The following is a 53,911-nucleotide window of genomic DNA, read 5'->3' as shown; positions in this document are numbered from 1 at the left end:
CCTCCTATGTTTGTATAAGTTATAATTTGCTTTATCTCAAATATTATCTTAGCCATAAAGTGAATAAGAATGAGAGTTGAATAAAAATCCAATAGTTCAAAGAAACATATTCGGCGCAAGAAACGACCTCATTCTTTTTTTATCTTTTAGAGTCAGAGCAGAATGTAAGGAATTAAAAACCCCATTTAATATCCAGAATATCCAATCAGGAGAAAAGACGAAGGAAGATATCTCACTTAAAAAGCAATAAAAGATGAAAGTATTAAAACAAGTAGCCGGTATAGATGTGTCTCAAAAAGAATTAGTAGTTACTTTAGGTTGTCTATATGAAGATCAAACTATAAAATTTCTAGCTTATAAGGTATTTAAAAACACAGATGTTGGAATCCCATTATTGATTAATTGGATTGAAAAACAAAGTGTTGAAGATCAGGAAATTCACTATGTTATGGAAGCCACAGGGGTTTATCATCAGAAGTTCGCTTATTATCTTGCTGAGAATAATAAAAAGGTCTATATCGTTTTGCCCAATAAAATAAGTAGCTACCTAAGAACTCTTGATATAAAAACGATAACTGATAAAAGTTGTTCTCAGGCTATTACTCAGTTCGGTCTTGAAAGAAAATTAAATCACTGGAAAAAACCTGATCAGACTTATAATGAGCTGCAACAGCTTACCAGAGAGCGTGATCAAATTGTTCAGGAGCGGAATGTGATAAAAAATCAGCTTCATGCAGAAACTATTCAAGCTTCTCCTCATTTAAAAAGTATAGAAAGAATGCAAGCTCGTATGAATTTGCTCAATGCTCAAGAAAAAGCAATAAAGAAAGATATCGATAGTATTATCAATACTAATCCTGTGATAAAACAATTGATAGAACGACTTACAACAATACCGGGAGTTGGTGTTTTAACTGCGGTTACTGTTTTGGGAGAGACCAATGGCTTTGAACTGATTAGAAACAAGTCTCAATTATCAAGTTATGCAGGGTTAGATGTTAGAGAAAAACAATCTGGAACGTCGGTAAAAGGTAAATCACGGATATCAAAAAAAGGAAATAGAATGTTAAGGAAATGTTTGTTTTTGCCGGCTTTAACAATTGTGAAGTGGGATGATAACTTCAAAGAAGTTTATATAAGACTCACTTCAAAACATGGAATAAAAATGAAGGCTTTAGTAGCAATCCAAAGAAAAATATTAGAATTGATCTATATTCTTTTTAAAAATGAAACCGTTTATGACGGTAAATATAAATCAAAAAATAGCGTGAAAACTGAGATAGTATAGCACGCTACAGAGTCTAGCTCTAGGCCGACTTAAAAAACAAATTTACAAAAAAATATAAATATTATTTGCAGGTTAACACAGAATCTTGCGCCTTAAAGCATCATGCATGTAAAAAACTTTCGCCTTAGCGTTTTCCCAACACTCCAGAAACAGAAAACGCAGCCCAAAATGGACCACGTCTTCTTCGTAAATTCAACCCTATATGACAAGTGTTATCCTTCCCAGGCTTCCACTTTTACAATTTCAATTTTTCTTTCCCCTTCTCTGAACGGCCAGTCGATGATATCACCTACTTTATACCCAACTACAGCCAAAGCTATATCTGAAAGAATGGAGTGTTTATTTTTCTTAAGTTTTTCTCTGGTAGAAGGCACAAAAATATATTCATGCTCAAAATCCAGGGTGTGATCTTTTAAAGTCACCTTTCTGTTAACTGTTACAATATCTTCTGGCAGATCTCTTCTTAGCACCTGCTTGGCTTTTCTCAGTTCATCAGCTAACCTTTTCTCTTCTTCGATGCTTACTTTTTTTCTTCTGAGTGTATCTTTTATAGCATCATAAATTCCTGTGGTTACCGTAATATGATCGGACATGTTTTCAATTTTTAAGATTAGAAATGCAGTATTTCCAGAACGATCCAATGTAGAATTCAGGCATAAACCTGCCTCCTTCCATAGAAAACCGCAAAAAATAATAAATAAAATCCGGAATAATTTCCCTGTCTTGGATCCTGACAGGGCTTAATTGATAAAGTCCTTGGAACTTTTCAGAAAAGAATCAGTATGTAAATACAGTAATGACAGCAACAATCCTGTTCCTCTGCGTTCTGCCGATAAAAAGATGGTTGCTGTCATTATAATGTTGTTGTTAATTCTAACAAAGATAGGACTTAAAAATGGAATGTAGCAACTCCACTTAAAGAAACTCTGGTTAAACCTTCTTTTGCATCGCCCAGCTCCATTGTTGTTCCATTAATTTTCATTTTGGTTAATGTTCCTGCTGTCATACTTAGTTTAGGTCCTATAAAAATATGGTCAGATAGTGCATATTGATACCCCACACCAGCATCCAATCCTATACTGGATCCGGTTCCTTTTACATTACCGGTTTTTGTGGTATAGGAAATAATCCCTAATGATCCATCAAAAAACAGTTTATGTTTTGTTGGCTCACTATAATTAGAATACATGATAGAAGTCCCAATAAAAGTAATATTATCTGTTGTACTTACAGGCACAGAGATAGTACCTCTTTGAGAATTATTTACAGTGATCATTCCATTGCTTGATGCGCTGTAATTTGAAAATTTCAGTCCGATTCCCACCTTATTGATGTGATAATAAGCAGAAAGATCAAAGTGAAGTCCACTTTTTAATCCTTTGATATAGTCTTTTTCTTGTTTTGAAAATTCTGAAGGGGTTTCTGCTACTCTCCATCCATATCCTACAGAAGGAATAAATGAAAATTTTTGGGCAAAAGAAAATAAAGAGGTCGAAATAGCTCCCAGTAGCATTAGTTTTTTAATCATTTTTGAAAAATTTTCGGCAAAAATAGGGCTTTCAGTGAAAGAACCAACTAAAATTTAAACCTCCTGTTTTCTTTTTTATCGGAAAGCTTCTTTTTACTATCTAATCTTTTTTGTTTTTGGGCTCTGGAAGGCTTAGTAGCCGTTCTTTTTTTAGGAACTATAAGTGCTTTATTTACAATCTCCGTTATTTTTTCGATCGCCTTATTTTTATTCATTAGCTGGGTTCTGCTTTCTGAGACTGTTAGAAATAAAAATCCATCTGCGTTGATTCTGTTTTTAAGCTTTTCTTTAATTAATGCTTTTTCATCGTCATTAAAAAATTCAGAAGTCATCACTTTCCAAAGTACAGTTACCGAAGTCTCTACTTTATTGACATTCTGCCCTCCTGCTCCACTGCTGCGAGAAGTTTTGAAACTGAGTTCTTTTGAAAATTCTTTCATTGTTTTTTAATTTTGAGAAGTGAAATTATGCAATCCTACTTCTTATTTTTTTCACTGATAAGTTTATGTAACTCCATTCTGCTGACTTTTCCATTAGGGGTTCTTGGTATTTCATCGATAAAAATAATTTCTTTTGGTTTGTGGAAGTTTTTATCAAAATTAACTTCTGAAATTTTTTGAATAACCTCATCTGATGGACTTCCTTCAATGATCAAGATCAATTTCTGGCCCAAACTTTCATCGGGTAATCCTACAAAGACAGCTTCATTAGGAATTTCTTTTTTGACCAATTTCTCTAATGTTTCCGGAAAAACTTTTGCCCCACCGGAATTAATTACATTATCTATTCGTCCCAGAAATTTAAATTGTTTATCATTTTTAATCTCAACTAAATCATTAGTTACCAACAGTTCAGCATTCACATTAGGAGCAAAGATACTCAAGCAACCCCTTTCATCCAGGGAAATGGAGACATTTTCAAAAATGGTGAAATAGTCTTCCGGCTCAGGCATGAGTTGCTTCAAACCGATATGAGAAAGTGTTTCAGACATACCATATGTTTCAAAGATTCGGTTTGAACGGTTCAGATTCATCTGAAGAATTTTACTTTTCAAACTTTCAGAAACAGCGGCACCACCAATAATCAAATTTCTGATTAAATGCAGTTTGTGCAATGAATTCTCTACTTGAAGTGGAGTCATTGCACAAAAATCGACTTCCTGCTCCAGATTTTCAACAGGTCGTAACGACGGTTCGCTCACTATTAACCTGAGTTTTCTTTGCATAGAGCGTACCACCATCATTTTACCGGAAATATATTCTACCGGCAGGCATAATAATGCAGTACCTCCTTCTTTTAACCCTAAAAAATTGCAGGTCATTATCGCAGAATTAATCATTTTCTGTTTTTCGATCCCAAAAATTTTAGGCACTCCTGTAGAACCGGAGGTCTGTACTTTTACAGTTTCTCCTTCAGAAGCCCATTCTTCTATAAAATTTTCAACTTTTTTTTCAAATTCCGAATGGAAGGATAATTGTTTAATATTGAGATTATTGAAGTCTATCAGCATGTTTTCCGTAAATAAAATCTACAGTAAATTTAAAAAAAAATTCAAAAAGTTCTTGCATCTAAAGAAAAAAGCTGTAAATTTGCACCACTAAAACAAACAGACTCATGGTGTAGCGGTAACACTACTGATTTTGGTTCAGTCATCTGGGGTTCGAATCCCTGTGAGTCTACAAACCACCCTTTTTAAGGGTGGTTTTTGTTTTTATAATGATTCATAAAAAAACAGATACTAAAATACCTGTTTTTTATCTTTCAATTTTCTTAGTTACACCCTCTACAATAACTTTTATCAACATATTCTTTATTTCCACCCGAAGATAGATAATAGCATCCGCCTTTCTCACCCGTATAAAGTGCATGACCGTTATATTTACAATATTCCGATTCCCCATCACTTCCTCCACAAGAATAAATGACAAATATTGACAGCAATACAAGCAACGCAATTAATTTTTTCATGTTTTCAGATTTTAATTTTCACAAAGCTATATCGAGATTCAAGAAAAAAAAATACGGAAACCATAAGAAATATACCCGGCTTGTTTTCTAATAGGATTTATTATTTGTTCATAAGAAATAATGATGGTGGTTAATATTTTTTATTTAATACAATCTATAATATTTTTAAAAAGTGCTGCCAAAGAGATTACAATTAATAAAACAGCAATAACCCATCCTCTATAATAAAGCATTTTATCATACATAGAATCATCATCTCTTTTCACGTTAAAGACATTTTCTTTAGAACTTAATTTAAAATACATCAAAACTAAGCCTATTAACAATGTTATCAATGCCATTTTATTTAATCACTATTTTTTATTCTTTTAAATATAAATTCTTTGTTGTTTTTGATAATAAGCAATGTATCACTGTTGGCTTTTTTAATAATTTTAAAGGGAAGATTAACTCCTCGCCAATAAACAGGAAACTCATCATTGCCAAAACTACCCGGTTTCAAAAGATTTCTTTCACTTAAACTTTTTGAATAATAAATAAAATTATACTCTTTATTAGCATAATACTTTTTATTAATCTCAAATTCATAACCTATATCATATGAGCCTTCACCTTCTAAAACAGTATTGAATGCATATTTATTAAAATCCTCTACCTCTTTTTCATTCTTATTTATACACTGACAAACAAGAAAAATATAGATTATAAAAATAAAAATTGTGACATATTTCATCATGTATTATTTTTCATAATAATATTATGTTTCCCCAGAAACTTTAGTATTGAAGCTAGTTTATACAGATCATAATCCATCATCTCACGTTCTCCATCTCGAACTTTTTGTAAGAATTCCCAATCCGTAGTAAGACTCCCCATAGTAAGTTGAGCAGGTTCATCATAAGGATTATATAGCTCTTCATCCAGAATATTCCAATACAAATCATCTTCAAGCTTCACAACCTCATTATCATCTAGTTTTTCCAATTCATCAGATAGAATATTGAGAAGTTTCCTGATGTCTAAAATATTCATACCCTTATTTTCCATAACCACACTTTATTAATTAGATTGATAGATTCCCAACAATTCTACCCTTTAAGTGCATTCAATACTTCAATAGCCTGTGCAGTATCTTTTTCATCTACAAAAATGTGATCGTGAAAATAGGCTGCAACTACATTACAACTAATCCCTGCATCGCTCAAAGCTTGTGAAAATTTTGCCGTTAACCCAACTGCAGATAAAGAGGAATGAACCTTTAAAGTAATCCATGAAGCCACATAGCTAAATTTTAAATTCAGTTCTTCCGCATCTTCTTTTTTCACTACAACTGTTATACTTTCGGCTTCCTTAAACAGAAACAGGATTTTAGAAAAAGGAATATCATCAATCTTATCCACCGTACAATAAACGTACTTTCCTTCATTCAATGCAGGATTTAAATTTTTCAAAATATTATTTAAATTCACCTCACCTTCCATAATTAATTATTTTTTTAGCTAAAAAATTTATTTGTTTTATTTTAATTGTTGATTAAACTATAGCAACATTCTTTTCCAAATCAGAATATACTCTATTTACTGCTTTTATAACGAAACGGAATTTTCACAATATCTATTACTTTCTCTCCTTTATTATTCTTTCCTATTACCCATTTTATTTTCTCTGTAGATTTTGTAGCTGCTGTTTTAACTTCATTATTAAATATCTCATTTTTCCCATAAGTGGAAATATTGATTATATTACCTTCATCATCTACTTTTACAATCAATTCTGTGGTAAGAGTTCCTGACAAGGAGGCTAAAGCAGCCTTATTTAGATTTTGCTCAATCTTTTTGACAAATGCTTTATTTCCATCAGGAAACTGAGCAGGGAAAGGATTAACAGGTGGTGGAGGAACGGAGAAATCCTGTGATTGCTTTGACTCATATTTGTTGACCAGTTTGGTTTCTCCTTTATTTGAGTTTTTTTGAGAAAATACTATAGTGGATATAGTTATACAGGTTATTAGTGCTACTTTTTTCATATTTCTATGGGTATTTAGAAGTATTTCATTCTTACTCTTATCAGAGCATCAATTACTTTAGTCTACGGCTAATTTAAACAAAAACAATTGAAAGAAAAACCGAGAATAAGAATTAAAAATTCTTGAAAATTATTTTAGAATATATTTTAACGAGAAAATCTATTGGGATGAGTTTAGCAGCCTTATCAAGGCTTTGAACCTTGAAGGCCCCTTAATTCAAAATCGCATTTTGTTTAATTAAAATAAAAAAAGACCTCCAATGGAGATCTTTATCATTATTTACTAATCACTTATTTTTGAGATCATCTATTTCTTCCTGTATAGATCTGATTTTATCTCTAAGCTCTTGGCTTACTTTTCCGGGAATCTTTTTAACTTTTCTAAGATCTAAAGCCAACATAATAGAAGCTATTCCCATAAAAATAAAAGAAACTCCAGTTAATGTCACCAATGAAATCCCTGTAAATACGGGATTAAATATTAATAGCAGAGAAAAAATAATACCTCCTACACTTGCTAACGCTACATTTCCCCAGCTCATTATTTTCATGCTTTTCAGATCAAAAGCAAAACCTAGCAGCTGAAAAGAACGAAACAATAGGGTGAATCCTACCACAAAAGGAAGAATAGACATTGAAATTTGTGGATAAGCAATCAGATAAATTCCAATTGCCGTGGTAAGCAGTCCACTTACAAGGAACCAGCCCCAGCCCTGAAGAGATTTGCTGTTTTGTATCGAAAAAAAGATTTCCGTAATCCCCGAAAATAGGAATGAAACACTAAAAAAGATAGACAATGTTACATATGTTGCTAACGGTACACTAAATACATAGAAACCGCAGATCAGAAAGAGAATTCCAAAGATCAATGGAATATACCAATGTTTAACTGTATTGGTAAGTGTTTGAAATAGATTAGCCATAGGAGTGTTTTTTTAAGTGTGCCTACTTTGTGATGCGGTGTTCGGCTTGTCCGCCGGAATTTAAAATCAGATAACAATTTTCACCCGAAATTGAATAATACCCTATTACTAATTTACGGAAAAATAATAGACTAAACTATTTAACGTTATGCAAATCATTGTGCAGTCTATATTAAAATTTAGTCAACGATGTTACGTTGAAAGTTTGAAAAAAATACGTTGAAAATTATGATATGAATAATGAGACATAGACTCTATTCTATGAGACTATTCATACAAGTATAAATGTTTGATATTTTACTTTATTTCAGTTTTATATCCTGACTTATCTAAAAATTGCTCAGTTTCAGCTGTATTACTGAAATCCAGTTTCATGATAGTATTGATCGCCAATTTTTTATTTCCAGATCTTTCATAAAATCTCTTGGTAATGATATATCCCATAAAATATCCCAGATCCGCAGGTCTGTCTTTGATGACAGCCGTATTGGATAACCAGTTTTGAAAATTATCACCTTTCATTTCTTTTTGAAAATCATTCCACAGAGAATCCTGATGCTTCATTCCGTAATCAATATAGGGTGCTTCAACTTTTTTCCCGGTTAATAGCTCTGCTATAAAATCTGCAGATCCCTCTTTCAAGCAAAGGCCTAATAAATTAGCTTTTGTCCCTCTCAAATTTTGTTGAGTATGAACCAGTTCATGGGCAGTAAGAAAAATAATTCCCGAATTGATCTTCATCCTGTCCTGATAGTTTTTGGACAACTCTGAGTAGTCCACTGTTTTATCTGAAGCTGCCAGCTCAGAACCTATGATAAGATTTCCATTGATTACAGTGCCACCACCTTTAAGATTTCCCATCGTAAAATAAATCTTAGGCGGCGAGAAATCGGTATATAACCGGCTGAAATTTTGATAAAGGCTTTCTATATTTTTAAAATCCTTTTGAATTTCCTCTGTTTTATTTCTGATAGATTTCCAGAATTTCGGCTTTGATTCAAAAGACTCAATCCATTGTTCAGAGGTAAAGTTCCTTGATTGAATAAAATCTTTTAAACCAGGAGTTGCTTTATCAACATATAGCTTTTGAAATATGGATATCTTTTCTTCCGGATGATTAGACCTATCAACCTCCTCATAGGCTGTCCAAAAATTCCTGATATCGGAAGTTTCAATATAGATCGTAAAGCCTCTCTTCTGGGCAAATACTGAAATGGACAATAAACATAAGAACAGAAAGCAGAATACATTTTTCATCAATGATCTTTTTTTAAAATAAAATATGGTTTCTGTACTCCCAAAAGTTTCCAAAAACCATATTTTTAATTGTATTTAAAACCTATTAACTAGGCTTATATAATTTATACATAACGAATAAGAAGCCTATCCAGACCGGAATCAGAATCACCTGAATTTCCATCCCAGTAATACTCATCAAACCTAAAATCAACACTAAAAATACGATACAAATATAATTGGATATCGGATAAAATATAGATGGAAATTTTGATTGAATTCCGTCTTTAGTGATTGATTTTTTAAATTTCAAATGCGTGTAGCAAATCATCAGCCAGTTGATAATCAAAGTAGATACCACCAGAGCCATCAGATACTGAAATGCCTTTTCCGGTACCAGTTTATTAATGATAATACAGATTCCAGCAAAACATGAAGAAACAAGTATAGCGTTGATAGGAACTGAATTTTTATTCAATTTTTTAAGAAACTTAGGAGCATTTCCCTGTTGAGCCAATCCAAAAAGCATACGGCTGTTGCTATAAACACTGCTGTTATAAACCGATAAAGCAGCTGTTAAAACAATAAGATTCAAAACATTTGCAATTAAGGCATTGAATTGAATCACTTTACCAAAAACACTGAATTCCAATCCATTTAAATTTTGGAACACCATTACAAACGGGCTTGACCCTTCAGTAATTTCTCTCCAAGGGCTTAATGAGAATAGGATTACTAAAGCTCCTACATAGAAAATCAGAATTCTGTAGATTACCTGGTTGGTTGCCTGTGGAATGGTTTTCTCAGGATTTTTGGCTTCAGCTGCGGTGATTCCAATTAGCTCCAATCCTCCAAAAGAAAACATAATCATAGCCATTGCCGCAAATAATCCTGAAAATCCGGTTTCAGTTTTATTAAATAATCCTTTTGGAAAGAATCCACCATCGTTCCACAAGTTTGTTACAGTTGCTTTTTCTCCTCCTGTTCCACTTATCAAAAGATAAACTCCGAAAACAATCATTGCAATAATGGCTATTACTTTAATGATAGAGAACCAGAATTCGGTTTCCCCATACACTTTTACAGAGGCAAGATTAAGCGCAGTAATCACTACGAAAAAGAATAAACTGGATACCCAGAGTGGTATTTCCGGCCACCAAAAATGGATATAATGGCCAATGGCTGTAAGTTCAGCCATACTTACGAGAATATAAAGAATCCAATAGTTCCACCCTGAAGCAAAACCTGGAAAATTTCCCCAATATTTATAAGCGAAGTGGCTAAAACTTCCCGACACCGGCTCCTGAACTACCATTTCACCAAGCTGACGCATGATAAAGAAGGCAATAATTCCGGCTAAGGCATACCCTAAAATTACCGAGGGTCCCGCCAATACTGCTGCCGGCCCGATTCCCAGAAATAATCCTGTTCCTATGGCACCTCCAAGGGCAATTAATTGTATATGTCGATTTGTTAATCCTCTAACTAAAGTCTCGTTTTGTCCTGTATTTTTTTCGTTGCTCATTGAATGAATTATTCGGTCGCTAAATATATAAAAACTTTTCAGAGAAATTCATATTCCATGGGGTAAATTGAGAATTCAGACCTCAATAGTGTGATCTATTTTCTACTCTCACTCTAATTCTCTTTAATTTGTAGGAACTGCATAAATAATATTTTCACCAAAAAGCCCACTGCTGAATCTGTCAAAATAGGTGGCTGAAGTTTGTGCCCCTTCCACCACATTATTCCCGGCAATATATTTATATCTTTTTACAGCTCCAGAGGAATTATTGATAACCAAGCTTCCCTGCAACATAGAAAATCTGGTTTTAGGGGAAGTAGGCCCTTGAATCAGTCCGCTCACCATACTTGGAGAACTAAGGTCCGTAGAATAAGCTGCAATATCTCCAGGCAGAACATTAGGATCATCTGAAAAGCTGGTTCTTAACCACATCCATTGGTCACTTGTCAAAGCGGCTCCTGTTGGAATAATAAGTTGCTGTACAGTAACCAGCCACTTCCCAGACGGCAGATCAATATAAGATCCTGTGTATTTGGATGTAGTGGTCGTCTCTATAAAAGAAATATTAATTCCGGCACCATTTACACCTCTTATGACGGTTAATTTTGCGGGTTTCCACTGTCCATTTCCATCAACATCAGAAGTTAGTACATAGTTTTCATTCTGTGCTCCATCTGCAATTTTTATTCCAGGTACAGGTGTTAATGAGGTTCCGGTAGTTTTAATATCCAAACTGGTCACCGGATTATTATTTCCAATTCCAATATACCCGTTAGATGTCATTACCACATCATCTGCCTGATTGACTGAACTTACAGGTCCGGATGCTTCATTATTTTTTTTTCAATCCAGATGAAATAGCTTGAGGATTTGGCGTATTCACTCCTACTTGAGCAAAAGCAAAGTGAGCAATGTCAGTGAATAATACAATGGTTAGTTTTTTCATATTGTTAAGAATTAATTGAATATGATAAAAGCCTTAACAGTTTGTCAAGGCTTATCTTTTAGAAAAATTATCTGTTAGTTTGCTATTTTATAACCATAGATAGAAGTAGCCGTTACCTGATACTGAGGTCCCGCATTATTTAATCTGGCAGCAGAAGCCATACTTACCGTTTCGTCCTTATTCAGATGAACAACCGCTGAAACAATACCCGAAGCGAAAACTCCCGGATTAGTATGAAAATTCTGCACAAGCTGGTTATTGGGGGTAGTCAAAAAGTTCTTTACCAAATACAATACACACCAGGCAAAGCTTGGCTGTCCGGAAATCTCCGAATTATCAAACTGCGCAGAACCGTAAATCATATAAAAGCCGTCCGTGGGCGCTTTAAATCTTCCTGACTGCAAATCGAATGCATTTCCTGTATTGATGGCCATACCCTGGTTATATTTTATCTCTTCATTCTGCCACGCTGGTCCCGTAGTAGCCGGACAGGTCTGTTTAAATGCATTTTGCTGTGCAGAAGAAAAAAGATAGGTTTGATTGACAGAGGGCATACTGTTGGAACTTGAAAACAAAACAAGCTCCCAGGTTGTACCTGTAACAGTTCCCTTATTAACCAAAAACGCATAATATCCTGTTGGAATCGTAATATTAGGAGCATCTGTTCCGCTTTGGGTATCTATTAATTCTGTTCCATTGGCTGCGATAATAAGATCTCCGGTTCCTGTATTTTTAAAGTGATAGGTTCTGCCGGCAAAATTTCCTGCTCCACTAACAGCTGCAGGCAAGGTTAAAGTTCCATTCCCTGCTGAATTATATGCAGTATAATAATCAGTTGCTCCCACAGTTCCACTTGCAGACACTGTTTTATACGTAGCAGCAAAGGATCCATTAACCGTAAGACTGCTGGTAGGATTAGAAGTATTTATACCTACTTGCGCATTCACCTTCAACCCAATGAAGCCTGCCAAAAAAGCAGTGAAAAATAAACTTGTTCTCATATCAAAAATGTATTTAGAATCTAAAAGGAATTGTAAACATCAATATAGTATCCCAATCCTTTATCTGAAGGGATTTTTATGAGACTAACTTACTGTGAAAAATAAAAATTCCAGCTACAGACTCTGTACACATTTTTCCACAAAACCGTACGCGTTTTATGACATGGTAAGAATTATATATTAATGGATTTCGTTGTAAATTTCCAACAGTTCAATCAGGTTCGTGATTTTCAATTTCTGATACACTCTCCTTTTGTAGGTTCCCACAGTAGATTCTTCAATATTGAGTGCATTGGCTATTTCAAGGTTTCCGTTTCCTTTTGCCAGAAGATCAAAGACCTGCTGTTCTCTTTCGGACAAAATTTCCAAAGGACTTTTCTTGTGCATTCGTACAACCATTTCATTGAGTACTTCGGGAGTATAGTAATAACCATCTTTAAAAATGCCTTCAATTGTTTTTACAAACGTTTCCGGATTGCTGAGTTTATTTAAAAAGCCATTTGCTCCCTCTTGAATATATTGCATCGCGACAGTTTCTTTGTAAGAGGTAAAAATTAAGATCAAAGTATCTTCATTAATGTTTTTAATTTCTTTAACCATCGACTTGAAAGTACTTCCAGGAAGCTCAATATCCAAGATCACAAGATCAAATTTTACAGTCTCTACTTTCAGTTTTACCTCATCATACGTTTCTGCAAAATCAATTTCAAAATCATTAAAATTCTTTTCCAGAATCAGCGCTGTTCCGATTCTTACCACATGATGGTCATCTGCAATGAGTATTTTTTTTGTCATATTGTAATATGGATTTTAATGATTGTTCCTTTGGGTGTATTTTCATGGAAGGTCATTTCACCATTGATTTTCATCATCAACTGAATAACCATGTGCAAGCCCAGCCCGTAATTTTTAAAAATCAGATGTTCACTTCCTTTCTTCTTAAAAAGCTCAGAATAATAAGTTCTCTGTTCGGCAGACATTCCACTTCCAGTATCTGTAATACTGATTTCCACACTCTGCCCCGAAGAGGTTGAGGTGATGATAATTTCTCCGTCCGAAGTATTTTTCACGGCATTATCTATAATATTATGGAAAACGGCAAGAAGTATATTTTTATTAGTTTTTACGGTAAGATGATGGTCACAAAAATTATACATGAAAGTATTTTTCTGGGCTGCAATTTCTTCAAACAATAATTTTTTAGTTTCAATCAAATCATAGAGCTGATATTCGTTTTCTGTAGTATTTTCCTGTTTATAGAGCTCTGTATATTCTTTTAAGCTTAATGTAAATTTGTAAAGCTGTTCTGAGGTCTTATAAATACTGTCAAAATATTTTTTCTGAGTTTTAGCATCTTCAGATTGAGCCAACTCCTGTGAAAGAAGGGCAATAAATTTAACTGGAGTTGTAATATCGTGGCTGATGCTTTCTACCAGCTTTTTTTGATAATCAGACTCATTTTTAAGCTTAGTATTGGTTTCCTGAAGCTCTTTATCCTTGTGAACCAATGTGTTTTTCAGTACTTTATTTTTCAATCTTAAAAAATTGGTTCTCATCTGTATTCCGATGATAAAAATTAAAATAACCAATCCAACCATCAGGAGTTTAAAGGATAAGGTCTGATAAAAATAAGCCTCTACTTCTATAGGAAAGCTTTTGTAAACAAATCTTCCTGTTTCTGAAGATAAAAATCTTACAAGTAACTGGTATCTGCCCGGTTCTATATTGGATAACCTGAATGTTCTGTCATTTTTTATATTGATCCATTGGCTATGTTCCTCTCCTATCAGTTTTGCCTGCAGATAAATATTTTCAAGATTAGAGTAGTAAGGAATATCAAGATAGATTTCAGCATTTTTATAGCCGCATTCCAGGAGAAGAGCATCTTTCAAACGAATCATTTTACCATCTACTCTTGCCCTTTCTAAATACAGATCATGGGCTGCAGGAAAATACGTTTTAACATACTGAGGAGTAAAAAATACAAACCCTTCCATGGAGGGAAATACAAATTGTCCATCCTCAAGAATATTGGCATCCGGATCTGCACTTCCGTTGAATTCATTGTTCAAAAAGCCATGTTCTTTGGTAAACCGATAATAAGTAACAGGTTCCTGAGTCGTTTTCAATGACTGAAGGAGTTGGGTTTTATTAATTTTAAATAATCCATTATTAGAAGAAATCCACAAGTTTGAATTTTTATCTTCCAAAATATGATGTGCATTGGCCAGAAAATCATTTTTATCTGCAGGAATCTTGATTGCTCTATTATCTTTTAGTAAATAAATTCCCTGGTTGTAAGTAGTCAGCCAAATATTTCCATCTCTGGTTTTTATCATTTGTTTTATCGGAAGCTTGTCTCCGATTCGCTCTATAATTTTATTTTGGGAAAGGGAGAAAACACCTACACCATTACTCCCTCCTAAATAAAGAATATCTTCATTATATCTGACAACGGTATCTATATTATCATCACAAGGAATAATCCTCTGAATTTTCTTAAAATTATCACGATCAAATACATAGAGATAAAACTTTTTTTTGTCTAAAACAGACATCATATACATGCCTTCATTTTTGTACAAACCATCAATCTCTTTCTTATCAAAAGAGATTGAATCATACTTTGCAAATCCTGTATTTTTATACCTTATATGAATAGAATTATTTTCCCGATACACCAGATTCCCCGAATCATCCTGAAAAATATACCGTTTATCATAAGATTGAGGAGCCTTATATAATCTTTCCATTCTATTATTATAATACCTGACTCCCTCCTGTGTTACAACAGAGTTCCCTCCATAAGGAAGAGCAGCATAACACACTTCATCCTGGTAAGGCAGATTCTTTTTGGAAACTGAAAAATCAGCCAGACTTAAAATCTTAAGCCCATTAATGGAACTGCCAATATATAATTTACGGGATACCTCATCATAAAACATGGCTCCGGATATTTCTTTATCTATATTCTTATATTCCAACAGATAAGAAAGGCTAAGTTTTCCTTCTGAAAGCCGGCTTCTGTATATTTTACCATGATTAATCATAAAAGCCTGCCCCGTGATCTGCTGCCAGTAAATCTTTGTTTCGGGATCAGTGTATATAGAAGGAGCTTCAACATAAGAATATTTCCCCTGATTCACCTGAAGGATTTTTTTATTCCCGGGATCAGCAATAAAAATTCTTTCTCCATGAACGAACAAACGTTTTAATCTGTTTCGTGAAAAATCAAAATTAAATTTTGTTTGCTGTTTACTTTTTCGGTCAACGTAAATAATCCTGTTGTTTTCAAAATAATATGTCCCTGTCTTCAACTGAATAAAATAAGCGCCAATAAAAGAAACATATCTTGCAGTGACATTATTTTTAACCACTCGTTTATATGTTCCATCGTCATTGAGAATATTTGAATGAGACTCTTTTTGATGAGGAATAACCTTTGGCTGTCTTTGAGAAATAAGAAGAGTATTTTTTTCAGTATTATTGAAAACGGCAATACTGTCGTTTTTTATATTACCGTAAAAATCACCAAAGCTCAGATTATCAAGTTTAAAATCTTTGTACTGAACAAAGTTGCTGCCATCATAGCGAAGAATTCTCCCTTCCATGGAGAGCCATATGAAACCGTACTTGTCTTTTACAATATCTTTGATGCTGTTTTGCGGCAATCCATTATCCATGGTATACCATTGCATAGTATAGCTTTGTCCGTTGCTACCTATAAAAAACAACAATACAATAAAGGACAAAAGCTTCATTCCGATTAGGCTACATTATTTTCATGACAAATATATCATAGAAAATTAAGATTACTGTAAATATTTATCCACAAACATGTGAAAATTTTTCTACATAATTATTTATGAATATTTTATCTATTATAATACATTTGAAATATTCAAGACGTGTTCCCTCATCATGGTCTTTGTCATCAGGTTCATTACTAGAAACACAATTTTACGGCTAAAAAATAATGACCTTTCTCTATCTTATTGAGAAGGTCATTATAGTATATTGATATGATGTAAAACTGAAAATACTAAAGGAACTCTTTCGGAATTGAAATATTATTCTTTTTCATATACTCCAAAAGACTCTCGTATTTATCTTCATACCCATCATCAGTTCCGCATTTATGAGAAATGCTGCAAATATCGGAAGGTTTTATTTCTAAAATATCTGAGATTTTAGTCAGGATTTCCAGGTTGATCTTCACCTTGGAATTCTCAATATCTGAATATGCTTTTTGGGAAATCCCCATTTCAAAAGCCATATACTCCTGGGTAAGGTCTTTACTCCTACGAATTTTCCTGATATTTTGTCCACATATTTTCATCATTTCTGTTTTAGTAGTTTTCGGTATATTTTAGAAGTTTAGCTATTAGCCTCCAACAAAGTTAATAAATACCTTTGGCAAAACATTATACACGTTACATGATATTTACTTTTAACATAGAAAATGGCAAAAAATAAACCTTTTTCAGAGCAAATATCACTTCGGTAAACACTATTGGAATTTATGGAGACGCAAAAATTTAATTATGACAATAATATTGTCAGGGCATTCCTCTATGCAACAGTTGCATTCGGACTCGTCGGATTTCTGCTTGGGCTTACTGCCGCATTGATGCTTTTTTATCCTGAACTACCTGAATTTTTATTCGGTACGGATGATACAACGATTAAAAGTTTAGCTTCGGGCAATATTCAGGGATTAATTAACACTCAGGGAGCAATGGGCTTCGGAAGAATCAGAATGCTTCACACGAGTGCCGTAATTTTTGCTTTCGTCTGTAACTCCTTCTTCTGCGGTGCTTACTATAGTATGCAGAGATTACTGAAAACAAGAATGTATAGTGATACCCTTTCATGGATTCACTTCTGGTCATGGCAGTTTATGATTGTTACCGTAGTGATTACCTTCTTAATGGGAATCAACACTTCTAAAGAATATGCTGAACATGAATGGCCTATTGATATCTTAATTGCCTTCTCATGGATTGTATTCGGTATCAATATGTTCGGAACAATTGCGAAAAGAAGAGTAAGACATTTATATGTAGCCATCTGGTTCTATCTAGCCACATGGATTGCTGTAGCCATGCTTCACATATTCAACAACCTGGAAGTTCCGTTATCTTTCACAAGCTGGAAATCTTATTCAGTATATGCAGGTGTAAAAGATGCATTAGTACAATGGTGGTATGGTCACAATGCGGTAGCATTCGTATTAACGACCCCTGTACTAGGTCTTATGTATTATTTTATGCCAAAAGCAGCTCAGCGACCGGTATTCTCATACAAATTATCCATTATTCACTTCTGGTCGCTGATCTTTGTATACCTTTGGGCTGGGCCTCACCACCTTCAATATACAGCTCTACCAGCATGGGCACAAGCAGTAGGAACTGGTTTCTCTATCATGCTGATCGCACCATCTTGGGGAGGAATGTTAAATGGTCTTCTTACCTTAAGAGGAGCTTGGGATAAAGTAAGAGAAAACCCTATTCTTAAATTCTTCGTAGTTGCAGTTACCTGCTATGGTATGGCTACTTTCGAAGGACCTTTATTAGCAACAAAATCTTTAAATAAAATCGGACACTATACTGACTGGGTTATCGGTCACGTACACCTGGGAGCTCTTGGATGGAATGGTTTCATGGCATTCGGGGTGGTATATTACCTGGTTCCGATCATGTGGAGAACTAAACTATGGTCTGTAAAATTAGCTAACTGGCATTTCTGGTTAGGAACATTAGGAATCATTTTCTACGCAGTACCAATGTATATTTCAGGGTTCACCCAGGGATTAATGTGGAAACAATTTAATCCAGACGGAACACTATTGTGGAAAAACTGGTTAGATACAGTAACAGCGATTATTCCTTACTTTAAAATGAGATTCTTAGGAGGTATCTTATACCTATCAGGAGCGATTTTAATGGTAGTGAATGTAATCAAAACCATCAAAGCCGGTTCATTCCAGAAAAATGTTCCTGCAGAAGCACCTGCATTAGCCAATATCGGGGGAACAAGAAAAGAAGGTGAAGGCGTACACCTTTGGTTAGAAAGAACACCTACTCTGCTTTCTATCCTGGCCTTCATTACGATTGCGATTGGTGGACTTGTAGAAATTGTTCCCACTTTATCACTGAAGCAAAGTGTTCCTACAATTACCGCAGTGAAACCATACACTCCATTGGAGCTTGAAGGAAGAGATTTGTATATCCGTGAAGGGTGTAACTCCTGCCACTCTCAGATGATCCGCCCTTTCCGTGATGAAGTAGTAAGATTTGAAGGAAAGAACGGGCAGTACTCTAAAGCAGGGGAATTCATCTACGACAGACCCTTCCTTTGGGGCTCTAAAAGAACGGGACCGGATCTTCACAGAGAAGGAGGCAGAAACCCGGATTCATGGCACTTTAAGCACATGTACAACCCAAGAATTACTTCCGCAGGTTCTATTATGCCACGTTTCCCTTGGTTAATTACCAATAAACTGGACCGTACTCAGATGGTGGATAAAATGAAATTGATGAAAAATTCATTTGATGTTCCTTACACAAAAGCTCAGATTGATTCTGCTAACCAATGGGCAGACAACCAGTCAAAAGCTATTGTACAGAGAATTTATTCTGAAGCCACTGATGTAAAAGATCAGATGGTAAAAGAAAAAACAGCAAAAGGAGCATCTTATGTACCGCTTGAACAAAGAGAAATCGTAGCCATGATCGCGTATCTGCAAAGATTAGGTACCGACATTAAAACGACACAGATCCAAACCGCAAGTGTAGAGTAATCATTAAAAATTGATGTAATGAAAACGAGAACCCCAATTTCTATATATATCGCAACAACGATAGGCTTAACAATCATGGCCTTTGAAATGTTCGCCAGTGATTCAGGATATTTTTCTTCCCCATTTTTCTGGGCACTGATATTAATTGCGATTATTCTTCTTATGATTATGAACTCCATTGGAGACATGATTGAAAACGAAAGTTTCAGCAGACTTTCTGAGGAAGAAAAAAAACAGTATCTGGAAGAAAAAAGTGTTCCTTATTATCAGAAACTTTGGAACTCTGCCTTCAAGAAGCAGTCTGCTACCGAAGAAAAAGACATCCTGATTGACCATGGTTTTGATGGGATTACAGAACTTGACAATTCTCTTCCCAAATGGTGGATAGGCTTATTCTGGTTCGGATGTATTTTCTGCGCCGTCTATCTGTTAGCCTTCTCGTTCACAGATTATGCCCACCCGGAAGCAGAATACACAAAAGAATCTAAACTGATGCTGGCTTCCATTGCAGAGTATGAAAAAAGTGCTCCGCAGATCAATCTGGAGTCTGCAAAATACAGTGCAGATAATATTGCAGAAGGGCAGGAATTATTCAAAACCAACTGTGTAACCTGCCACGGAGATGGAGGAAAAGGTGGTATTGGCCCTAATCTTACCGATACCCACTGGATCAACATTAAAGAAAAAAGTTTATTTAAAAATGTCTTCTGGATGCTTGAAAACGGTTCTCCAAATAATCCTACCATGAGGCCTTTCATTAAGGAAGGGACCATTACCGGAAGAGATGCAGAAAAAATTGCAGCCTATATTTATCATATCAACCAGGAAACCGCTCCTATTACTCAAGCACAAGGTGGAGCAGCTCCACAAGGAGAAGAGGTGAAATGGGAAAACGGAAACAACTAGATTATTATCTGATTAATACAAACCATGCCAAGCCCCCTTTGCAACTACACTAACATTTGAATTTTCATTTTTGCTAACTAACCTTTTCAACATTTCAAAAAATGATTTAAAGGGGGCTTTTTAAAAATAAAATCCGCACCTTGGCTCGTCTTACTCAACTATTCACTTGACAACTACACAACTAAAAATTCCATAATGAGGCAGCCAAGGCAGGATTTTTGCATTGATAAGGGATACCACAACAAAGACCGAATAAAATAGTATTATTATCTTTGTTAGAAACCTTCTCACTTTTGAAACTGAAAATCAACATTACCAAACTCTTAAGGCGTATTGCAATAATCTTTATTTCAATATTGGTTTTGCTTACCCTGTTGATCCTAAGCTTAAGACTTCCAGCCGTCCAAAACTTCATCAAAGACAGATTGATTGTTTACCTGGAGAAAAAAATCAACACCAAAGTAAGCTTGGAAAGAGTCTATATCGGATTCCCCAACAGCCTTGTGATGGAAAATCTTTACCTTAAAGGACAGGATGTAGATACCCTTTTAGCCGTAAAAAAACTGGATGTTGGCTTACACATGCTAAAACTTATCAACTCTACAGCTGATATTACCTCTGTAGGCATGGAAGGTGCCCGAGCCAATGTGGTAAGAAAACCTGATGGTAAATTCAATTTCGATTATATCATTGATGCCTTTGCAACCACTGACAAAGAAGAAAGTCCATCTAAACCCTTCATCATTTCTCTTGATAAAATTAATTTAAAAGATATTGGTGTTACCTTTAATGACCAACAGTCAAAGAATGACATTAATCTTTATTTTAAATCTTTTGACACCAGGGTAAAAAAATTCGATCTTAGTAAAAATACTTATGCAGTTAATGATATTAATTTTGATGGGTTAAAATTAAAGCTAAAACAAGGTATTGTAGAAGAAGTTACCAGGAAAGTTGAAAAGAAAGTAGATTCACTCAATGATAAAAAACCAATGAACATTGGTTTAAGAGGCATCAAACTTACAAACTTTAACATCGACTATGGCGACGAAAATACCAGAACCTATGCTAAAGTTTTATTTAAAGAATTAAGTACAAAGGTTAATAAATTGGATCTTGAAAAAAATGCCTTTAATGTTTCCAATGTATTCCTTTCCGGAGCAGACATCAATGCCAACCTTTATCTTCCGGCTCAAAATGCTAATCCAAAAAATAAAAAAGAACCTGAAGTTTCAAAAGTTTCCGAACAGGATAAAGCGATGAGCCTTTTGTTAGGAAAGCTGGTTTTAAATGATGTAAAAGTAGCCTATAATAATACAGCAATTGCCCCTACGAAACAAGGAATGGACTTTAATCACTTGAATTTCTCTAAAATGAATGTTGAGGTGAGAAGTTTTAAAATGGAGAACAATACTTTCGCAGGAACTGTGAACTCTGCGGAAATTCAGGAAGCAAGAGGACTGGATATTCAAAAATTCAATACGGATTTTGTATACGCAGAAAAAGAAGCATATCTGAAAGATCTGTACCTGCAGACGCCAAAGACATTATTACGTGATGAGGTTATTTTAAACTATAATTCCATCGATCAACTGACTTCAAATTTAGGAGCAGTAAAAATTTCTGCCAATATCAAAGATTCGAAAATCGGGTTTGCGGATATTTTAAATCTTGTCCCTACTTTAAAAAATACTGTCCCATTCAATAAATATCCAAACGCCATTCTGAATGTTAATGCCAATGTAAAAGGAAGTGTAAATGATCTTTTAATCCAAGATCTAAAAGTTACTGGGCTGGATCAATTGAGAGTAAATGCATCCGGAAGAGTTAAAAATGCAATGAATCCCGATCAGTTGTATTACGATCTAAGGATTGGAGAGTTTTCTTCCAACGCTAAAACGATTTTCAATTTAGTCCCAAAGAATACCATTCCTTCAAATATCTCCCTTCCTTCTAACTTCAGTATTAAAGGAAATGCAAAAGGAACTACAAAAATGGTCAATACAGACCTTAACCTCTACTCCACCCTTGGAAATGCCGCCATTGTTGCCAATGTGGATATGCGTAGGAAAAACCACGAACTCTATGATGTAAAAGCCAACCTTCAGGGAATACAGGTTGGAAAAATCATCCAAAATAAAGATATAGGTCCTATCACCGCGCAGATTTCTGCAAAAGGAGAAAGTTTTGATTTTAAAAATGCCAATGCCAACCTAAAAGGGCATGTTGCTTCTGCCGTATACAAAGGCTATCGATATCAGAATATGGACTTAACCGGCAAGATCAACAAAGGAGCTTATGACGTTATTTTAAATTCAAAAGATCCGAATGCTAGTTTACTGTTAACCGCTTCAGGGATGTATAATGAAAAAAATCCCACCGTTAAAGTAAACGGTGAGGTGATCAAACTGGATGTCAACAAGCTTGGGTTCTATGAAAAACCTATGATTCTGGCCGGAAAAATAGATGGTGATTTTACCAGCCTCGATCCGAATAACCTGAACGGATATTTAAATCTTAAAGACTTTGCTTTTTCAGATACCAAAGAAGTGTATCCGGTACAGGAAGTCAACCTGAAAGCATCTTCCACAACAGATTCTACACAAATTATTTTCAATTCTCAAATTGCAGATGTTGAACTGAAAGGGAAATATAAACTGACACAGATCTTTGGAGCTTTAACACAAACCATCAATCAGTATTATCAGTTCCAGAAACCGGATAAATCGCAAAAAATTGATCCGGGGCAGCATTTTACCTTTAATGCTAAGATTAAAAATGATGATCTGATCAGAAAATTTGTTCCGGATCTGAAAAGTTTTGAAACCATTAATCTGGCAGGAAACTATGATGCCGATTCTCAAAAAATAGAAATTGACGGCCAGATTCCTCAATTGCTGTATGGTGAAAATACGATTGAAAAAGGGACTTTAAAAGTGACCAATGAAAATCAGGCGCTACAATACAATCTGAATGTTGCAGCTCTAAAAAGTTCAAGCTTTTCATTGAAAAAAATCAATATCGATGGTGATGTTGCTGATAATACAATCAACTACAATATCACCACAAAAGATGATAAAGATGTTACCCAGTTCCTAATTGCGGGAAATGCAAAATCATTGAATGACATTACAGAAGTTTCCCTTGATCCAAAGGGTTTAAAACTAAATTATGCGGATTGGAATGTGGCTGAAAACAATAAAATCCAGATCAGTAAAAAAGGAATTTTAGCAGATAATTTCAGATTAAGTAATGGCGGAAGCGAAATTTCCATTCAATCGGAAAGCGAAATCCCAAGTAGCCCTTTGAACATCTCCCTGAAAGATTTTAAAATTGAAACCATTACGGAACTTATCAAAAAAGATACAGTGCTTGCGAGAGGAACCATCAATGGAACAGCTCAGCTTCGGGATGTGATGAAAGATATGACTTTCACCTCTGATTTAAATGTTTCTAATCTTATTGTCTATGGAAATCCTGTGGGAAATCTTGCAGTAAAAGTAAATAATTCTTCACCGAAAATTTTAAATGCTGACATTGCCCTTTCGGGTAACAATAATGATGTGAAAATTCTGGGAGATTACAATACGGCTTCCAGTTCATTTGATCTGAATATGGCTATCAATCAGCTTCAGATGAAGAGTATTCAAGGGTTCTCTATGAATGCAATTACCAATACAGAAGGATATCTTTCAGGAAATTTGAAAATCACCGGAACCACAAGTCAGCCTAATATTATTGGAAAAGTTAAATTCAATGATGCTGGATTAGAAATTGCAAAAACAGGAAGTGATTTCAGAAAACTGAATGATGAGATTAATTTTACCAGCCGTGGTATTGAATTCGATAAATTTAAAATCAAAGATAAAGATGGAAATGCTCTGGTTGTGGACGGACAGGTTCTTACCCAAACCTATAGAGATTTCGCCTTCAATCTGAACGTAAATGCCAAAGATTTCAAGGTAGTCAACTCACAAAAATCAAATGATGCAATGATGTATGGAGTTCTGGCTATTGATGCCGGTCTTCATATCCGCGGCAATCTGGATCTTCCAAAAGTAGACGGGAGATTAAGTGTTGCAGATAATACGGATTTCACTTTTGTTCTTCCTCAATCTAACCCTTCTTTACAGGAAAGAGACGGAATTGTAGAATTTGTGGATCAGGATCAGGTGGTTTTAAACAAAACCATCAAGACAGACTCTCTTAACGCCCAGAGCCGTATCAAAGGAATGGACGTAAGCGTCAATATTGAAGTAAGTAAAGAGGCGAAATTATCTATCGTTATTGATAAAGCGAATGGAGATTTCGTGCAGTTACAGGGAGAAGCAGAATTAACGGGAGGAATAGATCCATCAGGAAAAACCACATTGGTTGGAGTGTATGAAGTGAATAAAGGAAGCTATGATCTTTCCGTAAGTTTCCTGAAGCGTAAGTTTGATATCCAGAAAGGAAGTACCATTACCTGGACCGGAGAACCGACTACAGCTATAATGGATATTACGGCAGTATATAAAACTGAGGCAGCTCCAATTGATCTTGTAGAACAGCAGATTAGTAATGAAACTGCTTCCACTATGAATCAGTATAAACAAAGAATTCCTTTCAATACACTGTTAAAAATGAAAGGTGAATTATTAAAACCACAACTGACTTTCGATATTACTACAGAAGAGAAAAACAATGCAGTATCCTCCAATGTTAAAGATGTCATTGATCAGAAACTGGCTCAGCTTAGAACTCAAGAATCTGAATTGAATAAGCAGGTATTTGCACTGCTTCTTCTTAACCGTTTCATCGGAGAAAACCCTTTTGAAAGTGGTGCTGGAATGTCTGCGGAAACGATGGCAAGACAGAGTGTGAGTAAAATTCTTTCCCAACAGTTGAATAATCTGGCATCAGGACTTATTAAAGGTGTAGATCTGAATTTTGGATTGGATTCTTCTGAGGATTACTCCACCGGACAAAAAAATACCCGAACCGATCTGAATGTAGACATCAGTAAAAAATTATTGAATGACAGACTGAAAGTAACGGTAGGAAGTAATTTTGGGTTAGAAGGACAAGCCCGTCAGAATGAAAACATGACCAATATTGCAGGAAATGTTTCTGTGGATTACAGTCTTTCCAAAGATGGAAGATATATGCTGCGAGCTTATCGTAAAGATGAATATCAGGTAGCTCTTCAGGGGCAGATTATAGAAACAGGAGTTGGATTTATCATCACGTTAGATTATGACAAATTCCGTGAGATTTTCCAGAAATCCAAAGAGAAGAAGCCTAAAAAGAATCAAAACAATCAAGTGGTAGAATTTAAATAATGAGTAATACATTCCCAACATACTGTAAATATCTGTTGATTTCCGGATTAGCTTCGGCAGTAGTTTCCTGCAGTAATACCAGGTTTTTGAAAGAGGGCCAGATGCTGTATACCGGTGCTGAAGTAAAAATTGAGAGTGACACTATTTCTAAAAAAGATAAAAAGGATCTTCAGGCTGCTCTGGAAGCGAACCTTACTCCTAAGCCCAATTCTACCTTTTTAGGAATGAGACCTAAGCTTTATTTCTACAATATCGCAAAGGAGCCTAAAAAAGATAAAGGCTTCAATTACTGGCTTAAATATAAAATGGGGGAAAAACCTGTTCTATTAGGAGATGTAGACCGTGAGTTTAACAAAGATATCATTGAGAATTATTCTGAAAATAAAGGATACTTCAATGCCAGAGCTACGTATGACACCGTTTCAAAAAATAAAAAGGCAAAGGTAATTTATACTTTAAAGCCTGGCGCGAGGTATTTGATTGATGGGGTGAAATTTCAGAAAGACTCAACTCTTATTAATCAGGAAATTCAGAATACAGCTGCAAGGACACTTCTTAAAAATGGAAGACCCTTTGATCTGGATGTCATTAAAGCAGAAAGAGAAAGAATTGATAACAGGCTAAAAGAAAGAGGATTTTATTATTTTCATCCGGATAATATTATTGTACAGGCAGACAGTACGGTCAATAAAAACCATAAGGTAGAACTGAATGTAAAATTGAAGGACAACACCCCGGATTTAGCCACTCAACAGTTTAGTATTGACAAAGTTGTAGTATTCCCTAACTATAATATTCAGGATGTAAAAGCAGGAAAATACAGTGTTCCGATGAACAGTGATTCTCTGAGCAAATATGCATTTGATGATATTTACGTCATTGATCCGCAGCATAAATTCAAACCGAAGATTTTCGACAGAGCCTTATATTTTAAAAAAGGAGACCTCTACAACCGTTCTAATCACAATCTTACCCTAAACCGATTAATCAGTTTGGGAGTATTCAAGTTTGTGAAAAATGAATTTGTGACTTCGGATTCTTTGAATCATAAATTTGACGCTTATTATTTATTAACTCCCAGACAAATTCAGTCTTTAAGACTTGAAGCATTAGGAAGAACCAACTCAGCCAACTATGCAGGTAGTGAGCTTAACCTAAACTGGACGCATAGAAATTTCTTCAGAGGGGCAGAACAATTTAAAGCTGCCATTTTTGGAGCTTTTGATTTCCAGATGGGAGGTGCTCAGAATGCAAACAATATTTTCCGTGCAGGGGCTAATGTTCAACTTTCCATTCCGAGAATTGTAGCTCCATTCCGTTTTCATTCTTCCAGTGAATTTGTGCCGAGAACGAACATTACATTGGGATATGAATTCCAGAACAGAACTCAATATTATACTCTAAATAATTTCACTGGTTCATTCGGATATGTATGGAAAGAGAATGCAAGAAAAGAACATGACCTGAAAGTAATTGATATTACCCTTGTTTCTCCACAAAAGGTTACCGCAAAATATGAAGCCGACGCCGCTAATAATCCAGCTATGCAAAGGATTGTACAAAAACAGCTTATTTTCGGGCCTACTTATTCATATACTTACACCAATACCATGCTGCCTAAAAAGAATACCTTCTACTACAAAGGAACTCTTGATCTTGCAGGAAATATCACAGGTTTAGTGAGTGGTGCCAATGTAAAAGAAGATAAAGAGAAAAAGGTTTTTGGTATTCCCTTCAGCCAATACGCCAAAATTGAAAATGATTTCAGGTTTTATCATAAACTAACCGAAAAATCTTCATTGGCTACAAGGCTTATTGCAGGAATTGCTTATCCATACGGAAATTCAGAATTTGTTCCTTTCTCTAAGCAGTTTTTCTCCGGAGGAAGCAATAGTATCAGGGCATTCCGTGCAAGAACCTTAGGTCCGGGAAGCTTTGATCCAAGAACGATGAAACCGGGAACTTATTTTGACCAGTCCGGAGATATTAAGTTGGAATTAAATGCAGAATACAGAGCTAATCTATATAAGTTTTTAAATGCAGCAGTTTTTGTAGACGCCGGAAATATCTGGTTGCTGAATACTGATCCGGACAGACCTGGCGCTAAGTTTTCGAAAGACTTTCTGGATGAAGTTGCTGTAGGAGCAGGAGTTGGTCTAAGACTTGATTTCTCTATCCTGATCTTAAGATTAGATCTGGCCATGCCATTGCGGGTACCTTACTATGAAAAGGGAAACAGATGGGCTTTCGATAAAATCAATTTCGGAGATCCAAGCTGGAGGAAAGACAATCTTGTATTAAATATTGCCATCGGATATCCTTTTTAATATGATTAATCATGCTAAATTTTTCTGGGAAGTTTTAAAAGAAACCTTTACTGAATGGAACAGTTCTTCTGCATCCAAAGATTCAGCGAGCCTTGCTTATTATGCCATCTTTTCTATCCCTGGATTATTAATTATTATTATCTGGGTATTGGGAAATTTCTTTGGTGAAGAAGCCATCCGCGGACAGATCAGTACTCAAATCAGTGGAATTATGGGACCTGATGTCGCTAAAAGCATAGAAGGAATGCTTGCAGGTGCCTTAATTGACAAAAAGAATATTTTTATGAAGGCTGTAGGAGTAGGAGCTTTGGTTTTTGGTTCTACTACTCTATTTTTCCAACTTCAGCATACATTGAATTCCCTTTGGGATGTAGAGTCTGCACCGAAGAAAGCGCTGCTTAAATTTTTGCTGGATAGAGCCAACTCCTTAGGAATGATCCTAATCCTTGGATTCCTCCTTATGATTACCATGATTCTTTCTTCATTAATCAGCCTTTTTAATACAATCATCACCCAATATTTTGGATTTGAAACGTATCTTCTTGTTGAGGTTGTTAACTTTTCCATCGGATTCGGGCTTGTTATGCTCTTATTTGCTCTAATGTTTAAAGTGCTTCCTGATGTTCAGATCACCTGGAAGTCTGTTTGGCGAGGCGCTTTTTTAACAACAGCCTTATTTACGCTGGGGAAATTTTTATTGAGTCTTTATTTCAATCAGGTTAAACCTACTTCAGCATTTGGAGCTGCCGGAACAGTAATTTTAATCATGATGTGGATCAACTATTCTTGTATGCTCATATTCTTTGGTGCCAAGTTCACTAAAGTTTACACCTATAAAAAAGGTTACAAAGTCATTCTCTCTAAGCATGCAAGATGGACTCCTGCAAAGCTCTATGCGGATAGCTTGAAGCAGATGCATGGTGAGAAAAGTAAATGATATTATACAGCTATCATTAGTTAGCACATAAATACAAAAAAAGGTCTCCTGAAATCAGGAGACCTTTTTTTTACATTCTGTTTACTGTTCCAATTCCCAGTAATTCTAACGATTTTTTGATCGTCTTTGCTGTAAGGTCTGATAAATTCAGACGGAATTGTTTCATATTTTCATCATCCTGATTCAAAATAGGATTATTCTGATAGAATGAGTTATAAGATTTCACAAGGTCATACACATAGTTAGCCACTAAAGCAGGGCTCAATGTTTCTGCAGACTTAGCTACTATTGTTTTAAAGTTAGCCAGTTGCATAATTAATTCTTTTTCAAACTGATTCAAAGTTACATCAGCAGTTTCAGCATATGCAAACGATGCCTTTGCCAACAATGACTGAATACGAGCATACGTATATTGGATGAACGGACCTGTATTTCCGTTAAAGTCAATACTTTCAGCAGGGTTGAAAAGCATTTTCTTCTTAGGATCTACTTTCAGCATAAAGTATTTTAATGCTCCCAATCCTACGGTTTCATAAGATGCTTCTTTATCTTCTTCAGAAAGGCTTTCAAGCTTTCCTAGTTCCTGAGCTTTAGATTTTGCAGTCTCATACATTTCCTGCATTAAGTCGTCAGCGTCTACTACAGTTCCTTCACGGGATTTCATTTTTCCTTCCGGTAATTCAACCATTCCGTAAGAAAGGTGGAATAACTGATCTGCCCATTCATATCCTAATTTTTTAAGGATTTTGAATAGCACCTGGAAGTGATAATCCTGTTCATTACCTACCGTATAGATAAGCTTTTGAATATTGTTTTGCTTAAAACGCTCTACCGCTGTTCCCAGATCCTGAGTCATATACACCGAAGTACCATCAGAACGTAGTAACAGTTTCTGATCAAGTCCTTCATCTGTAAGGTCACACCAAACAGAACCATCTTCTTTTTGATATAGTACTCCTTTATCCAAACCTGCCTGGATAAGATCCTTTCCTAAAATATACGTATTGCTTTCATACTGAACCTGGTCAAAATCAACGCCTAATCTTTTATAGGTCTCGTTGAATCCTTTGTATACCCAAGAATTCATTTCTGCCCAAAGATTTCTTACCGCTTCATCTTCATTTTCCCAATCCAGAAGCATTTTCTGAGCATCTTTTATGATAGGAGCGTCTTTTTTAGCCTGTTCTTCTGTTGCTCCCTGAGCTACAAGTTCAGCAATTTCTTTCTTATAATTTTTGTCGAACTCCACATAGTAGTTTCCAACAAATTTATCTCCTTTTGTATTAGTTGTTTCAGGAGTCTCACCATTTCCGAATTTCTCCCAAGCTAACATTGATTTACAGATATGAATCCCTCTGTCATTGATAATTTGGGTTTTGATCACATCATAACCCGCCTCTTTTAAGATCTGAGCTACAGAAAATCCTAACAGATTATTTCTGATGTGGCCTAAGTGCAGAGGTTTATTGGTGTTTGGTGAAGAATATTCCACCATTACGGTAGCATTTTTCTTATCTATTGTTGAAAAACCTGTGTGTACAGATCTGAAATTATCTACAAACAGCTGATTTTTTACTTTAACATTAAGGAATCCCTTAACCACATTAAAGCTTTCAAAAATATCTGTCTGCTCTGTTAAAGCTTCACCCAATTCTACTCCAATACTCTCAGGATTTTTCTTCAATTGTTTTACCAATGGAAAAGTAACAATGGTAAAGTCACCTTCAAATTCCGTTTTATTTTCCTGAACTTCCAGCTTAATGTCTTTTAACTGAAATACATTTAAAATGACCTCTGAAAGTTTTTGTTCTATAATATCTTTAATATTCATGTTTCTAAGTTCTTTTCTTAATCGCTTGAAATAAAAATTTTAACAAATGTTTTACCTCAACTATTTTGAGGTACAAATATACGGAAAGAGTTCGGTAACAGTTACCGAACTCTTTTTAAAATTTATGGATGTATTTATTCTTTATCTTTAAATATTCTCCTTCAATTAGATGAATTTATCTAATAGCACTTATCTGGATTATAATCTCTACACGGACCATTCTCTCTGTATTGACATGTCCCTTCAGGGCATCTTCCACCTGGTGGAGGAACCCAGCCTCCAGAAATGATTTTTAAATCGGATTTTGATAACTTTCTTAATTTTTTCATAATTTATATTTTTAATTGATGTTAAATTCACAACTAATATATCAAATAAAACCTAAATAGCAAATTTAATTTTGTGAAAATAATATTTGAATCAAACATTTAACAATTTACCACCATAGAAATAACAATCATAAAGTCATCCTTAAATTCCGCTTATTTTCCAGAAATTTTTACTTGAAGCCTTTTAACTAATACACAATTAAAATGATCTCCAAAAATTTCTGTTGTTATAATATCTTTACAATTTATCTCAAATCTTTTTTAATGAGATAAAAAAACCAATTGAATATATTCAATTGGCAGGTTTTTAAATATTTATTCTGAAAAAAATCACCTTACAACAAACAATCTTACCATAGTATGAAATCTATACATTCTCATAGGTAAAACAAAAACCGCCCGAAGGTGGTTTTTAATAAATCATTATTCTTTTCTAAAAACTCACCTTTCCCAGATACTTTTTTTATTGTTAAAGTATTCTGAGTTCAATGCAAGAATAAGTTTTTTTTAAAACATAGTGTTAAGGACATTCTCCTGCTGGATAACATCTTTTTGTAATAGGATCCCAACAACCTCCTGGACCTACACACCATTCTGGAGCAGAACCACCTTGGATATCTTTCAGTTCTTGCTTTGACATTTTTTTCAAATTTTTCATATTATTTTTTATTTGTGATCTTAAATATAATACTATTTTTGATCTAATGCTTAACTAATTTCTCTTTTAACCTCCTTAAATACAAATCTATATAAAAAACCGCCCGAAGGCGGTTTAATTTGTTATAGAGAAAATAGTATTAGAATTTGTCCCAGAAAACTTTAGCTCCCTGTACATCTCCATTTACAGATCCCCATTGCTTTACACACGCATTCGCTCTATTTGCACCATTCACACTTCCTTCATTAATTGGATAATAAAGTCTTGTAGGTACATCTCTCGTTTCCGGTTTTACAAATACCCTGAAGTCTAGTCTTCTTGAGAATTCCCATGCTTCGAATCCTCTGTTATGAGCTGCAATCCAAGCCTCATTTCCAATTTTTTGTTTCCATGTTCCTGGTAATGTTGAATAATTATGAGCTGCAACGTAAGCATCACGATTTGCTGGGCTAACTCCCCAGAAATCCATTGAAGCTTTAATACCATTGGTAAAATAAGTTGCCGCTGTACCTCCAACATTAAATCCTCTTTCTGCAGCTTCAGCTAGCATAAAATTAACTTCAGCAGCATCGAAAAGATAAGCATAACTATCAGCCTTTAAAAGCTCAGGATTCACATGCGAAAAACTTCCATACACATTCTCAGAACCATACACACCTCCCACATATTGTCCTGAAGGAGCGGTTGTAAAGTAGCTTGGACGTCTTGGATCTGATTCAGCATTCATTGCATCCAAATATACATCAGATGGTATAAAATCATTTCTACCACTAGATACCATTTCTATAAACATAGGATTAACAAATTGTCCTGATGATGCAAATTTTAATCCAATATTATCAGCGTTTGTAAGAACTACGCCACTAGTTACAGCACTTTCAACAGTTGATTTTGCCAAAGCATTATCTACATCAGCTAAATTTAAACCTAATCTAAGTTTTGTACTGTTTATAAATGCTTTAATTTTATTTTTATCTCCGCCAAAAATAGCATCACTCGCTCCAAAACCTGAAGAAGTTGAAGTGGCTAATAATGCAAGGGCTGCATCAGCTCTTTTGATTAGGTCAGCATAAATTGTTTTCCCATCATCATAAGCAGGGTTTGGATATTGATCAACTTTGATAGACTGAGAGTACGGAACATCTCCATAAGTATCTACCAATACACTGTAGATATATATTTCCAAAGCTTCGATAGTTGCAATTTTACTTGCTTTAAGAGAAGCATCTCCTGTCGCATTAGTTGCAGCTCTAACTTGTTCTAATTTCAATAGTTGAGCATATAAAATATTCCAATTATTATCTGGTACACTTCTCTTTGGCAGATTGTACACTGATTCATCAGTATATTGAGTTTCAGCCCATTGTTGAGTAAAGAATCTAAAGATATTTAGATTTACACTTGGGCTGGTCATTTGAGTTAATAGTCCGACTTCCGCTGATGCGAACATAAACTCAGGGTTTACGTTTGCCGGGTTCTTAGTATCCTCATTTAGCGTGGTAATGTCCCTTTCGCATGATATTAAAGCCATGCTCGTTATAAAAAGGCTTAATATTATTTTTTTCATTTTGACTTCAATTAAAAATTAACGGTAAAATTAGCTCCGAAAGTTCTGGTTGTCGGCATGGCTCCAATAGAATATCCTCTAGATAAATTAGCACCTTGTACTCCAGTAGCCGAACCTCCTGTATACCCTGCTTCAGGATCTGCATAAGGCAAATTCTTATGAATAATCCACAAGTTTCTTCCAAATACTCCAAACTTCATACTCTTGATGAAAGTATTGGCATATAAGCTTTTTGGCACATCAAAATAGATTGCAGCCTCTCTTAATTTAATGAAGGTTGCATCATAAACGAATTCTTTTGCCGCATATTGTCCTGTACGTAATAGTGATCCAGATACGGTTTTAATCGGAACATTATTTTGAACATACTGTCCATTTTGCATTACTACCCCTGGTAATATAGCTCCAGGCTCTCTGATAGCCAATGTTTCAGGATACAATCCAGTATCAGTTCCATACAACATATCTCCCGAGAATACACTACCTCCCTGTTGTCCATCAATAAGGAAAGTGAAAGTAAATGCCTTATAACTAATATTATTCCTTACACTCCATGTGTATTGTGGCATAATATTACCAATCACATTGGTTTTAGAAGTTGTGATCATATACTTTCCAGTATTAGGATCAATTACTCTTTGTCCATCCGGTGAGTAAATATAATCTGTACCCCAAATTTGTCCATAAGCTTCACCTACAGGCGCATTAAATGTTACATCATTTACCGCTCTTCCCAATTGTAAGTTTTTCATTCCTTCATTAAGACTTACTACTTTATTCTGGTTGATTGCCCAGTTCCAGTTCATATCCCATCTAAAGTTTTCACTTTTTAATGGAACTAGATTTAACTGAACTTCAATTCCTTTATTTTCCAATTCACCAGCATTAAACAATTTTCTTGTATAACCAGATGCTCCAGATATTGGAACTACCAGAATTTGATCTTTTGAATTTGTTTTATACAAACTCACATCAAACCCAATCCTGTTGTTAAGAAATCTAGCTTCCATACCTACCTCTACTTCGGTAGATCTTTCAGGCTTTAAGTTAAAATTATTTTTAGTACTATTTGGGTCTACAATTGGAATTCCATTATATAGGCCTCTGATATTATAGGTATCTATTAATCTAAAGTTATCTGTAGTTTTACCAACCTGAGCCCAGTTTCCTCTCACTTTTAAGAAAGAAAGCCAATCTTGATTGATAAGATTAGATAACACTACAGATCCTGAAATTGATGGATAAAAATACACATTATTACCACTTGGTAAATTGGAAGATTTATCAACACTTCCAGTACCTTCTAAGAAATAAGTATCTTTATACCCCAAGGAAATCTGACCATAAGCTCTAGGTAGCGTAGCAGTTGCAGTATATTCCTGTGTAGGAACCACCTGCCCAGCAGAGTTTCTAATAGCGTATAAACCAGGTACAATTAACCCTGCTCCAGACAGATCCGGTTGAGTAGAAGCGTCAGTTGTTTCAATAGAGTTTCTTCTTAAGGAAGTACCTAATAAAGCTCCTAAGCTAATATCATTATCAAATTTTTTATTGTAATTAGCAAATAAATCAAAATTTATTTCATTAGTGTACAAATTACCTAAATAATAACCTGATGAAGCATTTGGTTGTGGATTTAACGTTGTTGGAACACCGGAAACAATTCCAAATGATTCTGGGTGGCTACCTACAGCTTTTCTCACCTCTGTTTTTTGGTTTGAAAAGTCAGATGATAGTCTTCCCGTTATACTCACAGCATTGGAGATTTTATAATTCAACATTGCATATCCGAAGAAACGAGTTCTATAATCACTCTGGTAGTTTTGATAACGATCAAAATAAGGATTATTCCAATATGCAGGTGCCTGGAAATTATCCGGATCATCATACCCGTAAGGGTTCCATGTTATGTTTTGCCCACCCGTGCCAAAATAAGCATCTCTTAACTGATAAATATCTACATTGGTTTGCCACCACTGTCTAAACCCTGTCAGAATATTATCATTATATCCTGTTGTATTTCTACCCACCGTATTCTGCATGGTTAAAGAAGAATAAACAGTTGCAGTAAGTTTATCAGTTATTTTATAATCAAATTTTGCAGAAAGCGTATTTTTCTTTTGTTCAGAATTTGGAAGAACCCCTGTAGTTAAAAAGTTATTATAGTTTAATAAAATGCTACCATTCTCACCTCCTTTTTCAATAGTAACTGAATTGGAAGTGGTTTGTGCACTTTCAAAGAAATCTATAGGTGTATGCTTCGCTGCTACCCAAGGAGTGGCTTTGTGGTACCCTGCTAGTTGTGGGTATAAAGAATACCATTGATAAACCATCAGATTTGGATCAAAAGCTGCCCCTACAGAAGCATCATTACTTGTTCCTACTACCAGATCAAGAACACCATCTCCATCTACGTCTCTTTTCAAGAACGTTGAAGCAGGGCCATATCCAGCCCCATATTTATTTTGGTATTTTGCAAAGGTTGATTTATCAATTTCTCCATACTGATATTCTGTGGAAAGAGTTACCCCCCATTCATCATTCTTTCTAGATTTTCCTTTTTTAGTAGTAATTACCACAACCCCTGCGGAAGCTCTTTCCCCATATAGAGCAGAAGCTGCAGCCCCTTTTAGGACGTTAACACTTTCAATATCATTGGGGTTTAAGTCAGAGATAGAGTTACCACCATCAAAAATTGTGTAAGAAGAGGAAATAGTATTGTTGTTATTACTAATCGGAACTCCATCTACTACAAAAAGCGCCTGGTTATTCCCCCCAATAGATTTCATCCCACGTATTACAACACTTGAGGCCCCACCAAAGTTTGAACTTGTTACAACCTGAACCCCAGCCGCCTTACCAGCCATCTGGCTGGAAATGTTTCCAGTATTAGCTCCTTCTCTTAAAACATCACCCTTAATTTCCTGGGATGCATATCCAAGTGCTTTTTTCTCTCTTTTAATACCAAGAGCGGTTACTACTACGCCCTCGATTTCTTTTGTCTTAATAGTATCCTTCTTTTGTTGTGCATTTGCTACTGCAATAGAAGAAGTCAATACTAAGACAAGAAGACCTGTTGTTAGTTTCTTCATATCAAATTAATTTTGTACCCTACAAATTTGTAAAACTTTCCTAACAACACAAAGAATTTTTTAAAAAAAATATCAATTATTCAAAAATCATAAATAAAAACAACAAATAAACTATTAAATTAAGTTAAAAACACATTTTTTAACAAAAACAAAAAAAATTAATCGATATTTTTTTTTGAATACATCAATGTCATCAATTATTGATATTCTCTATATTTATATTCACTACATACCACGTTAATACTTTGATTTACAACACCGTAAATCACTTTTATTAGAATAAATTTCACATTCCTTACCCATATACAATGCGGTGCATATATTTTTTCCACTCCAAAAAAAGGCCAAAAACGTCGAGCTGACAACGAAAAACAGACTACAATTCTACAGAAAAATATGAATAAATTAATGTAACAAATACATCAATGAAATCTTTTCAAAAAAAGAGATTTATATTTTGCAATATCAATATTTTCTCTTGCAATTACAATAAAAATTGAGGTTTCCATACCTCTCCTCTGCCAACAAAATCCTTGTTATTGAATGCTTTCACAAAAACGATTGAATTGTAAAGCTAATACATCCATTTTTTTTTAATTTTACAACTCGTATATCATATATCAACATGGAATTATTACATAAGTGGACAGACCATTACATCGAAGCGGGATGTGATGAAGTAGGAAGAGGGTGTTTAAGCGGGCCGGTAGTGGCAGCAGCTGTTATTTTAGATGATGATTTCAAACAAAACCTGGTTAATGATTCAAAGAAACTGACATTTAAAACCAGAATGGATCTGGATAGCTACATTAAGGATAATGTAAAAAATTATGCTATTGCTGAACTTCCGCCTGTATTTATTGATGAACATAATATTCTTAATGCAAGTATTCATGCTATGCATCGTGCATTAGATCAACTCACCATAACTCCGGAACTGATTTTGGTAGACGGTAATAAATTCCATCCTTATAATTATATTCCACATCAGTGCATCATTAAAGGCGACTCAAAAATTTTATCTATTGCTGCAGCATCCATTCTTGCCAAAAACTATAGAGACAGACTTATGATAGAGCTTCACGAAGAATTCCCTGAATATGGCTGGAATACCAATTTTGGATACGCTACCAAAAAGCACCAGGAAGCGCTCATCAAACATGGTCCTACCATACACCACAGACAGTCGTTTAGATTAAAATACGATTAACTAAAAAATCAGAAATTTATATAAATAAAAAAGAGAAGCAAATAGCTTCTCTTTTTTGATATATTGATTAATCAATTATTTCTTTTTATTTTTTTCTTGAGTTTGCTGCTGCTGTTGAGCCTGCTCCATCATTTCTCTCATTCTCTTCTGGAATTTACCTTCTGTTTTAGGTTTTTCCTTATTAGCCTGAATCTGTGCATGGATTTTCTTCTCATCCAGAATTACATATTTAATCACAAGAATGATCAGGATGTTGATCGCATTCGATACAAAGTAATACCATGAAAGACCCGATGCTGAAGTATTCAGGAAGAATAAGAATGTAATAGGGAAGATATACATTAATACTTTCATGTTTGGCATCCCTTCCTGTTGTGGCTGCTGCATGTTTCCTGATGTCATTACAGTATAGATCAAGATCACAATTGTACAAGCCAATGCGAAAATGCTTAAGTGATCTCCAAGGAATGGAACTTTAAATGGTAACTTAATTAAATCATCATAGGCTGTTAAGTCTTTTGCAAACCAGAATCCTTGTCCTCTCAAATCAATAAAGTTCGGGAAGAAACGGAATAAGGCATAGAAAATAGGAATCTGTACCAATGCCGGTAAACACCCTGCCATCTGATTTACTCCGGCCTTTCTATAGACTTCCATTGTTGCCTGTTGTTTCTTCATTGGATCTGCATCTTTGAACTTGGCATTAACCTCATCAATTTCAGGACGAATAACCTTCATCATTGCACTCAGCTTATGCTGCTTGTACATGATTGGTGATAGAATCAATTTTACAATGATCGTCATTACAAATATTACCCAACCTGCAGATAATCCCCAACCAGCGATAATGGCATATAACCACATGAAGAAATAACGGTTCATTGCTCCAATGAATGACCAACCTAATGGAAGAATCTCATCAAAGTTTTTATCGTAAGATTTCAGTAATGGTAAATCCAATGGCATAAAATACCACGTAAAATCCTGATTTAATTCACTTCCGGTCATCTGAACAAAACCTTCATAGTTTAATTTCTTCAGGTATTCTCCTTCTTCTACGTTCTCCTGATTCCCTTTACTCTGTGTAAATCCATTCTTAGCTTCAATAACAGAAGTAAAGAACTGCTGTTTTACTCCAATCCAGTTAAGCGTTTCTTTTTCCTCCTCCATAGTGGTTCTTCCATCATAATCATAGTCTTTATAATTATTGAAAGCATAGGAGAATTCTGAGTGAGACTGCTCCTGAGCTCTACCTTTTTCAAGGTTTCTTACGCTGTAATCCCAAATAAAGTCTGCTTTGTTATCAGAAGTAACTGCAGCAAGACCTTGAGTTCTTACTTTAAAGTCAAGAGTATATTTTGGAAGTAATGTATAAATAAACTGGATGACAGCACCATTATAATTTGCTGTCATTGTTACAGCATTTCCATTAACAGTAGGAGCAAAAACTAAATCTTTAGTATTGATAACCTTTCCTGTTTTGTCTTTAAACTGAAATCCGTAGTTTGAATTATTTTTATTAATCAGATAAAGCGGAAGGTCAGCCTGATCCGTTTTATTATTGTATGCTTTGTATTCTGAAAGCTGAACTTTAGAAACCTGCCCTCCTAAACTTGAGAATTCAATATTCAATTCTTTGTTAGACAAATTAGCCGTTTGAATAGCACTAGGAGTTACATTTGGATTGATATTGGTGGCCTGAGTCTGTTTTACGGCATTTTTTACCTGTTCCGTTTTCTGCTGCTGAGCTTTTAACTCTTCTTCTTTCATCTGCTTGTTCTGGAAATAGAACATCGCACCGAAGAGAATCAGGCATAAAACCGCGAAACTAATCATCTGCTTCTTATCGATTCCGTTGTTTTGTTGCATTTTATTTTTGTTATAATTAAAATTTCCTATTTATTGACTTGCTACAACTCTATAAGAAAACTCATTAATCTGTAGCAAATTTGAGCTGACAAAAATACTGTTTTTTTATCAAAACTCTATACTATAATGCATTAGTATATAATAAACTCAGGCTGAGAAAAATCAACCTGAGTTTATATGTAGACGTTTGTGGTAAAAAATTACCTTATTTGTTGATGTTGGGTTGAATATTACACTCTTCCCACACTAAAATATCCTACTTAGAAGTTTCACAAGCTTTGATAAAAGCTCTGAATAAAGGATGCGGTGTAGCTACCGTACTCTTATATTCCGGGTGGTATTGCACTCCAACGTAGAATGGATGCCCTGGCAATTCCAACGCTTCAACCAATCCTGTTTCCGGGTTTGTTCCTGTAGCTAAGAAACCATTCTTTTCAAAATCCTGAAGATAATCACTGTTAAATTCATAACGGTGACGGTGTCTTTCAGAAATATTTTTGCTTCCATAGATATCATGCAGCTTAGAACCGTTTTTCAAAGCACATTTCCAAGCTCCAAGACGCATCGTTCCTCCTTTGTCTATTACATTTTTCTGCTCTTCCATGATTGAAATTACAGGATCCGGAGTTGCGGTATCAAATTCCATTGAGTTTGCTTTTGTGTGTCCTAACACATTTCTTGCAAATTCAATCGTCATAATCTGCATTCCTAAACAGATTCCCAACATTGGAATTTTATTCTCTCTAGCATATTTTGCTGTAAGAACTTTTCCTTCAATCCCTCTGTCTCCAAAGCCCGGAGCAACAAGGATACCATTGACTCCTTTCAGGGTTTCTTTGATATTCTCTTCTGTGATATCACCACTGTATACCCATCTTACTTTTACTTCAGTTTCAAGATCAGCTCCTGCATGCTTGAAGGCTTCAGCAATAGAAATATAAGAATCCTGAAGGGAAACGTATTTTCCAACCAATGCAATTTCAACAGTTTTCTTAGGGTTCTGGAATTTTTTCACAAAAGTTTTCCAGTCTTTAAGGTCTGCATCTTTATCACTTTTCAGATCCAGCTCTTTTAAGACAACATCATCAAAGTTTTGCTTCTGAAGGTACATTGGAACTTCATAGATCGTTTCCATATCCTTACATTCGATAACGTTTTCTAATGGAACGTTACAGAACTGAGCTAATTTTGCTCTCTGATCTTTTGGAATTTTGTGTTCTGTTCTGCAAACCAATACATCAGCCATAATTCCGCTTTCCATCAACTGACGAACGGAGTGCTGAGATGGTTTTGTCTTTAATTCTCCACTTGAAGCCAGATAAGGCAATAGTGTAAGGTGAATTACCATAGAATTGTTCTCTCCCAATTCCCATTTTAACTGACGAACAGTTTCAATGTATGGTAAAGATTCAATATCTCCAACAGTTCCTCCGATCTCGGTAATAATGATATCGTAGTTTTGTTTAGAAAGGATTTTAATTCTACGCTTAATTTCGTTAGTGATATGAGGAATTACCTGAACTGTTTTTCCAAGGAAGTCTCCTTTTCTTTCTTTTTCGATTACAGTTTGGTAGATTTTTCCTGTAGTAACGTTGTTGTTTTGGGATGTAGGAGCATCAAGGTAACGCTCGTAGTGACCTAAATCCAGATCCGTCTCCGCACCATCTTCAGTCACATAACACTCTCCGTGTTCATAAGGATTCAAAGTTCCCGGGTCGATATTGATATAAGGATCAAGTTTTTGGATCGTTACGTTAAAACCGCGTGATTTTAGCAATAGTCCCAGAGAAGCAGAAACGATTCCTTTTCCCAAAGATGAAGTTACACCTCCTGTCACAAAGATGTATTTTGTATTCTTTTTACTCATTAGATTAGGTTTGTGCAAAGTTATGGGAAAAAGAAACACAAAGCAATCTTTTAGATTTTGAAAATACGAAAACAGACATCAAACACTCATAAAATATGGATAAATTTTATTTTTTTCATTCGAAGCCACCTTAACAAATTCATATAAAAAGAGAGCATTTCTCAACGGAAACACTCTCTTTTTGCATTAATTATAAGCAGGGATCTAACCACGTATCTCCCGGTGAATTCAAGATACATTTATAATTATCTCTTAACATTCTCAATTTCGTTGTTCCATTAACAAACCTGTAGTCAATATATTTCGAGTTTAGGACCACATTATTCTCAATCTCATGGGTAGACTGCCCCACTCCCCCTTCTGAGAAAATACCCCATGTCATCATTCCGTTTCCTCTAATCTTGTTGTGTCTGATGGCAATTTCATAATTATTTCCTTCCACAAGTTTGATTCCTGCTAATCTTCCTTCATTTCCTTGGTTTTTAATACCCGGATTTTCAACAATATTAAAGGATACATTCAACAGGTTATTATTGGCTTCAATCAGAATACCATTTTCTTTGGATGCCTGAACATTGTTATGGGAAACATCCACCCCTTTGGCGTGAGAAACATAAAGTCCCACATTCCCAATATCATTGATTACATTATTGGAAATCACCCCTCCTTCAATATGCCTGATGTTAATTCCGTGCTGCTTTGCATTTCTCACCACATTTCCGGTAACCACTACATTTCTGGCAATAAGTTTATAAGGAGCTACTTCATTAGTATTATTAATAAGGATTCCATCTCCCCCTGCCGGAATATAATCCTTTTTAGGATCAAGTGTTGCAATCAACGCATCATCAATTACTGTTCCTGCATTGTCTACAATATTATTTGAAATCACAATATTATGGCAAACATAATCCGGGTATTTCTCCTGATCATAATTCTGGACTTTGATTCCGATTCCTTTTGTATTTCGGACTCTGTTCCCCAATACCGTCATATTTGAAATTCCAGCATCCAGATACATTCCGTGTTCCAGGATCGTATTTTCGATATCATTATCGGAAATTGTCACAAACTCTGAATTTTCAGCAATGATAAGCCCTTGTGATGAATTTTTAAAATAATTCTGAACAACACTTATATTTTTTCCACCAACGGCAATTCCTGCGTTGTCTTTTTTTCCGGTCCCAATTTTTGCCCAATCTTCTGTGAAATCATTTTCAACACGGTTCTGTTTAAACGTAAGGTTAACCATATTTCTTAAACCCGAAACTCCGGCATAACTAAAGTTTTTAAAAAGGTTTTTTTCGATGTTGATGTTCTGAGTTCCATAGCAATAAATTCCTACAGCTTTAGAACTGGACGTCATAGCATAATCGTCTTTAAAACCTTCCAGAAAAAAACCTTTTATTGATATATTCTTTTTTTCTTCACAATTAAAAATCTCGGTACTCTTTTTATTCTGTTTTATTTTACATTGGTCGGATAATACTCTTTGATTATTCTGAAGAAAGAGTGCCCCGGAAATTCCAATGTCCATTTTCCCAAAGAAGGTATCATAGCCCAGCTGCAAAATTGTGTTGAGGCGGTCTGTTCTTAACTGATCTGAAAGTCCTTGAATACCCCACCATAAGACATTGACATATCCGGTCCATTGTCTTTTATAAAAGTCACTTCCTTTTTTACGGAAAATCGCACCATCTCCGTCTCCGGCAGCTGGCACTCCTACATTTGTCTTTTTATAAATAACCGGTTCAAAGGTATAACTGTCTATCAGGTTTACCTCATCATCATTAGGAAAAGTACTTCCTTGCGCAAAAAACGCTTCTGTATAAATCATATTTTTGTTGTTAAATGGTTAATCAATTCTTAAAAGAATCTGGAGCAAAAATATCCATCCACAGCGCCAAACTATGACGTATTTTCAATCAGAAAAAAATATTTTCCACAAAAAAAGCTTCCTATGAAACGGAAGCCTTTTATTAAACTATTGTCTGTAAATTATTTTTTTACTAATTCAAAATAAGTATTAATCTCAACCCATTTAGCAATACCTGCTGCTGTAGGATCATAATTCAAATTATATTCAAAACGGTTAACAGAAAACTTAGCCCTAAGTCCCATAATCTCTTTACCATCCTTATTTTTTGTAATTCCTCCTAATATTACTGGTACACTAAAGTCTTTGGTTACATCTTTAATCGTGAGTTTACCATTAAACAGATAAGACCCATCTTTCTCTTTTGAAACAGAAGCTCCCGTAAATTTAATATCCGAATATTCTTCCACTGAAAAGAAGTCTTTACTTCTAAGATGTTTGTCCCTCATCTCTACTCCTGTATTGATAGTCTCAGCAGCAATATTGATATCGATCTCTGCATGATCAAGACTATTCCCTTTTGTCTTTAAACTTCCACCGAATTTATCAAACCTTCCCTGAACGAAACTGATCCCCATATGTTCAACGGCAAAATTTACAGAAGAATGCATGGGATCAATCTCCCAGTTATTCTGTGCAAAAGAAAAAGTACTTAAAAGGGCAAATACGAAGGATAAAAATAGTTTTTTCATTGTAATTATATTTTACATTAATATTTTAAATTTAACAAAGCTAAGATATAAAGATATTTCTATCGTTGATCTATATTAGTATTTGAGATTTAAATCTATTTATGTTTCAAAAAAAACGCTTTTTTTATAACTTCGCAGTATGGCAAAACTGAAAACGGCATATTTCTGTCAAAACTGCGGAACCCAATATTCCCAATGGATGGGACAATGTAAAAACTGTGGACAATGGAATACCCTGGTGGAAGAAGTGGTGGAAAAACCTAATAGTAAAGCGGTCCCCTTTTCAAAAACCAAACAACATGTCATCAATATCATTGAGGTAGAAACCAGTGAAGAACCGAGAATAAAGACTCCTTCTGAAGAACTAAACCGTGTTCTGGGAGGCGGAATTGTCCTAGGGTCCGTTACTCTAATCGGTGGAGAACCGGGAATCGGAAAGTCTACCCTGCTGCTTCAGCTTGCCTTAAAAATGAAGAAAAAAATCTTCTATGTTTCCGGGGAAGAAAGTGCTTCTCAGATTAAAATGAGGGCTGATCGATTAACGGATATTCAAAACCCGAATTGCTTCCTGTTTACAGAAACCTCCCTGGAAAAAATTCTTCATGAAGCCAAAAAACTGGAGCCGGATTTTATGATTATCGATTCTATCCAAACACTTCAGTCCCAATTGATCGAAAGCTCTCCGGGAACTGTCTCTCAAATCAGAGAATGTTCCAACGAGATTATTAAGTATGCTAAGGAAAACAGTATTCCCGTGTTTTTGGTAGGTCATATTACCAAAGATGGCCAAATTGCCGGTCCAAAGGTATTGGAGCACATGGTAGATGTTGTTTTAAATTTTGATGGAGACCGAAATCATCTTTTCAGACTATTGAGAGCCAACAAAAACCGTTTTGGATCTACTTCTGAAATTGGGATTTATGAAATGATCTCTCAAGGATTGAAGGAAATTAAAAACCCTTCGGAAATCCTTATCACCAAGAAATTTGAAGAGCTATCCGGAAATTCTGTTGCGGTAACCTTGGAAGGAAACAGACCTATGCTTTTGGAAATCCAGGCACTGGTAAGTACAGCTGTGTATGGTACTCCTCAAAGAAGTTCTACAGGCTTTGATTCCAAAAGACTGAATATGCTTCTGGCAGTACTGGAGAAAAGAGCAGGTTTCCAATTGGGAGCTAAGGACGTTTTCCTTAATATTACAGGAGGAATAAAAACAGATGATCCGGCTTTGGATCTCGCAGTTATTGCGTCTGTTCTTTCATCCAATGAAGATATCGCTATTTCAGAGCATTATTGTTTTGCTGGAGAGATCGGTCTAAGTGGAGAAATTCGTCCGGTTGCCCAGGCGGAACAAAGAATTACGGAAGCCGAAAAGCTAGGGTACGAGAAAATTTTCATTTCCAATCTCAATAAACTTCCGAAGAAAAAATTTGGTATTAAGATTGAAGAAGTAAGCAAAATTGAAGATTTTCATGAGAGACTTTTTTAAAGAAAATAAAATGTAGCCAACCTGTGAAATTAAGGTTGGTTTTTTATTTCAAGAAAATAAAAAATGGAATATAAATTGTAGAAATCAATAAAATTAATGACCTTAACAGGAGATTTTTCAAATGATGAAAACAAATATTCTGGAATATTACAGCAACCTTGCCGAATCCTATGACGAGAACCGGTTCGGGAATTCTTACGGGAAATATATTGACCAACAGGAAAGGGCTTTTTTAACTTCTTTTTTCAAAGATAAAAAATATACAAAAGTTCTTGATCTTGGCTGCGGAACAGGCCGATTACTTAATTTTGCGACTCATGGAACCGACTTCAGTGAAAATATGCTGAATGTCTCCCGTCAAAAACATCCTGATAAAATACTAGCTGTAGGAGAGATTTCAGCAATACCTTTTCATGAAGAATTTGATTGTATTTTCTGCTTTCATGTCATCATGCATCAAAATCAAGAAGAAACAAAAGCATTTTTAAAAGAATGTTATCAGAAATTAAACAAAAATGGAACTCTGATTTTTGATTACCCTGTAAAACGCAGAAAAAAATCTGTTTCTCCCCAGGAGGACTGGCATGCCGGCAACAGCTTTTCAGTTTCGGATATTGCAGACCTTTCAAAAGATCAATGGAACATTAGAAATACAACCGGAGTATTATTTTTCCCGATTCACAGGTTTCCAAAATCAATAAGAAAATCTTTCCTGTCTCTGGATAATTTTCTCTGCCGTATTTTCTTGAAAAACTGGGCATCTTATCACATAACTGTTTTGGAAAAGCGATGAAACAGCAGCTGAAAAACTGGATTCCCCATTCGTGGAAACTGCAGATCAAACTTTTGCAGCGTTATTTTCATGAACAAAAAAACAATTATGTTTACCCCAAAGAATATCGTTCAGAAAATATTGGTGAATATTCTGTTACGCTTCATCAAATCATCAAAAGCGGATCTTTTCATCATAATAAAATTCATAATCTAAAAGTTGTTGGAAATAAAATCAACAACCTTGTCATTCATCCCAATGAAGTCTTTTCTTTCTGGAAAATGGTTGGAAAACCTAGTGAGAAAAACAATTTTAAGGAAGGGAGAAACCTCATCAATAATACTATTTCAAGTGATTTTGGCGGTGGAATCTGCCAGTTTTCTTCTATTTTATACCACCTGGCCCTTCAATCCGGATTAAAGATTCTGGAAAGATATCCACACTCTATGGATATCTATAAAGAAGAGGAACGTTTTACACCTTTGGGCTCGGACTGTACGGTTGTTTATGGTTACAAAGATCTGCAGATTCAGAATCTATTTTCGTTTCCTGTACAGTTTAAATGTTTTGTGAATGAGGATGAGCTCCACCTCAGCCTGATTTCTCCTGAAGAAGTCATTTTAAATGAAATTGAGTTTAAATACCTTGAAATTGAAAAAGGAGTTTGGGTAGAAACGGTACGCAATAGTCAAACTTTGTTTAAAAATTTTTATATTCGTTTATGAATTATCTGGCTCATTCTTATCTTACTTTCACTGACGGACAAATTGTTGGCCAGTTTCTGGAAGACTTTATCCGAAACAGGGACCGTTTTTCTTTCCCTAAAGACATTCAGGATGGAATTACCTTGCACAGAGCTATTGATACTTTCACCGACTCCCATCCCGCTATCCATGAAGCTAAAAAAGTTTTTGCCCCTTTGGTAAGACTTTATGCTGGAGCTTTTGTAGATGTTTCCATGGATTATTTCGTAGCCAATGATCTTTCTCTAAACTCTCTTGCCGAATGGAAGGCTCACTCTCTATATGTCTACAACGTCTTAAATGCCAATGAAGAGTGGCTGCCTGAAAATTTCAAAAAAATGCTGGCTAAAATGGAACAAGATGACTGGCTTTATAATTACCGTGAAGATTGGGGCATTAAATTCAGCATTCAAAATGTTTTGAACAAAGCCAAGTATCTGGATAAAGATATTCCTGTTTTTGAGGCTTTCTTACATCATAAAGAATTTCTTCAGGAATGCTATGATCATTTTTTTCCTGATTTGCTGGCTCATGCAAAAGGAATTAATACCCTTATTCAGTTGGAAAATTAAAATTGTTTATACAAATAGCGGTTTGGATATGTTAATTTTTCACTCTTTCTGTCTCCATTGACAATGATGTGAACAATATTGATCTGGTCATCGAAAAGATTGTAAAGGAAACTCACAGCCGTTTCTACTTTTTTAGGATGAGCAACAACTTCTGATTCCATGTAAACATTTACAGATTCCTGATCTTCTTCATATCCTATATAGTTTACTTTAAGAAATTTATTATCAGCCTTTAATCTAAAATATTCCTGACAATATTTAGAAAGCGCTTCATTCAGTTTCGGCTTGTACTTTTCATCATTAAAATGAAAAGTTCCACCATATTTTTTCCCAAGGCCATTCTCCAGATCATCGAGGAAAAACCGGCCTGTTACTTCAAAGGTCTTAGATTTGGGGCTGTAATTGATCTCTACAGAGCCTACATGATAAGGGTGTATATTTTCCTTATCTACTTTTATAAAGCTTTGAAAAATCACTGTTAATGATAAAAAGAATATAAAAAAAAATTTACGTGACATAGGTTCTTTTCTAATGACAAATATAAAAAAAGCAGCAGTTATACAACTGCCGCTTTCTATAATGTACCTCCTAGAGTTATAATTATTCTTTAACCACTTTTTTAGTAACTGTAGTATCATTTAGTTTAATCGTAAACATATATACTCCTTTTACCAATGATGAAACATCCATTCTGTTTGAACTAGAGTTCATAGCCTCTGTTTTAATCAGTTTTCCTGAAGCATCATAAATAGTTAATGTACCTTTAGAATAGCTGCCCAATGAGATATTTACAACATCTTTAGCAGGGTTTGGGGTAATATTTACTCCCGCATTCTGTTTCGTTACTTCTCCTGTTCCTAAAGTAGCATTTGTTTTAACAAAATATCCACCGAAACCTGAAGTCTGGAAGCTTACTTCCCAGTACTGATAAGTATTATTCCAAACAATATCCGCAACATTAGGAGTAATAACAGTAGGTGTACCTCCATAAGAAGCTACAGTCCCCACATTTCCTGCACTTGTTCCTGTGTATTTTTCAACAACTAGGTTAAATTTATTAGCATCATCAGTAGGTGATGTAGGAAGCTTAGTACCACTTGTTAAATTATAAGCATCGAAATCAGCCTGCTTAAAGTATAATGTTACTTTTCCTGTAGCGGTAGCAGCATCCGTAGCTGGATTAATTTCATATCTTCTCGCAACGTAATTAGGCTGTACATTATCAACCCATACTTTTGAGGTGATATTTCCAGTTACAGTACTTGCTGTTTCTTTTTCCACTCTTGAAATCAATTGACAAGCATTGGTAAAATAATTATACCCAGCAGCTACAGTACTTGCTTTTGTCTGATTAGCCGTCGCCAGGTTTTTCACCTCGGCTACATCTTCGTAAACAGTAGCTCTCATTTTAAGATCAAAGGTTCTTGTAGCCCAGGTTGTACCATCCGTTGATGTTTTACTACGTCCACTTACTGCAGTAGCTTCATTTTTCATCGCTACAGTTCCTCCTATCCCGTTAACCACGATATAGAAATCTTTTCCTGTTACCGCCTGAATATTTAAGCTGGATAAATCAACATAATTCCAAGTAAATCTCTGTATGTTAGTATCCCATGATGTAATAGTTTTTGTACCTACAATATCTCCAGGATCACCATTAGCGTTTACTTTTCTTACTTGAATATCCACTGCCTGATTAGCAGGAATCACTCCTGAACCTGTTGTAAATGAGACACCTCCTAATTTACCCGTTAATGTTGGTGTATAACGAACCGCCAATGCCGCATTGCTAAAAGTAGTATTAGCTTCTGCATTCACAGTAATATAAGGTTCATCATAAGTAACAGTCTCAAAATTAGATGCTACACATCCCACTTCAGAAGTTACCGCTTTATAAATATCTAACTTTCCATATCCCCATCTTGGATTAGGAACATTTCCTGTTGCTCCATCTTTTCGCGCATTAGAAGTAAGACGAGCTTTAACCTGTGCTGCTGTCAAGGCTGGATTGGCCTGAAGCAATAAACCTACAGCTCCAGCGATTCCAGGAGATGACATACTCGTCCCCTGATTCATCACATAATAGTTTGTATTTGCAATAACATCTGTATCAGCTGGCGCAGAACTGCTAGATCTTGAAGATATTACAGCCTGCCCGGAGCCTGTAATATCAGGTTTCTGAAAATTATCTACTCTTGGTCCTTGTGAGCTAAAAGAAGAAATTGTTTCCTGTGGAGTATTACCATATCCGTATCCACCTAGTGGGCTCAACCAAGTTACTCTACCCAAATAGGAAGCTACTGTAATGGCACTTGTTGCATTCCCCGGAGATCCTACAATAAATTCGTTATCTCCGTTTGTCAAGGTAGTTCCCACTCCCTGACTATAAAGCCAGCCATGGGTATTGATAGTTTGAGTTCCGTTGTTGGTAATTTCCAAAGTATATACTCCTTGAGAGTTGGTTGTAGATCCTGAAACTCTACTTACTACTAACTGAACATAACGTTTATTATTATCATTCCCCCAATAATTATACATAGTAGCAGTAAGTCCTCCTCCTAATATACTATGAGTGGTATTGGTGCTCACATTCTGTGTATATTGCTGACCATCTGGAGCTGTTAATTTTGCTGTAACTTCTGTATTATCATTAGCATACATTAGAAAGCTAAATATTGAAGCCGCAGAGGTATTGCTACTAACTGTAAAAGTATAAGATTGTACACCACCTGGTTCTATATCTACTTTTCTGTGAATTTTTGGGCCATAATCATTACCCGCAGATATAACCACAACTCTTCCAGGTCCCGATGACGTAAAGTTATCAACAGCTACTTCATGAGAAGATGTACCATCATGGGCGCTTCCCTGTCCACCAATACTCATATTGACTACGATTGGTTTATTTAAAGCTGTAGCTACGTTCTTGAAATAAGTTAATGCATTGATGGTATTCGTCGTTGGAAAAGATCCATTTCCTCCTTTTACAAAAACAATATCTGCTTCAGAAGAAAATCCTTTATGTCTTCTATCGGCAAAACCTGCCCCACTTCCTGCAGCTGTTCCTGATACGTGGGTACCATGTCCATTAGTATCATTTTCGCGGACGAAATTAGCTGGTGTACCATCCAATTCATCTTCAATCTGTGCTCTTGTATATTCTACACCGGTTGTAAATCCTGTAGGAGAAACTTCAGCCCCTTGAGGAGTTAAAGTCTGATCCCAGATGGAAACAATTCTACTTTTAGTCTGATCAGCAACTTTTCTGAAATCAGGATGCTTCCAGTCTATTCCCGTATCATAAATTCCTACAAGAATTCCTGTTCCGTTATATGCTGTATTATTAAAAACGCCATCCTGTAAAAGGCTTGCTCCAGATTGAGCTCTACTTACATCATTATGAAGCTCATCAAATGTAGGCCCCATCACAGAGGTCACATAAGGAAGCTCCATTAATCTCTCAATATCTTCAAGACTCACCAATGCTGTTGAAAAAGTAGGCAGCTGGCTCTGTACTAAAAACCCGTCAGCTTTAAGTCTTTCAGGAGTTTTGGTATAAATAATACATGAATACATTGTTTGCGCCCCTTTAGAGGTAACAACCAAATGCTTATCCAATTTCATGTCCTCACGTTCCAAATCTTTTAAAACGTTTCCTCTATTCAGGCTCTCTTTATTTTTCAATAAATAATCAAACCTTGAATCAAGCTTTTGTACCTGACCATAAAACCCATACGAATACAGACCTAGGAAAGCTGCTGTAGCATTTCTAAGAAGCTTCGCTCCTCCATACGAAATGTTTACTTTTGTAAAAAGTAGTTTTTTAATATCCATTCTATTTTTTTTAGCAATACAATTATACAATTTTTATTTTTAATGATAATAATTAAAAACATTAATAATTAATACATATAAAAATTATACACATCCGATACAATTCACTTACTTTAACATAATATCAAAAAACAAGTAATCTATTATCAAATGCAGGATTTTCTATTTTATTTAAACCTTGGATGGGAACATATTATCTCCCTTGATGCCTTAGACCATCAGTTATTTGTCTTAGCACTAATTGCTGTATACTCTTATAGTGACTGGAAAAAAATTCTGATCCTTGTAACCGCATTTACTATTGGACATTCCATCACATTAGCATTAAGCATTCTTGATGTTTTCAGAGTTCCTTCTGATTGGGTTGAGTTTTTAATTCCATTGACCATTGTGCTGACTTCTCTGGATAATATTATTATGAAAAACCAGAAACAAACATTAATGCGGGCTAATTACTACCTCGCTCTGATTTTTGGACTGGTTCATGGGATGGGTTTTGCCAATACAGCAAGGGTGATGATTGCTAAAAGTCAAAGTATTGCTATACCATTATTGGGGTTTAATATCGGTCTGGAACTGGGACAAATCGTTATTGTAACTGCCATCCTAATCCTTTTATTTATTCTTCTCACTATTTTTAAAGTGAATAAGAAGGATTGGATTCTTTTTGTCTCATCAGGAGTCTTTGCTTTATCTTTAAAAATGACATTAGAAAGAATTCCTTTCTAAATGTGAAATATTTTCATTATTTCAACCGCTTATTACTATCTTTGATCATTATTAAATCATTTCGGTTATGAAACTAAAAGTTGGTATACTTTCACTTTCTGTATTTGCATATACAGGTTTCACCGCACAAAATATTCAGAATAACCCAGGCAGCAATCATGGAAACAAGTTTGAGCAGCTGGGAACTATTCTACCCACACCCAATATTTACAGAACGGCTTCCGGAGCACCAGGACATGCGTATTGGCAAAACAGGGCCGATTACAACATTACCGCTTATCTTGACGAAGATAAAAGAAATCTGAAAGGTTCGGAAACGGTTACTTACTATAATTATTCACCTGATGAACTGGATTATATCTGGCTTCAATTGGATGAAAACGAACATTCTAGTATAAGAAATGCAGGTTATGACACGTCTTCAGTACTTCGTCCATCAACAACAGATCAGCAGCTTAAAGTGACTGAACTTCCTGTAAAGGATAATGGCTACGGAGTTGTACTTGAAAAAGTAACTGATGCTTCAGGTACTCCTTTAAAATATACGGTCAATAAAACGATGATGCGTATTGATCTTCCAAAAGCATTGAAAAAAGGAGAAAAATTCATTTTCAAAGTAGACTGGAATTACAATATCGGAAACAGAATCAAAATGGGCGGCCGTGGTGGCTATGAAAATTTCCCTGAAGATGGCAATGACCTCTACACTATGGCACAGTGGTATCCAAGAATGTGTGTATACAGTGATTTCCAGGGTTGGCAAAATCATCAGTTTACTGGGAGAGGTGAATTTGCGCTAGTGTTCGGGAATTTTAAAGTGTCTATGAATGTACCGGCAGACCATGTTGTAGGAGGAACCGGGGAATGTAAAAATTATGATCAGGTATTAACTGCTGATCAACTTTCAAGATACAAAAAAGCTGAAAATGCTTCTGAGCCTATAGAAATTGTAACCTTAGATGAAGCTAAAAAGGCAGAAAAGAATCATTCAAAACAAAGAAAGACATGGATTTTTGAAGCAAATGACGTAAGAGATTTTGCGTGGACATCTTCCAGAAAATTCGTTTGGGACGGCATGCGTGTTACCATTCCTGAAAATAACAATAAGGTAATGGCCATGAGTTTCTATCCTAAAGAATCTTATGGACTTTACAGAAAGTTTTCTACAAAAGCAGTGGCTCATACCATTAAAACCTATTCAGAATTTACCATTCCTTATCCATATCCAGTAGCGCAATCCGTAGAAGCAGCCAACGGAATGGAATATCCTATGATCTGTTTCAACTTCGGAAGAACAGAAAAAGATGGAACCTATTCTGAAGGAACTAAAAATGGAATGATCGGAGTCATTATTCATGAAGTAGGTCACAACTTCTTCCCCATGATCATCAATTCTGATGAAAGACAATGGGCATGGATGGATGAAGGCCTGAATACTTTCACAGAGTATCTTACAGAAGAAAAATGGGATAATAAGTTTCCATCTAAAAGGGGTCCGGCATGGACAATCGTAGATTATATGAAACTTCCAAAAGATCAGCTTGAACCTATCATGAGCAATTCTGAAAATATTGTTCAGTATGGCCCGAATGCCTATTCAAAACCTGCAACCGGATTGAATATTCTTCGTGAGACCATTATGGGAAGAGAACTTTTTGATAAAGCTTTCAAAACTTATGCAAAAAGATGGGCTTTCAAACACCCTGAACCTGCAGATCTTTTCCGTACCATGGAAGATGCCAGCGGTGAAGACCTTGACTGGTTCTGGAGAGGATGGTTCTACGGAACTGATCCCGTAGATATTGCGATTGATAAAGTCACAGTAGCCACTCCTAACCTAGAAACGAATCCCAAAGCAGCTGAAGAAATAAAATACCAGGTGGACAAACCACTAGTAAATAGTTTTGAAGACCTGTCGAAAATCAGAAATAGAGAAGATAAGAACATCACTTTCTATGTTGATAAGGATAAAGAGGCCCAAGACTTCTACTATCGATATGATAGAGGCCAGGAAAAAGTAAATACAAAAGAATATACCTCTAAAGTAG

42 protein-coding genes and 1 tRNA gene (1 of these 43 cut by a window edge) are annotated in these 53,911 nt (G+C 35.3%); 14 read left to right on the top strand and 29 right to left on the bottom strand.

The features are described 5' to 3' along the window. The first annotated feature begins 253 nt into the window (after nucleotides 1-253). On the top strand, nucleotides 254-1,288 hold the full coding sequence (locus AC3HD6_RS13125; RefSeq protein WP_488896434.1) for an IS110 family RNA-guided transposase: 1,035 nt from the start codon (nucleotides 254-256) through the stop codon (nucleotides 1,286-1,288). A 212-nt stretch (nucleotides 1,289-1,500) separates the two neighbouring features. Here AC3HD6_RS13125 and AC3HD6_RS13120 read toward each other — a convergent pair whose 3' ends face one another. From AC3HD6_RS13120 to AC3HD6_RS13105, 4 genes are all read right to left on the bottom strand, one after another. After that, complete coding sequence (locus AC3HD6_RS13120) at nucleotides 1,501-1,881, bottom strand: GreA/GreB family elongation factor (RefSeq protein ID WP_488896737.1); 381 nt, start codon at nucleotides 1,879-1,881, stop codon at nucleotides 1,501-1,503. A gap of 296 nt (nucleotides 1,882-2,177) precedes the next feature. Further along, nucleotides 2,178-2,816, bottom strand: coding sequence for a hypothetical protein (locus AC3HD6_RS13115; protein WP_488896736.1), 639 nt, complete (start codon nucleotides 2,814-2,816; stop codon nucleotides 2,178-2,180). Nucleotides 2,817-2,863: 47 nt separating this feature from the next. Continuing rightward, entirely contained in the window at nucleotides 2,864-3,256 is a 393-nt protein-coding gene (gene arfB, locus AC3HD6_RS13110) for an alternative ribosome rescue aminoacyl-tRNA hydrolase ArfB (RefSeq protein WP_488896735.1), read from the bottom strand. A gap of 35 nt (nucleotides 3,257-3,291) precedes the next feature. After that, nucleotides 3,292-4,326 (bottom strand): AMP-binding protein, encoded by a 1,035-nt coding sequence (locus AC3HD6_RS13105; RefSeq protein WP_488896734.1) that lies wholly within the window; start codon nucleotides 4,324-4,326, stop codon nucleotides 3,292-3,294. 98 nt (nucleotides 4,327-4,424) lie between these two features. On the opposite strand from AC3HD6_RS13105, the gene AC3HD6_RS13100 reads away from it, so the two are divergent. Next, a tRNA-Gln gene (locus AC3HD6_RS13100) sits at nucleotides 4,425-4,495 on the top strand. Nucleotides 4,496-4,586: 91 nt separating this feature from the next. Here AC3HD6_RS13100 and AC3HD6_RS13095 read toward each other — a convergent pair. The 14 genes from AC3HD6_RS13095 to AC3HD6_RS13030 form a co-directional block, all read right to left on the bottom strand. Continuing rightward, on the bottom strand, nucleotides 4,587-4,784 hold the full coding sequence (locus AC3HD6_RS13095; RefSeq protein ID WP_488896733.1) for a hypothetical protein: 198 nt from the start codon (nucleotides 4,782-4,784) through the stop codon (nucleotides 4,587-4,589). 140 nt (nucleotides 4,785-4,924) lie between these two features. Continuing rightward, complete coding sequence (locus tag AC3HD6_RS13090; RefSeq protein ID WP_488896732.1) at nucleotides 4,925-5,125, bottom strand: hypothetical protein; 201 nt, start codon at nucleotides 5,123-5,125, stop codon at nucleotides 4,925-4,927. A gap of 5 nt (nucleotides 5,126-5,130) precedes the next feature. Further along, nucleotides 5,131-5,520 (bottom strand): hypothetical protein, encoded by a 390-nt coding sequence (locus tag AC3HD6_RS13085; protein ID WP_488896731.1) that lies wholly within the window; start codon nucleotides 5,518-5,520, stop codon nucleotides 5,131-5,133. Next, nucleotides 5,517-5,831 carry a hypothetical protein gene (locus AC3HD6_RS13080; RefSeq protein WP_488896730.1) on the bottom strand — a complete coding sequence of 105 codons (315 nt, stop codon included), beginning with the start codon at nucleotides 5,829-5,831 and terminating at the stop codon, nucleotides 5,517-5,519. The genes AC3HD6_RS13085 and AC3HD6_RS13080 overlap by 4 nt, the downstream gene beginning before the upstream one ends. A gap of 41 nt (nucleotides 5,832-5,872) precedes the next feature. Then, the gene (locus AC3HD6_RS13075) at nucleotides 5,873-6,265 is read right to left on the bottom strand and encodes an ACT domain-containing protein (protein WP_488896729.1); all 393 of its coding nucleotides are present in this window, start codon (nucleotides 6,263-6,265) and stop codon (nucleotides 5,873-5,875) included. Between the two features lie 92 nt (nucleotides 6,266-6,357). Beyond that, nucleotides 6,358-6,810 (bottom strand): hypothetical protein, encoded by a 453-nt coding sequence (locus tag AC3HD6_RS13070; protein WP_488896728.1) that lies wholly within the window; start codon nucleotides 6,808-6,810, stop codon nucleotides 6,358-6,360. 286 nt (nucleotides 6,811-7,096) lie between these two features. After that, nucleotides 7,097-7,732, bottom strand: a complete 636-nt coding sequence (locus AC3HD6_RS13065) for an HdeD family acid-resistance protein (RefSeq protein ID WP_488896727.1) — start codon at nucleotides 7,730-7,732, stop codon at nucleotides 7,097-7,099. Nucleotides 7,733-8,029: 297 nt separating this feature from the next. Further along, entirely contained in the window at nucleotides 8,030-8,989 is a 960-nt protein-coding gene (locus AC3HD6_RS13060) for a gliding motility protein GldB-related protein (protein ID WP_488896726.1), read from the bottom strand. 85 nt (nucleotides 8,990-9,074) lie between these two features. Next, a complete protein-coding gene (locus AC3HD6_RS13055; protein WP_488896725.1) occupies nucleotides 9,075-10,493 on the bottom strand; it encodes an amino acid permease in 1,419 nt (472 codons plus the stop codon). Nucleotides 10,494-10,616: 123 nt separating this feature from the next. Then, nucleotides 10,617-11,276: a hypothetical protein gene (locus AC3HD6_RS13050; protein WP_488896724.1), complete on the bottom strand. Its 660-nt coding sequence runs from the start codon at nucleotides 11,274-11,276 to the stop codon at nucleotides 10,617-10,619. A 237-nt stretch (nucleotides 11,277-11,513) separates the two neighbouring features. Then, nucleotides 11,514-12,440 carry a hypothetical protein gene (locus tag AC3HD6_RS13045; RefSeq protein WP_488896723.1) on the bottom strand — a complete coding sequence of 309 codons (927 nt, stop codon included), beginning with the start codon at nucleotides 12,438-12,440 and terminating at the stop codon, nucleotides 11,514-11,516. A gap of 180 nt (nucleotides 12,441-12,620) precedes the next feature. After that, nucleotides 12,621-13,235, bottom strand: coding sequence for a response regulator (locus AC3HD6_RS13040; protein ID WP_488896722.1), 615 nt, complete (start codon nucleotides 13,233-13,235; stop codon nucleotides 12,621-12,623). After that, on the bottom strand, nucleotides 13,232-16,138 hold the full coding sequence (locus AC3HD6_RS13035) for a sensor histidine kinase (RefSeq protein ID WP_488896721.1): 2,907 nt from the start codon (nucleotides 16,136-16,138) through the stop codon (nucleotides 13,232-13,234). Before AC3HD6_RS13035 ends, AC3HD6_RS13040 begins: the two co-directional genes overlap by 4 nt. A 344-nt stretch (nucleotides 16,139-16,482) precedes the next feature. Next, complete coding sequence (locus AC3HD6_RS13030; RefSeq protein WP_488896720.1) at nucleotides 16,483-16,782, bottom strand: helix-turn-helix domain-containing protein; 300 nt, start codon at nucleotides 16,780-16,782, stop codon at nucleotides 16,483-16,485. A gap of 180 nt (nucleotides 16,783-16,962) precedes the next feature. On the opposite strand from AC3HD6_RS13030, the gene ccoN reads away from it, so the two are divergent. The 5 genes from ccoN to AC3HD6_RS13005 all read left to right on the top strand — a co-directional run bounded on the left by ccoN (nucleotide 16,963) and on the right by AC3HD6_RS13005 (nucleotide 28,733). Further along, on the top strand, nucleotides 16,963-19,242 hold the full coding sequence (gene ccoN / locus AC3HD6_RS13025; RefSeq protein WP_488896719.1) for a cytochrome-c oxidase, cbb3-type subunit I: 2,280 nt from the start codon (nucleotides 16,963-16,965) through the stop codon (nucleotides 19,240-19,242). Between the two features lie 18 nt (nucleotides 19,243-19,260). Then, nucleotides 19,261-20,148: a cbb3-type cytochrome c oxidase N-terminal domain-containing protein gene (locus AC3HD6_RS13020; protein ID WP_488896718.1), complete on the top strand. Its 888-nt coding sequence runs from the start codon at nucleotides 19,261-19,263 to the stop codon at nucleotides 20,146-20,148. 293 nt (nucleotides 20,149-20,441) lie between these two features. Then, nucleotides 20,442-25,469 carry a translocation/assembly module TamB domain-containing protein gene (locus tag AC3HD6_RS13015; protein WP_488896717.1) on the top strand — a complete coding sequence of 1,676 codons (5,028 nt, stop codon included), beginning with the start codon at nucleotides 20,442-20,444 and terminating at the stop codon, nucleotides 25,467-25,469. Beyond that, entirely contained in the window at nucleotides 25,469-27,796 is a 2,328-nt protein-coding gene (tamL, locus tag AC3HD6_RS13010; protein WP_488896716.1) for a translocation and assembly module lipoprotein TamL, read from the top strand. The genes AC3HD6_RS13015 and tamL overlap by 1 nt, the downstream gene beginning before the upstream one ends. Nucleotide 27,797: 1 nt before the next feature. Further along, a complete protein-coding gene (locus tag AC3HD6_RS13005; RefSeq protein ID WP_488896715.1) occupies nucleotides 27,798-28,733 on the top strand; it encodes a YihY/virulence factor BrkB family protein in 936 nt (311 codons plus the stop codon). A 70-nt stretch (nucleotides 28,734-28,803) separates the two neighbouring features. On the opposite strand, the gene argS is transcribed toward AC3HD6_RS13005, so the two are convergent. From argS to AC3HD6_RS12980, 5 genes are all read right to left on the bottom strand, one after another. Then, nucleotides 28,804-30,564 carry an arginine--tRNA ligase gene (gene argS, locus AC3HD6_RS13000; protein WP_488896714.1) on the bottom strand — a complete coding sequence of 587 codons (1,761 nt, stop codon included), beginning with the start codon at nucleotides 30,562-30,564 and terminating at the stop codon, nucleotides 28,804-28,806. Between the two features lie 179 nt (nucleotides 30,565-30,743). After that, on the bottom strand, nucleotides 30,744-30,893 hold the full coding sequence (locus tag AC3HD6_RS12995) for a bacteriocin-like protein (RefSeq protein WP_488896713.1): 150 nt from the start codon (nucleotides 30,891-30,893) through the stop codon (nucleotides 30,744-30,746). Between the two features lie 520 nt (nucleotides 30,894-31,413). Beyond that, the gene (locus tag AC3HD6_RS12990; protein ID WP_488896712.1) at nucleotides 31,414-31,551 is read right to left on the bottom strand and encodes a bacteriocin-like protein; all 138 of its coding nucleotides are present in this window, start codon (nucleotides 31,549-31,551) and stop codon (nucleotides 31,414-31,416) included. Between the two features lie 139 nt (nucleotides 31,552-31,690). After that, nucleotides 31,691-33,118 (bottom strand): SusD/RagB family nutrient-binding outer membrane lipoprotein, encoded by a 1,428-nt coding sequence (locus AC3HD6_RS12985; protein WP_488896711.1) that lies wholly within the window; start codon nucleotides 33,116-33,118, stop codon nucleotides 31,691-31,693. A gap of 11 nt (nucleotides 33,119-33,129) precedes the next feature. Further along, nucleotides 33,130-36,210, bottom strand: a complete 3,081-nt coding sequence (locus AC3HD6_RS12980; protein ID WP_068944665.1) for a SusC/RagA family TonB-linked outer membrane protein — start codon at nucleotides 36,208-36,210, stop codon at nucleotides 33,130-33,132. A 625-nt stretch (nucleotides 36,211-36,835) separates the two neighbouring features. Here AC3HD6_RS12980 and rnhB point away from each other — a divergent pair. Then, on the top strand, nucleotides 36,836-37,420 hold the full coding sequence (gene rnhB, locus AC3HD6_RS12975) for a ribonuclease HII (RefSeq protein ID WP_488896710.1): 585 nt from the start codon (nucleotides 36,836-36,838) through the stop codon (nucleotides 37,418-37,420). 75 nt (nucleotides 37,421-37,495) lie between these two features. Here the strand turns inward: rnhB and yidC are convergent, their stop codons facing one another. The 4 genes from yidC to AC3HD6_RS12955 all read right to left on the bottom strand — a co-directional run bounded on the left by yidC (nucleotide 37,496) and on the right by AC3HD6_RS12955 (nucleotide 43,724). Then, nucleotides 37,496-39,289, bottom strand: a complete 1,794-nt coding sequence (gene yidC, locus AC3HD6_RS12970; RefSeq protein WP_488896709.1) for a membrane protein insertase YidC — start codon at nucleotides 39,287-39,289, stop codon at nucleotides 37,496-37,498. Between the two features lie 256 nt (nucleotides 39,290-39,545). Beyond that, nucleotides 39,546-41,156, bottom strand: coding sequence for a CTP synthase (pyrG, locus tag AC3HD6_RS12965; RefSeq protein WP_068944668.1), 1,611 nt, complete (start codon nucleotides 41,154-41,156; stop codon nucleotides 39,546-39,548). Nucleotides 41,157-41,346: 190 nt separating this feature from the next. Beyond that, complete coding sequence (locus tag AC3HD6_RS12960; protein ID WP_488896708.1) at nucleotides 41,347-42,993, bottom strand: right-handed parallel beta-helix repeat-containing protein; 1,647 nt, start codon at nucleotides 42,991-42,993, stop codon at nucleotides 41,347-41,349. Between the two features lie 161 nt (nucleotides 42,994-43,154). Continuing rightward, nucleotides 43,155-43,724 carry a YceI family protein gene (locus AC3HD6_RS12955; protein ID WP_488896707.1) on the bottom strand — a complete coding sequence of 190 codons (570 nt, stop codon included), beginning with the start codon at nucleotides 43,722-43,724 and terminating at the stop codon, nucleotides 43,155-43,157. Between the two features lie 139 nt (nucleotides 43,725-43,863). On the opposite strand from AC3HD6_RS12955, the gene radA reads away from it, so the two are divergent. The 4 genes from radA to AC3HD6_RS12935 all read left to right on the top strand — a co-directional run bounded on the left by radA (nucleotide 43,864) and on the right by AC3HD6_RS12935 (nucleotide 47,300). Then, nucleotides 43,864-45,213, top strand: a complete 1,350-nt coding sequence (gene radA, locus AC3HD6_RS12950) for a DNA repair protein RadA (RefSeq protein WP_065395177.1) — start codon at nucleotides 43,864-43,866, stop codon at nucleotides 45,211-45,213. A 124-nt stretch (nucleotides 45,214-45,337) separates the two neighbouring features. Then, nucleotides 45,338-46,006 carry a class I SAM-dependent DNA methyltransferase gene (locus AC3HD6_RS12945; protein WP_488896706.1) on the top strand — a complete coding sequence of 223 codons (669 nt, stop codon included), beginning with the start codon at nucleotides 45,338-45,340 and terminating at the stop codon, nucleotides 46,004-46,006. Then, nucleotides 46,003-46,710 carry a VanW family protein gene (locus AC3HD6_RS12940; RefSeq protein WP_488896705.1) on the top strand — a complete coding sequence of 236 codons (708 nt, stop codon included), beginning with the start codon at nucleotides 46,003-46,005 and terminating at the stop codon, nucleotides 46,708-46,710. Before AC3HD6_RS12945 ends, AC3HD6_RS12940 begins: the two co-directional genes overlap by 4 nt. Beyond that, on the top strand, nucleotides 46,707-47,300 hold the full coding sequence (locus AC3HD6_RS12935) for an acyl carrier protein phosphodiesterase (protein ID WP_488896704.1): 594 nt from the start codon (nucleotides 46,707-46,709) through the stop codon (nucleotides 47,298-47,300). The genes AC3HD6_RS12940 and AC3HD6_RS12935 overlap by 4 nt, the downstream gene beginning before the upstream one ends. Here the strand turns inward: AC3HD6_RS12935 and AC3HD6_RS12930 are convergent. After that, on the bottom strand, nucleotides 47,297-47,818 hold the full coding sequence (locus AC3HD6_RS12930) for a DUF6702 family protein (RefSeq protein ID WP_488896703.1): 522 nt from the start codon (nucleotides 47,816-47,818) through the stop codon (nucleotides 47,297-47,299). The genes AC3HD6_RS12935 and AC3HD6_RS12930 overlap by 4 nt on opposite strands. A gap of 82 nt (nucleotides 47,819-47,900) precedes the next feature. Beyond that, entirely contained in the window at nucleotides 47,901-51,134 is a 3,234-nt protein-coding gene (locus AC3HD6_RS12925; RefSeq protein WP_488896702.1) for a S8/S53 family peptidase, read from the bottom strand. Nucleotides 51,135-51,284: 150 nt separating this feature from the next. Here AC3HD6_RS12925 and AC3HD6_RS12920 point away from each other — a divergent pair, with 150 nt between their 5' ends. Together AC3HD6_RS12920 and AC3HD6_RS12915 are read left to right on the top strand one after the other, a co-directional pair. Further along, nucleotides 51,285-51,863 (top strand): HupE/UreJ family protein, encoded by a 579-nt coding sequence (locus AC3HD6_RS12920; RefSeq protein ID WP_488896701.1) that lies wholly within the window; start codon nucleotides 51,285-51,287, stop codon nucleotides 51,861-51,863. A gap of 67 nt (nucleotides 51,864-51,930) precedes the next feature. After that, on the top strand, nucleotides 51,931-53,911 hold the 5' portion of the coding sequence (locus AC3HD6_RS12915; protein WP_488896700.1) for a M1 family metallopeptidase. It continues 404 nt past the right edge of the window; only the first 1,981 of its 2,385 coding nucleotides appear in the window; its start codon is at nucleotides 51,931-51,933; its stop codon lies off the right edge, out of view.

It is taken from the genome of Chryseobacterium sp. II3a, assembly GCF_057815135.1.
This window is presented reverse-complemented; position numbering and strand designations above follow the sequence as displayed.

Coding starts and splice junctions, on each gene's coding strand:
- argS (WP_488896714.1), bottom strand. CDS start 30,564: ATGAATATTAAAGATATTATAGAACAAAAACTTTCAGAGGTCATTTTA.
- AC3HD6_RS12990 (WP_488896712.1), bottom strand. CDS start 31,551: ATGAAAAATTTGAAAAAAATGTCAAAGCAAGAACTGAAAGATATCCAA.
- AC3HD6_RS13080 (WP_488896730.1), bottom strand. CDS start 5,831: ATGGAAAATAAGGGTATGAATATTTTAGACATCAGGAAACTTCTCAAT.
- AC3HD6_RS12955 (WP_488896707.1), bottom strand. CDS start 43,724: ATGAAAAAACTATTTTTATCCTTCGTATTTGCCCTTTTAAGTACTTTT.
- ccoN (WP_488896719.1), top strand. CDS start 16,963: ATGGAGACGCAAAAATTTAATTATGACAATAATATTGTCAGGGCATTC.
- AC3HD6_RS13090 (WP_488896732.1), bottom strand. CDS start 5,125: ATGGCATTGATAACATTGTTAATAGGCTTAGTTTTGATGTATTTTAAA.
- AC3HD6_RS13125 (WP_488896434.1), top strand. CDS start 254: ATGAAAGTATTAAAACAAGTAGCCGGTATAGATGTGTCTCAAAAAGAA.
- rnhB (WP_488896710.1), top strand. CDS start 36,836: ATGGAATTATTACATAAGTGGACAGACCATTACATCGAAGCGGGATGT.
- yidC (WP_488896709.1), bottom strand. CDS start 39,289: ATGCAACAAAACAACGGAATCGATAAGAAGCAGATGATTAGTTTCGCG.
- AC3HD6_RS12995 (WP_488896713.1), bottom strand. CDS start 30,893: ATGAAAAAATTAAGAAAGTTATCAAAATCCGATTTAAAAATCATTTCT.
- AC3HD6_RS13040 (WP_488896722.1), bottom strand. CDS start 13,235: ATGACAAAAAAAATACTCATTGCAGATGACCATCATGTGGTAAGAATC.
- AC3HD6_RS13105 (WP_488896734.1), bottom strand. CDS start 4,326: ATGCTGATAGACTTCAATAATCTCAATATTAAACAATTATCCTTCCAT.
- AC3HD6_RS13120 (WP_488896737.1), bottom strand. CDS start 1,881: ATGTCCGATCATATTACGGTAACCACAGGAATTTATGATGCTATAAAA.
- tamL (WP_488896716.1), top strand. CDS start 25,469: ATGAGTAATACATTCCCAACATACTGTAAATATCTGTTGATTTCCGGA.
- AC3HD6_RS13030 (WP_488896720.1), bottom strand. CDS start 16,782: ATGATGAAAATATGTGGACAAAATATCAGGAAAATTCGTAGGAGTAAA.
- arfB (WP_488896735.1), bottom strand. CDS start 3,256: ATGAAAGAATTTTCAAAAGAACTCAGTTTCAAAACTTCTCGCAGCAGT.
- AC3HD6_RS13005 (WP_488896715.1), top strand. CDS start 27,798: ATGATTAATCATGCTAAATTTTTCTGGGAAGTTTTAAAAGAAACCTTT.
- AC3HD6_RS12930 (WP_488896703.1), bottom strand. CDS start 47,818: ATGTCACGTAAATTTTTTTTTATATTCTTTTTATCATTAACAGTGATT.
- AC3HD6_RS12980 (WP_068944665.1), bottom strand. CDS start 36,210: ATGAAGAAACTAACAACAGGTCTTCTTGTCTTAGTATTGACTTCTTCT.
- AC3HD6_RS13050 (WP_488896724.1), bottom strand. CDS start 11,276: ATGACATCTAACGGGTATATTGGAATTGGAAATAATAATCCGGTGACC.
- AC3HD6_RS12960 (WP_488896708.1), bottom strand. CDS start 42,993: ATGATTTATACAGAAGCGTTTTTTGCGCAAGGAAGTACTTTTCCTAAT.
- AC3HD6_RS12925 (WP_488896702.1), bottom strand. CDS start 51,134: ATGGATATTAAAAAACTACTTTTTACAAAAGTAAACATTTCGTATGGA.
- AC3HD6_RS13020 (WP_488896718.1), top strand. CDS start 19,261: ATGAAAACGAGAACCCCAATTTCTATATATATCGCAACAACGATAGGC.
- AC3HD6_RS13075 (WP_488896729.1), bottom strand. CDS start 6,265: ATGGAAGGTGAGGTGAATTTAAATAATATTTTGAAAAATTTAAATCCT.
- AC3HD6_RS12985 (WP_488896711.1), bottom strand. CDS start 33,118: ATGAAAAAAATAATATTAAGCCTTTTTATAACGAGCATGGCTTTAATA.
- AC3HD6_RS13070 (WP_488896728.1), bottom strand. CDS start 6,810: ATGAAAAAAGTAGCACTAATAACCTGTATAACTATATCCACTATAGTA.
- AC3HD6_RS12945 (WP_488896706.1), top strand. CDS start 45,338: ATGAAAACAAATATTCTGGAATATTACAGCAACCTTGCCGAATCCTAT.
- AC3HD6_RS13115 (WP_488896736.1), bottom strand. CDS start 2,816: ATGATTAAAAAACTAATGCTACTGGGAGCTATTTCGACCTCTTTATTT.
- pyrG (WP_068944668.1), bottom strand. CDS start 41,156: ATGAGTAAAAAGAATACAAAATACATCTTTGTGACAGGAGGTGTAACT.
- AC3HD6_RS12935 (WP_488896704.1), top strand. CDS start 46,707: ATGAATTATCTGGCTCATTCTTATCTTACTTTCACTGACGGACAAATT.
- AC3HD6_RS13065 (WP_488896727.1), bottom strand. CDS start 7,732: ATGGCTAATCTATTTCAAACACTTACCAATACAGTTAAACATTGGTAT.
- AC3HD6_RS13095 (WP_488896733.1), bottom strand. CDS start 4,784: ATGAAAAAATTAATTGCGTTGCTTGTATTGCTGTCAATATTTGTCATT.
- AC3HD6_RS13035 (WP_488896721.1), bottom strand. CDS start 16,138: ATGCAATGGTATACCATGGATAATGGATTGCCGCAAAACAGCATCAAA.
- AC3HD6_RS12940 (WP_488896705.1), top strand. CDS start 46,003: ATGAAACAGCAGCTGAAAAACTGGATTCCCCATTCGTGGAAACTGCAG.
- radA (WP_065395177.1), top strand. CDS start 43,864: ATGGCAAAACTGAAAACGGCATATTTCTGTCAAAACTGCGGAACCCAA.
- AC3HD6_RS13060 (WP_488896726.1), bottom strand. CDS start 8,989: ATGAAAAATGTATTCTGCTTTCTGTTCTTATGTTTATTGTCCATTTCA.
- AC3HD6_RS13045 (WP_488896723.1), bottom strand. CDS start 12,440: ATGAGAACAAGTTTATTTTTCACTGCTTTTTTGGCAGGCTTCATTGGG.
- AC3HD6_RS12920 (WP_488896701.1), top strand. CDS start 51,285: ATGCAGGATTTTCTATTTTATTTAAACCTTGGATGGGAACATATTATC.
- AC3HD6_RS13085 (WP_488896731.1), bottom strand. CDS start 5,520: ATGATGAAATATGTCACAATTTTTATTTTTATAATCTATATTTTTCTT.
- AC3HD6_RS13055 (WP_488896725.1), bottom strand. CDS start 10,493: ATGAGCAACGAAAAAAATACAGGACAAAACGAGACTTTAGTTAGAGGA.